Origin of the sequence: Flavobacterium aestivum (assembly GCF_026870175.2) — a bacterium.
GTDB lineage: Bacteria > Bacteroidota > Bacteroidia > Flavobacteriales > Flavobacteriaceae > Flavobacterium > Flavobacterium aestivum.
The window spans coordinates 1268282-1325952 of the sequence record NZ_CP113977.2 but is presented as its reverse complement, the minus strand read 5'-3'; the positions used below and the strand labels follow the sequence as shown (position 1 = coordinate 1325952).

Annotated in this window: 50 protein-coding genes (2 of these 50 running past the window's edge); 20 read left to right on the top strand and 30 right to left on the bottom strand. The window is 34.2% G+C overall.

Annotated elements, in window-relative coordinates:
• Nucleotides 1-847: the final stretch of a patatin-like phospholipase family protein gene (locus OZP08_RS05765; protein ID WP_281323206.1), read on the top strand. The gene continues 1478 nt to the left of window position 1, outside the view; only the last 847 of its 2325 coding nucleotides appear in the window; its start codon lies off the left edge, out of view; it ends in the stop codon at nucleotides 845-847.
• Nucleotides 848-1053: 206 nt separating this feature from the next.
• On the opposite strand, the gene rpmA is transcribed toward OZP08_RS05765, so the two are convergent.
• Nucleotides 1054-1314, bottom strand: coding sequence for a 50S ribosomal protein L27 (gene rpmA, locus OZP08_RS05760; protein ID WP_035634391.1), 261 nt, complete (start codon nucleotides 1312-1314; stop codon nucleotides 1054-1056).
• A 22-nt stretch (nucleotides 1315-1336) separates the two neighbouring features.
• A complete protein-coding gene (gene rplU, locus OZP08_RS05755; protein ID WP_268848712.1) occupies nucleotides 1337-1765 on the bottom strand; it encodes a 50S ribosomal protein L21 in 429 nt (142 codons plus the stop codon).
• A 262-nt stretch (nucleotides 1766-2027) separates the two neighbouring features.
• Between rplU and OZP08_RS05750 the strand changes: the two genes are divergently transcribed.
• Nucleotides 2028-3353: a M16 family metallopeptidase gene (locus tag OZP08_RS05750; RefSeq protein ID WP_281323205.1), complete on the top strand. Its 1326-nt coding sequence runs from the start codon at nucleotides 2028-2030 to the stop codon at nucleotides 3351-3353.
• A gap of 13 nt (nucleotides 3354-3366) precedes the next feature.
• Nucleotides 3367-5415 (top strand): M16 family metallopeptidase, encoded by a 2049-nt coding sequence (locus OZP08_RS05745; protein WP_281323204.1) that lies wholly within the window; start codon nucleotides 3367-3369, stop codon nucleotides 5413-5415.
• A 150-nt stretch (nucleotides 5416-5565) separates the two neighbouring features.
• Here the strand turns inward: OZP08_RS05745 and OZP08_RS05740 are convergent, their stop codons facing one another.
• The gene (locus OZP08_RS05740; RefSeq protein ID WP_268848711.1) at nucleotides 5566-6432 is read right to left on the bottom strand and encodes a DMT family transporter; all 867 of its coding nucleotides are present in this window, start codon (nucleotides 6430-6432) and stop codon (nucleotides 5566-5568) included.
• A 109-nt stretch (nucleotides 6433-6541) separates the two neighbouring features.
• Between OZP08_RS05740 and OZP08_RS05735 the strand changes: the two genes are divergently transcribed.
• Complete coding sequence (locus OZP08_RS05735; protein WP_281323203.1) at nucleotides 6542-6916, top strand: heavy-metal-associated domain-containing protein; 375 nt, start codon at nucleotides 6542-6544, stop codon at nucleotides 6914-6916.
• Between the two features lie 75 nt (nucleotides 6917-6991).
• On the opposite strand, the gene gldD is transcribed toward OZP08_RS05735, so the two are convergent.
• From gldD to mutY, 5 genes are all read right to left on the bottom strand, one after another.
• Complete coding sequence (gldD, locus tag OZP08_RS05730) at nucleotides 6992-7555, bottom strand: gliding motility lipoprotein GldD (RefSeq protein ID WP_281323202.1); 564 nt, start codon at nucleotides 7553-7555, stop codon at nucleotides 6992-6994.
• A gap of 7 nt (nucleotides 7556-7562) precedes the next feature.
• Nucleotides 7563-8858 carry a gliding motility-associated protein GldE gene (locus OZP08_RS05725; RefSeq protein ID WP_281323201.1) on the bottom strand — a complete coding sequence of 432 codons (1296 nt, stop codon included), beginning with the start codon at nucleotides 8856-8858 and terminating at the stop codon, nucleotides 7563-7565.
• Between the two features lie 23 nt (nucleotides 8859-8881).
• Entirely contained in the window at nucleotides 8882-9322 is a 441-nt protein-coding gene (locus tag OZP08_RS05720) for a single-stranded DNA-binding protein (protein WP_268848707.1), read from the bottom strand.
• 114 nt (nucleotides 9323-9436) lie between these two features.
• Nucleotides 9437-10609, bottom strand: coding sequence for a hypothetical protein (locus OZP08_RS05715; protein WP_281323200.1), 1173 nt, complete (start codon nucleotides 10607-10609; stop codon nucleotides 9437-9439).
• Nucleotides 10610-10848: 239 nt separating this feature from the next.
• A complete protein-coding gene (gene mutY / locus OZP08_RS05710) occupies nucleotides 10849-11886 on the bottom strand; it encodes an A/G-specific adenine glycosylase (RefSeq protein WP_268848704.1) in 1038 nt (345 codons plus the stop codon).
• 133 nt (nucleotides 11887-12019) lie between these two features.
• On the opposite strand from mutY, the gene OZP08_RS05705 reads away from it, so the two are divergent.
• The 3 genes from OZP08_RS05705 to OZP08_RS05695 all read left to right on the top strand — a co-directional run bounded on the left by OZP08_RS05705 (nucleotide 12020) and on the right by OZP08_RS05695 (nucleotide 15190).
• Nucleotides 12020-12310 (top strand): HU family DNA-binding protein, encoded by a 291-nt coding sequence (locus OZP08_RS05705; protein WP_016989051.1) that lies wholly within the window; start codon nucleotides 12020-12022, stop codon nucleotides 12308-12310.
• A gap of 388 nt (nucleotides 12311-12698) precedes the next feature.
• Nucleotides 12699-14243, top strand: coding sequence for an Rne/Rng family ribonuclease (locus tag OZP08_RS05700; RefSeq protein WP_281323199.1), 1545 nt, complete (start codon nucleotides 12699-12701; stop codon nucleotides 14241-14243).
• A 152-nt stretch (nucleotides 14244-14395) separates the two neighbouring features.
• Nucleotides 14396-15190 carry a hypothetical protein gene (locus tag OZP08_RS05695; RefSeq protein ID WP_281323198.1) on the top strand — a complete coding sequence of 265 codons (795 nt, stop codon included), beginning with the start codon at nucleotides 14396-14398 and terminating at the stop codon, nucleotides 15188-15190.
• A 99-nt stretch (nucleotides 15191-15289) separates the two neighbouring features.
• Here OZP08_RS05695 and pbpC read toward each other — a convergent pair whose 3' ends face one another.
• The 4 genes from pbpC to OZP08_RS05675 form a co-directional block, all read right to left on the bottom strand.
• Nucleotides 15290-17683, bottom strand: coding sequence for a penicillin-binding protein 1C (pbpC, locus tag OZP08_RS05690; RefSeq protein WP_281323197.1), 2394 nt, complete (start codon nucleotides 17681-17683; stop codon nucleotides 15290-15292).
• Nucleotides 17684-17807: 124 nt separating this feature from the next.
• Nucleotides 17808-18398, bottom strand: coding sequence for a transposase (locus OZP08_RS05685; protein WP_268848700.1), 591 nt, complete (start codon nucleotides 18396-18398; stop codon nucleotides 17808-17810).
• Nucleotides 18399-18538: 140 nt separating this feature from the next.
• Nucleotides 18539-24205, bottom strand: a complete 5667-nt coding sequence (locus OZP08_RS05680; protein WP_281323196.1) for an alpha-2-macroglobulin family protein — start codon at nucleotides 24203-24205, stop codon at nucleotides 18539-18541.
• A 444-nt stretch (nucleotides 24206-24649) separates the two neighbouring features.
• Nucleotides 24650-25093 carry a nucleoside deaminase gene (locus OZP08_RS05675; protein WP_268848699.1) on the bottom strand — a complete coding sequence of 148 codons (444 nt, stop codon included), beginning with the start codon at nucleotides 25091-25093 and terminating at the stop codon, nucleotides 24650-24652.
• A gap of 60 nt (nucleotides 25094-25153) precedes the next feature.
• Here OZP08_RS05675 and OZP08_RS05670 point away from each other — a divergent pair, with 60 nt between their 5' ends.
• From OZP08_RS05670 to OZP08_RS05660, 3 genes are read left to right on the top strand one after another with little or no spacing between them, the layout of a single operon-like run.
• Nucleotides 25154-25750, top strand: a complete 597-nt coding sequence (locus OZP08_RS05670; protein ID WP_281323195.1) for a hypothetical protein — start codon at nucleotides 25154-25156, stop codon at nucleotides 25748-25750.
• A gap of 39 nt (nucleotides 25751-25789) precedes the next feature.
• Nucleotides 25790-27571: a 1-deoxy-D-xylulose-5-phosphate synthase gene (locus tag OZP08_RS05665; protein WP_268848697.1), complete on the top strand. Its 1782-nt coding sequence runs from the start codon at nucleotides 25790-25792 to the stop codon at nucleotides 27569-27571.
• Nucleotides 27572-27612: 41 nt separating this feature from the next.
• On the top strand, nucleotides 27613-28602 hold the full coding sequence (locus OZP08_RS05660) for a DUF3078 domain-containing protein (RefSeq protein WP_281323194.1): 990 nt from the start codon (nucleotides 27613-27615) through the stop codon (nucleotides 28600-28602).
• On the opposite strand, the gene OZP08_RS05655 is transcribed toward OZP08_RS05660, so the two are convergent.
• The 3 genes from OZP08_RS05655 to OZP08_RS05645 all read right to left on the bottom strand — a co-directional run bounded on the left by OZP08_RS05655 (nucleotide 28599) and on the right by OZP08_RS05645 (nucleotide 31241).
• Nucleotides 28599-29945, bottom strand: coding sequence for a deoxyguanosinetriphosphate triphosphohydrolase (locus OZP08_RS05655; RefSeq protein ID WP_281323193.1), 1347 nt, complete (start codon nucleotides 29943-29945; stop codon nucleotides 28599-28601). The genes OZP08_RS05660 and OZP08_RS05655 overlap by 4 nt on opposite strands.
• A 134-nt stretch (nucleotides 29946-30079) precedes the next feature.
• On the bottom strand, nucleotides 30080-30559 hold the full coding sequence (locus OZP08_RS05650) for an RDD family protein (protein WP_281323192.1): 480 nt from the start codon (nucleotides 30557-30559) through the stop codon (nucleotides 30080-30082).
• Between the two features lie 220 nt (nucleotides 30560-30779).
• Nucleotides 30780-31241: an Lrp/AsnC family transcriptional regulator gene (locus OZP08_RS05645; RefSeq protein WP_268848694.1), complete on the bottom strand. Its 462-nt coding sequence runs from the start codon at nucleotides 31239-31241 to the stop codon at nucleotides 30780-30782.
• 156 nt (nucleotides 31242-31397) lie between these two features.
• On the opposite strand from OZP08_RS05645, the gene metE reads away from it, so the two are divergent.
• On the top strand, nucleotides 31398-33716 hold the full coding sequence (gene metE / locus OZP08_RS05640; RefSeq protein ID WP_281323191.1) for a 5-methyltetrahydropteroyltriglutamate--homocysteine S-methyltransferase: 2319 nt from the start codon (nucleotides 31398-31400) through the stop codon (nucleotides 33714-33716).
• Nucleotides 33717-33755: 39 nt separating this feature from the next.
• On the opposite strand, the gene OZP08_RS05635 is transcribed toward metE, so the two are convergent.
• The 7 genes from OZP08_RS05635 to OZP08_RS05605 form a co-directional block, all read right to left on the bottom strand.
• Nucleotides 33756-34469: an AAA family ATPase gene (locus tag OZP08_RS05635; RefSeq protein ID WP_268848693.1), complete on the bottom strand. Its 714-nt coding sequence runs from the start codon at nucleotides 34467-34469 to the stop codon at nucleotides 33756-33758.
• A gap of 168 nt (nucleotides 34470-34637) precedes the next feature.
• Nucleotides 34638-35387 (bottom strand): SDR family oxidoreductase, encoded by a 750-nt coding sequence (locus OZP08_RS05630; RefSeq protein ID WP_268848692.1) that lies wholly within the window; start codon nucleotides 35385-35387, stop codon nucleotides 34638-34640.
• Nucleotides 35388-35451: 64 nt separating this feature from the next.
• Nucleotides 35452-35739, bottom strand: a complete 288-nt coding sequence (locus OZP08_RS05625; RefSeq protein ID WP_268848691.1) for an ArsR/SmtB family transcription factor — start codon at nucleotides 35737-35739, stop codon at nucleotides 35452-35454.
• A gap of 127 nt (nucleotides 35740-35866) precedes the next feature.
• A complete protein-coding gene (locus tag OZP08_RS05620) occupies nucleotides 35867-38245 on the bottom strand; it encodes a ribonucleoside-diphosphate reductase subunit alpha (RefSeq protein WP_268848690.1) in 2379 nt (792 codons plus the stop codon).
• 293 nt (nucleotides 38246-38538) lie between these two features.
• Entirely contained in the window at nucleotides 38539-39516 is a 978-nt protein-coding gene (locus tag OZP08_RS05615) for a ribonucleotide-diphosphate reductase subunit beta (protein WP_268848689.1), read from the bottom strand.
• A gap of 259 nt (nucleotides 39517-39775) precedes the next feature.
• Nucleotides 39776-40348 (bottom strand): DUF3109 family protein, encoded by a 573-nt coding sequence (locus OZP08_RS05610; protein WP_268848688.1) that lies wholly within the window; start codon nucleotides 40346-40348, stop codon nucleotides 39776-39778.
• A 145-nt stretch (nucleotides 40349-40493) separates the two neighbouring features.
• On the bottom strand, nucleotides 40494-40622 hold the full coding sequence (locus tag OZP08_RS05605) for a hypothetical protein (RefSeq protein ID WP_268848687.1): 129 nt from the start codon (nucleotides 40620-40622) through the stop codon (nucleotides 40494-40496).
• 278 nt (nucleotides 40623-40900) lie between these two features.
• Between OZP08_RS05605 and OZP08_RS05600 the strand changes: the two genes are divergently transcribed.
• The 3 genes from OZP08_RS05600 to OZP08_RS05590 all read left to right on the top strand — a co-directional run bounded on the left by OZP08_RS05600 (nucleotide 40901) and on the right by OZP08_RS05590 (nucleotide 42422).
• On the top strand, nucleotides 40901-41479 hold the full coding sequence (locus tag OZP08_RS05600) for a MarC family protein (RefSeq protein ID WP_268849445.1): 579 nt from the start codon (nucleotides 40901-40903) through the stop codon (nucleotides 41477-41479).
• Nucleotides 41480-41607: 128 nt separating this feature from the next.
• Nucleotides 41608-41811, top strand: coding sequence for a hypothetical protein (locus OZP08_RS05595; protein ID WP_268848686.1), 204 nt, complete (start codon nucleotides 41608-41610; stop codon nucleotides 41809-41811).
• Nucleotides 41812-41813: 2 nt separating this feature from the next.
• Nucleotides 41814-42422, top strand: a complete 609-nt coding sequence (locus OZP08_RS05590) for an FAD-dependent oxidoreductase (RefSeq protein ID WP_268848685.1) — start codon at nucleotides 41814-41816, stop codon at nucleotides 42420-42422.
• Between the two features lie 193 nt (nucleotides 42423-42615).
• On the opposite strand, the gene OZP08_RS05585 is transcribed toward OZP08_RS05590, so the two are convergent.
• From OZP08_RS05585 to OZP08_RS05575, 3 genes are read right to left on the bottom strand one after another with little or no spacing between them, the layout of a single operon-like run.
• Entirely contained in the window at nucleotides 42616-44196 is a 1581-nt protein-coding gene (locus tag OZP08_RS05585) for a S41 family peptidase (RefSeq protein WP_281323190.1), read from the bottom strand.
• A 7-nt stretch (nucleotides 44197-44203) separates the two neighbouring features.
• Nucleotides 44204-44635 carry a deoxycytidylate deaminase gene (locus OZP08_RS05580; RefSeq protein WP_268849444.1) on the bottom strand — a complete coding sequence of 144 codons (432 nt, stop codon included), beginning with the start codon at nucleotides 44633-44635 and terminating at the stop codon, nucleotides 44204-44206.
• A 5-nt stretch (nucleotides 44636-44640) separates the two neighbouring features.
• Nucleotides 44641-45234 carry a HupE/UreJ family protein gene (locus OZP08_RS05575; RefSeq protein WP_268848684.1) on the bottom strand — a complete coding sequence of 198 codons (594 nt, stop codon included), beginning with the start codon at nucleotides 45232-45234 and terminating at the stop codon, nucleotides 44641-44643.
• A 192-nt stretch (nucleotides 45235-45426) separates the two neighbouring features.
• Here OZP08_RS05575 and OZP08_RS05570 point away from each other — a divergent pair, with 192 nt between their 5' ends.
• On the top strand, nucleotides 45427-45858 hold the full coding sequence (locus OZP08_RS05570) for a tellurite resistance TerB family protein (RefSeq protein WP_268848683.1): 432 nt from the start codon (nucleotides 45427-45429) through the stop codon (nucleotides 45856-45858).
• Nucleotides 45859-45910: 52 nt separating this feature from the next.
• Here OZP08_RS05570 and fbp read toward each other — a convergent pair whose 3' ends face one another.
• Nucleotides 45911-46924, bottom strand: a complete 1014-nt coding sequence (gene fbp, locus OZP08_RS05565) for a class 1 fructose-bisphosphatase (RefSeq protein ID WP_281323189.1) — start codon at nucleotides 46922-46924, stop codon at nucleotides 45911-45913.
• 169 nt (nucleotides 46925-47093) lie between these two features.
• Between fbp and OZP08_RS05560 the strand changes: the two genes are divergently transcribed.
• The 5 genes from OZP08_RS05560 to OZP08_RS05540 all read left to right on the top strand — a co-directional run bounded on the left by OZP08_RS05560 (nucleotide 47094) and on the right by OZP08_RS05540 (nucleotide 54376).
• Nucleotides 47094-47576, top strand: a complete 483-nt coding sequence (locus tag OZP08_RS05560) for a GNAT family N-acetyltransferase (RefSeq protein WP_281323188.1) — start codon at nucleotides 47094-47096, stop codon at nucleotides 47574-47576.
• A gap of 81 nt (nucleotides 47577-47657) precedes the next feature.
• A complete protein-coding gene (locus OZP08_RS05555) occupies nucleotides 47658-48914 on the top strand; it encodes an aspartate kinase (RefSeq protein WP_268848682.1) in 1257 nt (418 codons plus the stop codon).
• Between the two features lie 184 nt (nucleotides 48915-49098).
• Nucleotides 49099-52530: a DUF8818 domain-containing protein gene (locus OZP08_RS05550; RefSeq protein WP_281323187.1), complete on the top strand. Its 3432-nt coding sequence runs from the start codon at nucleotides 49099-49101 to the stop codon at nucleotides 52528-52530.
• 64 nt (nucleotides 52531-52594) lie between these two features.
• Entirely contained in the window at nucleotides 52595-53113 is a 519-nt protein-coding gene (locus tag OZP08_RS05545; RefSeq protein ID WP_281323186.1) for a hypothetical protein, read from the top strand.
• Nucleotides 53114-53314: 201 nt separating this feature from the next.
• The gene (locus tag OZP08_RS05540; protein ID WP_281323185.1) at nucleotides 53315-54376 is read left to right on the top strand and encodes a glycosyltransferase; all 1062 of its coding nucleotides are present in this window, start codon (nucleotides 53315-53317) and stop codon (nucleotides 54374-54376) included.
• A gap of 75 nt (nucleotides 54377-54451) precedes the next feature.
• Here the strand turns inward: OZP08_RS05540 and phoU are convergent, their stop codons facing one another.
• The 4 genes from phoU to pstC all read right to left on the bottom strand — a co-directional run.
• Complete coding sequence (gene phoU, locus OZP08_RS05535; RefSeq protein WP_281323184.1) at nucleotides 54452-55132, bottom strand: phosphate signaling complex protein PhoU; 681 nt, start codon at nucleotides 55130-55132, stop codon at nucleotides 54452-54454.
• Nucleotides 55133-55205: 73 nt separating this feature from the next.
• Nucleotides 55206-55964 carry a phosphate ABC transporter ATP-binding protein PstB gene (pstB, locus tag OZP08_RS05530; protein WP_281323183.1) on the bottom strand — a complete coding sequence of 253 codons (759 nt, stop codon included), beginning with the start codon at nucleotides 55962-55964 and terminating at the stop codon, nucleotides 55206-55208.
• A gap of 49 nt (nucleotides 55965-56013) precedes the next feature.
• Nucleotides 56014-56958 carry a phosphate ABC transporter permease PstA gene (gene pstA, locus OZP08_RS05525; RefSeq protein ID WP_281323182.1) on the bottom strand — a complete coding sequence of 315 codons (945 nt, stop codon included), beginning with the start codon at nucleotides 56956-56958 and terminating at the stop codon, nucleotides 56014-56016.
• Between the two features lie 2 nt (nucleotides 56959-56960).
• Nucleotides 56961-57671: the 3' portion of a phosphate ABC transporter permease subunit PstC gene (gene pstC / locus OZP08_RS05520; protein ID WP_281323181.1), read on the bottom strand. It continues 537 nt past the right edge of the window; the window shows 711 of its 1248 coding nt (coding positions 538-1248); its start codon lies off the right edge, out of view; the stop codon is at nucleotides 56961-56963.

The following is a 57671-nucleotide window of genomic DNA, read 5'->3' as shown; positions in this document are numbered from 1 at the left end:
TTTCGAATTCAACAATGAAGCCAACAAAAATTTAAATTCCCTAAAAAGCTATATTGGTCTTGGTCTAAACTACAACTACACAGAAGTAAAGCCCAAAAATGATCCTTATTTAAATCCCAATGTAATATCCCTTAAAAACTACAGCTTTGAAGACATGGAAATAAAAGTGCATTATTCATATAATGATATAGATAAAGCTTTTTTTGCAACTAGCGGAACGATTTTAAGAGCTAACATAAACCGTTCGCTCCTTAGTAATGCTAATATATCCTTTACGGATGTAACATTAACCGATTATTCTGGTCAAACAAACGGGTTCACCAAATTAGGATTCGGATTTGAAAAAAGAATGCTCTTAAAAAAGAAAATCACCTGTATCATGGGTTTTGACGCCAACTTTATATTTGAAGACAAACTCCATAACGACGATGTTTCATTTTCAGATTATGGCTATGCTGCAAAATATTTCCTTGGAGGCATTCTACCTAGCTCAGGAAGCAACCGCTTTTCTTTTCCAGGCTTACACGAAGACGAACTCAATGCATCTCAATTTATGGCAATGAAACTTGGAGCCCAAATAAACCCGCTAGGCAAGATTTACATAACTCCACATTTTAACATTGCATCCGTTGGTTTTAAAAACTTTAACGAATACATTGGCGATGTTTTTTCTCCAAAAGGAAATTGGGATCGCGGTACAGAAACCAGTCTTTTACTATCAGGAGGAGCAGCACTCTCATACCAATCCATCCTAGGACCTATACATTTTGATACTTCATGGATAAACAATATAGACAAAGTGAGATTGTTTTTCAGTGTTGGATTTACATTTAACCCATCTAACTAATCAAGCCCTTCCTGAATATTACAATCTAGAAACCTATGAGACTAAAAGCCCGTGATTTTCGATTTTGAAGCAAGGCTTAGCCAACGGTTTCAACCGTTGGAGACAATCATAGAAAATCAATTATTTAATAATCACATTTAGGCTTAAAACAAAAAACCCGTTTCTTTCGAAACGGGTTTTGCAATAATGTCTAATAACTCTTATGATTATGCTTCGAATGGAAGTATAGAAACATAAGATTTATTATCTCTTTTCTTTTGGAACACAACAACTCCATCAACTTTTGCATGTAAAGTGTGATCTTTACTAATGTAAACGTTTTCTCCTGGGTTATGTTTTGAACCTCTTTGTCTTACGATGATGTTCCCAGCAATTGCAGCTTGACCACCAAAAATCTTAACGCCTAAACGTTTTGATTCTGATTCTCTACCATTCTTGGAACTACCGACACCTTTCTTATGAGCCATGGCGTATTAGTTTATTTTGTTATTATTCTTGTGTATCTTCTTTTTTAGCTTTTGGAGCTTTTTTTACTTTAGGAGCTGGCGCTTCTTCTGTAGTTGCTTCAACTGCTGCTTTTTTAGAAGCTGCTTTTTTAGGAGCTCCTCCAACAGTAATACCTTCAATTACAATTTGAGAAAGATATTGTCTGTGACCGTTTCTCTTTTTGAAACCTTTTCTTCTTTTCTTTTTGAAAACGATAACTTTATCTCCTTTTAAGTGTTGTAACACTTTAGCTTCTACTGAAGCACCTTCTATAGCTGGGGCGCCTATTGTGATTGAACCGTTATCGTCTACTAAATAAACTTTATCAAAAGAAACTTTTGATCCTTCTTCATTAGCTAAACGGTGAACGTAAACCTTTAGGTCTTTGCTTACTTTAAACTGTTGCCCTGCTATCTCTACGATTGCATACATACTGAATTGTTTTAATAATTTTTAAGGTTGCAAATATACAATTAAATATTTACCCTGCAATCCTTTATTTAAAAAAATAATCCCTTAACTTTTAGACTATAAACAGCATATTTTCAAGCACATCAATTTAACATTTTTTACAAAAAATATTAAAAAGCAAACAAAGTAGAATCTACTTACATTTAAAGCGCAAAAAAAGGTATTTTTGACGTAACAACTATATATTCTCTATTACTAATAGAAAATTAAATTATTAATCTTTATGAAAAAATCAATAATGATATTAGGTGCAACATTAATGTTAGGCGGAGTAGCTTCGGCTCAAAAAGTAGTCTTCGAAGAATACGATTTAGATAATGGTATGCATGTTATCTTACACCAAGATGCTTCTGCTCCAGTCGTGATTACATCTGTCATGTATCATGTAGGTGCAAAAGACGAAAATCCGGATCGTACTGGTTTCGCTCACTTTTTTGAACACTTATTATTTGAAGGAACCGAAAACATCAAAAGAGGTGAATGGTTTAAAATTGTTACTTCAAACGGAGGCACTAATAACGCCAACACTACTGATGACAGAACTTATTATTACGAGATATTTCCATCGAACAATTTAGAATTGGGACTTTGGATGGAATCCGAAAGATTAATGCACCCAATAATCAATAAAATTGGAGTTGACACACAAAACGAAGTAGTCAAAGAAGAAAAAAGAACAAGCTACGATAACAGACCCTACGGAAATATCCTTGCTGCTGTAAAAGTGAACATGTTCAAAAATCACCCATATCGCTGGACTACCATTGGCTCCATGAAAGATTTAGATGCCGCGACTCTAGAAGAATTCCAAGCCTTCAACAAAAAGTTTTATTTGCCTAATAACGCCGTTTTGGTTGTAGCAGGAGATTTTGAAAAGAAACAAGCCAAAGAATGGATTCAAAAATATTTTGGACCAATTGCAAAAGGTGAAGTTACTCCTAAAAAAACCTACGTAGAAGAGCCTATTACCCAGACCATAAAAGCAACCTACGAAGATCCTAATATTCAAATTCCAATGTTAGTAGCTTCCTATCGCACCCCTTCAATGAAAAGCAGAGATGCAAGAGTTTTAGACTTAATTTCTTCTTACCTAAGTGATGGTAAAAGTTCTAAATTATACAAAAAAGTGGTAGACGATAAAAAAATGGCTTTGCAAATTGGAGCAGTTGGTTTTAGCCAGGAAGATTACGGTATGTACATAGTATATGGTTTACCAATGGGCAACTTCACCACTACAGATATACTAAAAGAAATTGACGAAGAAATCGTAAAAATCCAAACCGATTTGATTTCTGAAAAAGACTATCAAAAACTACAAAACAAGTTTGACAATAACTTCGTAGATACCAATTCAACAATAGAGGGAATTGCTAATAACCTTGCCTCTTATTATTTGCTATATAAAGATGTTAACCTAATTAATACTGAGATTGAAATATACCATTCTATTACCCGTGAAGAAATAAGAGAGGTTGCAAAAAAATACCTAAATCCAAACCAACGTTTACTTTTAGATTATATACCTGCCAAGGCAAAACCTATTAACTAGATAAACAGATATCATGAAAAAAACAAGTATAGTATTCATCCTTTTATTGTTAACAGGAACCATGCAAGCACAAGATCGCACACAACCTAAACCCGGTAAATCACCCGTAATAAATATCAAAAAACCACAAACTTTTGTTCTGACCAATGGCATGAAAGTATTGGTTGTAGAAAATCATAAATTACCAAGAGTCTCATTCAACTTAACCCTAGACAATGCTCCATTTGCAGAAGGTAACAAAAAGGGAGTAGACAAACTTACCAGTAATTTAATTGGTAACGGAAGTAAAAAAACAACCAAAGTAGCTTTCAACGAAGAAATCGACTTCTTAGGAGCCGACATCGATTTTAGCTCACGCGGAGCCACCGCAAACTCACTTTCTAAATTTAGTGGAAGAGTTTTAGAACTGATGACCGAAGGCGCATTAAACCCTAATTTTACCCAAGAAGAATTTGACAAGGAAAAAGCCAAATTAATCGAAGGGATGAAAGCCGAAGAAAAAAGCGTTCCAGCAATTGCCAATAGAGTTGTTGATGCATTGGCATTTGGCAAAAGCCATCCTTCTGGAGAGTTTATGACTGAATCTACATTAAACAATATAACTCTCGCCGATGTAGAAACGAATTATCACAATTATTTCGTTCCAGAAAATGCTTATTTAATAATTATTGGAGACGTAAAATACAACAATGTAAAAGCAGCTGTAGAGAAATTATTTGGTGGTTGGGAGAAAAGAAGCACTCCAAAAACGTCATATGATGCTCCGGTAAATGTTTCTAATTTACAAATCAATTTAATTGATGTACCTAATGCGGTTCAATCCGAAATAGCATTGGTCAACACCGTGAATTTAAAAATGAGTGATCCAGATTTTTTCCCTGCTGTAATTGCAAATCAAATTCTGGGTGGAGATTTTAACAGTTATTTGAATATGAATTTACGTGAGAAACATGCTTGGACATACGGAGCAAGATCAAACGTAGGTGCTGGAAAATACACTTCTAAATTCTTTGCCAAATCTGCAGTAAGAAATGCCGTTACTGATAGTGCTGTCGTAGAATTCATCAAAGAAATAAAAAGAATAAGAACCGAAAAAGTAACCGATGAAGTTCTTGCGACTGTAAAAGCGGGCTATATTGGAAGATTTGTGATGCAAGTAGAAAAACCCCAAACCGTAGCTCGATATGCATTAAACATAGAAACAGAAAAGCTCCCTGCTGATTTTTACGAAAAATACATTCAGACTATTAATGCCGTAACCACAGACGATGTATTACGTGTAGCCAATAAATACTTTCTGCTAGACAATATGCGAATTGTAATTACCGGAAAAGGTTCTGAGATTGCTCCAGGATTAGAAAAACTAAAAATCCCTATGTTCTATTTTGATAAATATGGTACCCCTTTAGAAAAACCAGTTTTGAAAAAAGAAATCCCTGCAGGAATCACAGCCAAAAATGTATTTGAAAATTACATCAATGCAATTGGTGGAGAAAAAGCAGTTTTGGCGGTAAAATCTATTGCAATGACGGGATCAACGAACATCCCGCAAGCCCCAAGTCCATTAACATATATTTCAAAAATGGACACTAAAGGAAATGCATTGGTAGAAATTGCCATGGGGCCAATGAGCATAATGAAACAAGTAATCAATCAAAAAGGAGCTTATGCCATACAACAAGGACAACGTAAAGACTTTGAAGGTGCAGAATTAGCCGAAATGAAAGCATCAGCAACCCCATTTGAAGAAATCCTAATGTTGAAAAACTCTGCTCTAACCATTGACCGAATTGAAGCAATCAATGGGAACGATGCTTTTGCTATCAAAAACGGAAAAAACACTTATTTCTACGATACCAAAACAGGGCTAAAACTAGCCGAGTCTAAAATAATAGAACAAAGCGGACAAACTATGACTGTAACAACTAATTTTGCCGATTACAAAGAAGTAAAAAGCGTAAAAGTACCATATACTATCATACAAAATGTAGGCATTGAATTGAATATCAAAATGTCTGAAATCACAATTAATGAAGGTGTAAAAGATACCGATTTTCAATAATTAAAACTTCCCTTACATCAAAAAGACTGTCACAATCGACAGTCTTTTTTTGTATAAAAATAAAAATCATTTAGGGTTAACATTCTTTAGCCTTAATAAAATCATCTCTTCCCTCAGGTTCAACTAAAAGCTAAAACCAACAACTGAATATTATTTCTTAGCTGACAAATAAACCCCTACCAAAATTATTAGAGCTCCTATAAACTGAACAAACGTAAGCATTTCATGATCTAACAATCCCCAAAAGAAAGCGACAATCGGGATTAAATACGTAACCGATGTTGCAAAAACCGGTGATGAAATTTGAATTAGTCTAAAGAAAATAATATTTGCAATTCCAGTACCTACTACTCCTAAAACTAATATATACAAAAGAGAATGCTGTACCTCTACAACATGAATCACATCAAAAAATCCAGTAAAAAATAAAGTTAAAGAAGCTGGCACCAACAATACAGCAAAATTTCCTGCTGTAATACTCAACGGGCTTAGATCAGGTAAAAATCTTTTTATCAGATTTACATTCACGGCATAACAAATAGAGGCAATTAGCACTAAAATTGCATAATAATAGTTTTGCTCCGGATGGTTAGCCGCCCCGTTAAAAACCAAAAGCAAACTCCCTAAAAGACCTATAACAACTCCTAAAATTTGACTTCTTCTAAAAGTGATTCCAAAAAACGCAGCTCCTAAAATCAATGTATTTAGTGGCGTCAGAGAATTTAAAATTGCCGTAATAGAACTATCAATTTCTGTTTCGGCAATCGCAAAAAGATAAGCCGGAATAAATGTCCCGAATAATGAAGTCAATGCAACAAATTTCCATTGCTGCTTTGGTATTTTTATCAAACTCTTAAACCCGATAATAAGCAAAAAAAGAGCCGCAAAAATAATTCGCAAAGACCCCAACTGAAAAGCAGTCAAACCAATTAACCCCTTTTTTATCAATATAAATGAACTCCCCCAAATTAAGGAAAGAATCATCAAATAAACCCACTTTAAATGCTTTGACATCATAAACGCTATTTTGATGCAAAAATGTAATAATTTTAGAAACTACAGGTTCTTTTTTTATTAATTTTGCAACACATTACAAGAAATAAAAAATCACTAAAATACTATCATAATGAATTTTACAAAATCAATCGCAATTATCGCGCTTTCAAGTCTGATTTTTGCAAGCTGTAAAGACAACAAAGCAAATTCTGAAACGGCTTCAACTGAAACGGCTACACCAAAAATCAAAAAAGAAATCGCTCCTGCCAATCTTCAAACGGCAAGTTTCACTATCGAAGGAATGACTTGCGCTATTGGTTGTGCCAAAACAATCCAAGAAGAATTAACAAACCTAGATGGTGTACAAACCGCCAAAGTAGATTTTGACAAAAAACTAGCTACTGTTACTTTTGATAAAACAGTACAAACTCCAGAAAGTTTAACTAAAGTCGTTCAGGCTACAGGAGACGGAAAAACATACAAAGTTTCGAACATGAAGTCATAAGCTGACTGATCCTATAAAAAAAAGCATTCGCTAAAAACGAATGCTTTTTTTTATTATATATTTCTGAACTGGGAATTACTTCCACTTCATGGTTTCCATAAGGCGTTGCATATCATTTTTGATATAACTAGCAGCTGGCATAATAGAATCAAAATTAGGTTTTGCATAGAAATAAACCGAACCTGTTACAAAATGCTTAATACTATCAGTAACATAAAACTGGGAGTTAGTTGCCGCGTTTCCATCTACTTGATAAAACATTCCGTACACCTTATTATTTGGATTTATAAAAGGCTGTTCTAAAATATCATCAGCTTTAATAACATGCTCGTAAGTCAATTTTTGAGCGTCTTTCAATAATTTTTTAATATTATTATTTACTGGTTTATAGGTTAGATAAATAGTTGCTTTCATCTTAGGGTAGCTGATGGAAAACCCACAATCTTTATCTTCTTTGATGATTGCTTTAGAATTCATTTCAAAAGCAAAAGGGCAATTTCCCTTAAAATCTACATACTCTGCTTCCGGATAATCCAGACGCAAATAACTAGATGGTTTGGGTAATACATCATTTTTACATCCAAACACAGCAAAAAATAATATAGAAAATAGAACTATTACAGTCGTTTTTTTAAGCATTTTAATTTTATTCAATCGTTACTTTTATTTGTTTAATACGTTTTTGATCTACAGATTCAATGATAAATAGGCAGTTTTCAAAAGTTATTTTTTGTCCTTTTTTGGGGAAACCACCCAAAATTTCAAGAATAAACCCAGCCAACGTCTCTGCTTCTCCCTTTTTTTCTTCGAATAAATCCTCATCAACCTCAATAATCCTGTAGAAATCCTTAAGATTTATTTTGCCCTCAAAAATATAATTTTTATCGTCTATTTGAGAATAATTAACAGGTTCGTCATCAAACTCATCACTGATGTCACCCACAATCTCCTCGATAACATCTTCTAGTGAAACCAATCCTGAAGTTCCTCCATACTCATCAACCACAATCGCCAAATGGCTTTTCATACTCTGGAAATCTTTGAGCAAATTATCTAGCTTTTTATTTTCCGGAACGAAAAAAGGCTCTCGTATCAAGGTAGTCCAATCGAATTCCTTACTATTAATATATGGCAATAAATCCTTGACAAATAAGATTCCTTCTATTTGATCTATGTTGTCTCGGTAAATTGGAATTCTAGAAAATCCTTTTTCTATTATTTTAGGACAAATAGTCTCAAATGTTTCTGTTATCTCTAAGGCAAAAACATCAATTCTCGGACTCATTACTTGCTTAGTATCTGTATTTCCAAAAGAGACAATTCCTTCCAGAATTTTTTGTTCTTCTGTTGAGGTTTCATCTGTGGCAGTCAATTCTAATGCTTGCGATAATTGATCAACAGAGAAATTGGTTTTTTGCTTTCCTAATTTGTTTTGCAAATAAATTGTTGCAGAGCGCATGGGCAAACTTACTGGCGATAATATTTTGTCTAATCCCGAAATTGGATAAGCAATCAACTTGACAAATTTCACATTGTTTCTACTGGCATATACTTTTGGTAATACTTCGCCAAAAAGCAACAATAAAAAAGTCACCAAAATTACTTCTAAAATAAACTTTAAAACTGGAGAATTTACCGCTGCAAACAAATCCTTCCCTACAGATGAAAACAAGATTACCACACCTATATTGATAAAATTATTAGCAACAAGTAATGTGGCGAGTAATTTTTTTGGTTTTTCTAAAAGCTGAGAAATGATTTTCCCTTTTGATGCATTATCCTGAATCGTTTCATCGATATCTTTTTGCGACAAAGAGAACAACGCTACTTCGGCCCCGGAAACTATTGCAGAGCAAAATAACAATATAATTATGCCTATAAAGCCAAAAACTATATTGACATCTATAAGGGACGTAATCTCTAAACTGGGCTCTGGGTCCAAATTATAATAAATTAGTTAAACAATTAAAACGGCAGATCATTGATCGGCAAGTCTTTATTTTGAGCGTCAAAGTTAGTATTTTTTGCAGTTCCCGAAGGATCTGATGCTTTATTGCTTTCAGCTTCTTTTTTTGTTGTCAAAAATGTAAATTCTGTCACTTGAATCTCTACAGTATGTTTGACAGAGCCGTCTTCGGCTTGCCATTGTCTTGATTTTATTCGTCCTTCTACATATATCTTATCTCCTTTCGAAAGATATTTTTCGCAAATTTCTGCAGCTTTATTGCGTACTACGAGATTATGCCACTCTGTAGAAGTGATTTTTTCGTTGGTGGTTTTATTGACGTATACTTCATTTGTTGCCAATTGAAATCTTCCGATGCAATTGCCTCCATCAAAATAATGCATTTTAACATCATCTCCCAGATAGCCTATAAGCATTACTTTATTTAATGTTCCGTTCATGATTTAGTGGTATTTCTATCAAAGGTACATTATTTTTGAAAACTATTTTTATTGGATTTCCATAAATAATTACACCTATGAACAGCACTAAACTACCTTAAGCAGTAAACGTAACTACTTCCCGCTTTTTTTAATCAAAGCCCAAACATTTTCATTAAAATTAGATTTACTGATACCCGTTAATTTCTCTAGTACTTTAAAATAATTTTCATTCCCTTTCTCATATTTGCCACAACTAAGTAATTCTTTGACCGCTGTAAAACCCTTTTCCTTTTCTATTTTCTCAACTATCAATGCATTTACAGCATAATCTGCCATTAAATGCTTTTCCATACTTTCTCCAAAATTCAATTGCTTTCCATTAAACAAAGCAAGCCAATCTGTATTAGGATTAGAAGCCACTTTTTCTTTGAACATTTTCAAGATTTTCGACCAACTTATTCCCCAACTTCCCCCATAAAGATATGCACAGCCTTCATCAACCGGCTTGTTAATCATATTTCTTGGAATAGCATTTCTTGCTCTTTCGTGCCATAAATCATGCGGATCAAAACCATTAAAACTTGTATTATAAGTACCATTAACCAACAAAGTAGTTTTGTTTTCATTGGCATTAAAAGTACTTACGGAACGGCCATTGTATTCTAGTTTATACAAAACCCCAATGTTTTGCAAAACGTCTGGCAAATCATTACAGCCATACCACACTATATTATCTTGTGGAGCCTCTAACTTTTTATCAAAAAGAGCCACATACTTTACATACTCGCCAGCGACTTTTGTGTTCAAATTAGTTTTGTAGTGAAAGGTGCAATTTCCTATTTTTTTGGTTTGCCAAGAAAGAGTGTTGCGTTGTAAAGGTGACAAGAAATAGAATTTATCATCCATATATTTTGCCAAAACTTCAAAACTAGCACCCAGAATAGGGATATTTTCGTTTACTCCTATATAAGAGAACTGTATAATGAAATTACTCTTGTCAATTTGTACCACATTAGTCAAATAACCTTTATAGAAGTTATTGTCTTTGTATTTCCCGCTTTTCTCGATTCCTTTCATTTCATCAAGAAGGATTGAGGTTTCAAGCAAGTCTTCTTTTAAAACAAAAACATTTTCTTTGTTAGGACTTTCCTTTTGACCCAAAAAGCCATTTAATGATTTTACCAATTGTTTAGCAATCAAAGTGTCTTTTGGCAAAACAACATTTGCTGAAACAATTAAAGGATTAGTCTGCGCAAATGTCAGTAACCCACAATGCAAACTTAATAGGAGAATTATTTTTTTCAAGGCGAAGTGTTTTTAAGTTTGAAAGATAGAAATATCCTACTTAACAAGCAATACGGTTTCATTTTAATTTATCATTAGCAAACACACAAAATCATTACGAAGTACGAAGCAATCTTACTAGTAAGAGCAAGCAAACTGAACCATCGTGATGAATATAGTGAATGAGATTGCTTCGTACCTCGCAATGACTCATATTATAATAGATAAAGCTGACCATCGAGAACTTCTTCAAAATGCCTTTACAGCTTCTCTTCTATAAAATCATGAATCACTATAGGAAACGGAAAAGTCTTAATGATTTCTAAGTCCTTTCCGTTTTCGACTGCTCCTTTTAGACTGACTTTCCAAAACTTGATATACAAATGTTGGTGTGAGAGTTTATGGATAATACTTTCGGTATTGTACTCCAACAAACTCACAATCTCATTTTTCTGAAAAAAGCCATTTTGAATATGCATTGAAATACAATCAAAATCTTCTTCCTTATTGGTTTCAATTAATGGAAATTCATATAAATTGTGCCAAATTCCTTTGGCGGTGCGTTTCTGAATAATGGTATTCTGCAAATCATCTTCGACTACTATATAATTAAAGTAACGATTTCTAACTTTGAGTTTCTTTGATTTTACAGGCAATTGATCCACTTTGTTTTTTTGCAAAGCAGCACAACTATTATTGAATACACATATAGAACAATTGGGACTTTTGGGAACGCATTGCAGCGCACCAAACTCCATGATGGCTTGATTAAATTGTGCCGGATTATCTTTTGGTATAAGCTCAAAAGCCAAAGCAGCAAATTCTTTTTTAGCAGAAGCTTGAGCAATATCGGTTTCCAAATCAAAATAGCGTGACAAAACCCTAAATACATTTCCGTCTACAACGGGAACACATTCATTATAAGAGAAAGATGCAATTGCTGCAGCGGTGTATTCTCCAACTCCTTTTAATTTTAATAAGTCGATATAATTATCCGGAAATTTTCCTGACATTTCAAAAGCTACAATTTGGGCAGTTTTATGCAAATTCCGAGCTCGAGAATAGTAGCCAAGACCTTGCCAAAGTTTTAAAACTTGCTCTTCGCTCGCGTTTGCCAGATCAAAAACTGTTGGAAAAGTTGTAGTAAAAGACAAAAAATAAGGTAATCCTTGCACAACTCTAGTCTGTTGTAGCATGATTTCGGAGAGCCAAATGGCATAAGGATCGGTAGTATTTCGCCAAGGTAGCTCTCTTTTGTTTCGTAAGTACCACTTATTTAGTGTGTTATAAAAATTCATTGTAAAATATTAAAAAACAAAAGTAATTGTTTATGTAATTAAATTTTAACGAATTAGGTTGATTAATTCTTTTTTAAATTCATATATTTGCAAACTCAAAAAAATTATTACAACATAATAAAAAGGAAAGAAAATGACGAAAGCAGATATCGTAGCGAAAATTTCAGAAAAATTAGGTCTAGAAAAAGGAGATGTTCAAGCAACAGTTGAGACTTTTATGAACGAAGTAAAGAACTCACTTGAAACTGGTGACAATGTTTACTTAAGAGGTTTTGGAAGCTTTATAGTAAAAACTAGAGCTGAAAAAACAGGAAGAAATATTTCTAAAAATACCACAATTAAAATTCCTGCACACAACATTCCTGCTTTCAAACCTGCAAAAGTATTTGTAGAAGGAGTAAAGATTAACAACGAAGCAAAATAACACTATTAATTAATCATAAAATCTATAAGATATGCCAAGTGGTAAAAAAAGAAAGAGACATAAGGTAGCGACTCACAAACGTAAAAAAAGAGCGAGAGCTAACCGTCACAAAAAGAAAAAGTAGTTTTAAACTACTTTTTTCTTTTTTAAGTTCATTGAAATTTGGGAAAACAGTACGCAGAATTCAGTTATCAGACGGCAGTCTAAAATTGCAGTCTAAAATCTTAAATCTGCAGTCTAAAATCCCTCCCGGGTACAATACCTGTTAAATTATTGTTTAATCCATCCTTACTGAAAAGTTGATGGTTGAAAGTTGAAAGTTGATGGAGATTTCCAACAACCAACAACCAGCAACCGACAACTCAATTGTTCGGATAAAAATTTACAAATGAATAAAGAATTAATCATTCGATCTAGTTCTGATTTCGTAGATTTTGCCTTATTAAAAGATGGAAAACTAATTGAATTACACAAAGAAGAAGAAAAAAGCAACTTTCAAGTAGGTGATATTTTTATTGCCAAAATAAGAAAACCCGTTGCTGGACTTAATGCTGCTTTTGTAAATGTAGGCTTCGAAAAAGATGCTTTTTTACATTATCACGATTTAGGTCCTAACTTAGCTTCCCAACTGAAATTCATAAAACTTGTAAGCGCAGGTAAAATAAAAGATTTCTCCCTAAAAAACTTTCAGTTTGAAAAAGAAATAGATAAAGATGGTACTATTACTGATGTAATAAGCGCCAATCAATCTGTTTTGGTGCAAGTCGTCAAAGAACCAATATCTACCAAAGGTCCAAGAATTAGCGCTGAGCTTTCTCTTGCAGGAAGATTTATTGTTTTGGTTCCGTTTTCTGACAGAGTTTCTATTTCACAAAAAATAGAAGACAAAAAAGAAAAGGAACGTTTGAAACGTCTTGTGCAATCCATCAAACCAAAAGGATTTGGTGTTATTGTACGTACAGTAGCCGAAGGCAAAAATACAGAAGAATTAGAAAAAGATTTGCAGAACCTGCTTAGCAGATGGACTGCAATGTGTAAAAAATTACCAACTGCTCATCATCCATCCAAAGTATTAGGAGAACTCAACAGAGCTTCTTCAATATTAAGAGATGTATTTAATGATACCTTTAGTGGTATTCAAATTGATGACGAAGAGTTGTACAACCAAACTAAGGATTATTTGCAAGAGATTGCACCATCCAAACAATCAATTGTTAAGTTCTATCAGTCGAAAGACACTCCAATTTTCGAGAAATACAATATAGAGAGACAAATCAAAACTTCATTTGGCAAAACAGTTTCTATGAGTAAGGGAGCTTACCTTATTATCGAACATACTGAAGCTTTACACGTTATAGACGTAAATAGCGGAAACCGTTCTAATAAAGCTACCAACCAAGAGGACACTGCCATGGAAGTGAATATGATTGCTGCCGCCGAAATAGCAAGACAACTTCGTCTTCGTGATATGGGCGGAATAATCGTAATAGATTTTATCGACATGTCTAATCCCGAAAATCGTAAAGTTTTGTTCGATTTCTTAAGAGAAGAAATGAGCGATGATAAAGCGAAACACAAAATCTTACCACCGAGTAAATTTGGGCTAGTCCAAATTACCAGACAAAGAGTAAGACCAGAAGTCAACATAAAAACAAGAGAAGAAGATCCAAACAATGAAAATGGCGAAATTGAAGCGCCAATTTTAATCATTGATAAGATTGCTTCAGAACTGGAAAGAGTTTTAAAAATCCATAAAAAGGTGGTACTTAATGTACATCCATTTGTGGCTGCATACCTCAGCAAAGGTTTTCCATCAATACGTTCAAAATGGTTTTTTGAACATAAAAAATGGGTAAAAATCATACCACGTGACGCTTACACGTATTTAGAATATCATTTCTATGATAAAAAAGGAAATATTATCAAGGAATAAAATAGAACAACCGCCCTTCGAAAGATTGGCGGTTTTTTTGTGTCCTTTTTTTCTAAGTATTCATTCTAAAAAACGGATTCAAAACAACTTTTTTTACTACTTTCGCTTCTTGAAAAAGTAAATATTTTCCTTACTTGAAAGCCCCCAATAAAATGAAATACAAGAGTAAACTATTCCAGATTCCAAAGAAGAAATCATTACTTTTTGCATTCATCTATTTATTTATATCTTACAATTCATTTGCCCAAAAAGACACTATTTACTTTGATGCCAATTGGAAAAATTGCTCCAAAGAATTGGCAATGTATTACCGAATCCAGCCTGAAAAAATTGAAACAAAAAAAGCTATTGGATATAAAATCAAGAATATTGATTCAGTCTATTCTGTAAAAGATTATTATTTAAAAAATCATAAATTACAATTTCAAGGCTATTCCAAAGACAAAGAAGCACAAGAATTGGTAGGAGCTTCTAAATGGTTTGACGAGAATGAAATACTTTTGAATACCCAAAATTATAATTACAAAGAAAGTCACACTTCAAAACTCCTTGAGTGGCAGCCTATTTTTTACATTAATTACTCCATAACGGTCAAAAATCAATTTGCTGGTGGTTTGGAATTTTGTTTGGATTGCGAGAACAAAAACAAACTTTTTTTGGGGTTAGGTTACGGAATAAGCAGTTATGATAGCAAGTATTTTGGCCTTCCAGACCTACATCTCTCATTAAATACCGGAAGCTTATTATTCATCAAAGCAGGAGGTTCCAATAGAAACCTATATTCACTTGCGGGAATATCGTTTTTAAACGTTATTGACCTTGGACTTGGCTATTCTTATCCCTTATCCCAAGATAAAACGCCAGAATTAAAAGGTTTTACGTTTGGATTGACCTTTAGAATTACCAACAACAAAAGCGCTTACATTCCGCTACGAATTGGTTTTTGAAAACGTAATTTTCTATTTAATTCTGAAATAGTTGTGTTTATATAAGGAAGTCGGACAGATAGTCCGATCCTGTTCCGTAGGCATCCCAAAACCTTTTTATTATTCCTTTACAATCTCTATTTTTCTTCGGATTTCGTTTCCAAATTCATCAACCACCGTAATGTAATGAAATCCCGTTGTAGCCGAAATAGGCATTTCGTGAAAAGTTTTTGTAGCACCTTTATAGGCATTGTCTACATACCAAAACAGTTTACTATCCCGTTGGGAATGGGCTACTTTTAGAATCACTGGTTGCACTTCACTATTAAAATTTTTCGTTAGATAAATTTTACTGTTGGCTTTAGGATAAATAAAATCCATTGTTGTTGTTTGATTTCCCATACAATCATTCCTAAATGGTGGTAATGGTAAATATTCAATATGCTGACTCTTGTAATACCAAGCCATTACTGGTGGCAAAACAAACCAGTTTTTGGTCACTATATTATCTATGCTTTCGCAACTACTATTGACCTGAAATTGCATCGATTTGTCTAAGTGTACGATTTTGTGATACGGACAGGCAACTGTGCTTTTTCCTTTTTTGGATACCAGTTGTTTAATTTTTGGGCACCCTTCTTTGGCTAAATAACCGCTCAAATTACACACCTCAACTTCTTCTAAATCCTTATGAGGCGTATCAAACCAACGTTGTCTTGGCAACAAATTAAAAACATCAAATAAAATAGGCGCTGCACTGGTAACTCCTGTCAATGTAGGTCTTCCTTCACCTGTTGCATTCCCAACCCACACTCCTACTACATACCTCGCATTAGTCCCTATCGCCCACGCATCTCGATTTCCAAAACTCGTTCCAGTTTTCCAGGCAATCTTCAATGAACTGTCATAAAATTTCCAAGCCTCATCTCCTTCTGGGCGATTAACTTGTTCCATTGCGTTATAGGTCTGCCAAATCGAACCTGCACCCAAGATATTTTTCTGCTTGGTTTCATCACCAAAATCTACTTGAAAACGATCATCATAATTTAGTTCTGCGAATTCATTGGTTCTGTATTGTCCTTGATTTCTGTTGAAATAATTCAAAGTTGAGGATAAACCAGCATAGGTTCGGCACAAATCCCATAAATTACTTTCCGCACCTCCTAAAATAAGCGATAAGCCGTAATGATCAGGCGGTTTTGAAATATTCCTTAATTTGAATCGCTGCAATTCTTCGTAAAATTTATTCACTCCAAAATCCTGAAGCATTAATACAGCAGGAATATTCAATGAGCGTGACAAAGCCCGATGCGCCGGGACCGCCCCATCAAATGTCAAGTTAAAATTTTGCGGTGTATAGCCAGAAATTTGCGTTGGGATATCTGCCACTAGCGTATTAGGTAATAACTCCCCATCATCAAGCATAGCAGCATATAAAAGTGGTTTAAGAATACTTCCTGTGCTTCTTGGCGCATCAATAATATCTACATCTTTTTGGTGATTACCATCTGTAGGTGAGTTACCCACATAGCTCAACACTTTTCGATTGGACACATCTACAACCAAAATAGCTAAATTATGAACTTCATTCTGCCTGTATTGGCTGTAATAATACTTTGCAATTTGATTCACCCTATTTTGTAAACCAATTTCAACAGTTGTTTTTACTCGGGTTCCTTGTTGGTTCTTAGCTACCCGTTGCAATAAATGTGGTGCAATTTGAGGTAAATCATACGGCTTTTGAGGTAAAGGTTCATCTATAGAAAGTTCGTAGGTTTGCCGGTCTATTACTCCTTCCTGATGCAGCTTCAATAAAAGTCGGTTGCGCTTATTCAATAATTTGATTTGGTTTTTTCCGGGATAAATCAGGCTTGGAGCATTTGGCAAAACGGCCAAAGTAGCACTTTCCGCCCAAGATAATTGATGGGATTGCACACCAAAATACCGCCAAGATGCCATCTCAAGCCCAACAACATTTCCTCCAAAAGGTGCATGAGCTGCATATAATTCTAAAATTTCGTTTTTAGAATACCCCAGCTCTAATCGCGTGGCTAGAATGAGTTCGATTATTTTTTCGAAATAGGTTCTGCCTTTCCCATTTCTGGACAAACGGATAACCTGCTGAGTCAAGGTACTTCCTCCACGAACAACTTTACCTGCTTTTCTATTTTGCTGAAAAGCATTGACCATCGCCACCGGATTAAATCCGGGGTGTTTATAGAAATACTCGTCTTCAAAATAAACAATACATTTCTTGAATTTATCCGGAACGCTGTCCTGTGCGGGAAATCGCCATTGCCCATCAAGTGCAATTTTAGCACCCAACAATTCGCCTTCTTTACTTTCTATCACCGTAGAATAGGGTTCTTGAAATAAAGTTCTTGGTAGCGAAAAACAATAAATCATCAACAGCAAAAATGCTATTGATGATTTGATTTTATTCCGTTTTATCCAATTGATAATGCGTTGCAAAAACGCTATTAATTTATTTTTCAAAGTTTTTTTGTTTTTCATCCTAACAGGTTTTGGAAACCTGTTAGGTATAATTCTCTATTTCCTAAAAAAAATTATCAGCATAACCCCTATAAATACCTAACAGGTTTTAGAAACCTGTTAGGATAAATAAAATTGAAATAATTTAGTAATCTATTTTGTCAATAATATCAATTACTCCTTCATAAACCAATCTTTTTTCATCGTGATAAAACTTAAAATTTTCTAATCCACCAAATAGCTCTAAAATAAAATCCCTATCAATACTTGTTTCTTTATCTGACATAAAAGAACGATAAGAAGAATGTAAATACGTGTCGAATGATTTCGTAAAATTATGTTTTACAGGATTTAAATGAACGTACACGATCAATTGTTTCAGATACTCTTCATTTTCAATTCTGTTTCGTTGTAAATGTTCTTGAAATAAACTTCCTGTTCTGTTATAGGCTTTATTTATACTCTTGGCATACGAATTAAAAAAATTAGAAAATGGCAAATGAACTTTCTCTTTCAAATTATCCGACAACTCCATTTTATCTTTAATCCTTAAGACAATATGAAAATGATTCTTGAGTAAACAATAGGCATAAACATCGGCAATAGGCAAAAGATATTTTTTCATTTTCTCAAGAAAAAATCTATAATTTCTCTCCTCAACAAAGACATTCTCTTTGTTGTTTCCTCGATTGTATATGTGATAGTATTGCCCAGATTCAAAAATATCTTTTTCCATATTTCTTATTCTTTATATCCAAAAGATTTACTATCCTAACAGGTTTCCAAAACCTGTTAGGTATCTAATTTCATCCATAAAAGTTATTTAACTGACTTACTGAATACCTAACAGGTTTTGGAAACCTGTTAGGATACGTACTACTTCACCACTTGAACCCAAAATCCTTTGGTTCTAGCCAAAAACGTATTGTCATACATCGCTTCGCATTGCAATCCTGGTAAATAATACGTTCCCAAATATGAGGCATTCAGTAATATTCTAAAAGTTTTTACCTCTCCAGCTTTCAATCCAAAATAGAAATTGGTTCTATCATCTCGAATATCGATATAATCAGCAACATTGTTGGTTGCGTCTCCATAATCTGTGAAACGGGTATTTACAATTTCGAATCCAGACGGTAAAATCTGTGATAATGCCACATTTTCCACATGCTCATTTTTCTGGTTTCTAACAGTTACTTCAGCAACAAACTCAGTTCCTTGATTGATTTTAGATACATTAATAACTCCGCCTTTTCTATTTTTGAAAACAATAGCTGCCGAGACATTACTTTGAACTGCATTTTCTTGCCCAACAGGAAGAATTCCAGTATTTAACACCCTAACAAACAGTCTGTTCTTTCTATTGTTTTTTAAAGTCACACTATTCGATCCCGTTTTAACAACCAAACTTCTGTCAGCAATTGTTTTCATCGTTTTAACTGTCTGTGCTTTTCCGTCTTTACTAAACTGAACATCGATTCCTTTTGCTCCATTGCTTACTGAAAACTTAGTCATTGCATACAAGCAATAGGCTGTAGTTTGCGTGCTCATCCATTGGTCGCTTGACATATCTTTGGCCAATTTTATCGCCATTGCAAATGCTTTTTGCTTTTGCCCAAGCAACAACATTGTTTCCAAAGCCATTGCTCGATTCCTATCGCCAGAACCGTAATAGTAATAGTTGTAATTAGAATCTCCTTCAATTGTACTATTCAGTAATAGCGTCTGTCCTGCCGATTTTTGACCTGCCAAAACATAAGCTGCAGCCAAACGCAGTTTACTTTCGTTTGAAATACCTTTGGTTTCGCGTAATCTATTCATCGAAGATAAATCTGACACTCCCGCCAAAGCCAAAGTATACAAGCGATAAGATTGCGCCAAATCATTTCCGTAGCTCGGCTCAAATCGCCATTGTTTAGCTTCTTTTTGTTGATATGAAATCCATTTCGATTTGAAGTTGATAGGCAAAAAGTATCCTTTTTTCTCTGCTTCAATCATAAAATGCCCAGCATAGGATGTACCCCAATCATCCGCGATGGTTCCTCCTTGCCAATACGATATTCCACCGTTTGATAATTGAAAACTTCCAAGACGAGTAATTCCTGCTGTAACATTCTTTTGAATTAAATCTTTACGTGTAGCATCCAAATCGACAATATCACTCAAATACAATTGTGGAAAAACTGATGATGTGGTTTGCTCCACACAACCATGCGGATATTGGATGAGATATTGCAATCTTCCATTCAAATTAATGGTTGGCATCGATGAAATTTCCAACCTTGCCTTATTGCTTCCCGAAACACCAAATGTTTTCCATGAAATAGTTTTAGAACTGTTTGGTTCTAAAATTACATCGGTAAAGGTATTAGTCACCGGATTAGGATTGGTCATATCGATCTCTACATCATACACTGATTTCTCTTTGCCGGAAGTGGCTACAATCTGCACTTTTCCGATTCCAGTTGCTGAACCAACCGCTAGATTAAAATAAGCCATTTTTTCATCAGGCTGTGCAAATGATACTTTTTGGATGACACTACCAAGAACTTTTAATCCGTTATTGGTTTTAATTTGAACTGTAACATTTTTGATGTTTTTTTCCATTGCAAAAACTGTAACCGGAATCGTTACTTTCTCTGATGGCGAAATTTTTCTAGGCAACGAAGCCAAAACCATCAAAGGACTGCGAACAGGAGTAGCTTTCTCTGCACTTCCATAAGCACTCGTTGTTGCATCACCCGCTACAATCATTGTTTTTACAGAACCAATGTATTTAGGCAACTTTACCTGATGAATTTTGGTCTGTCCTTTTTCTAATTTAAAAGGTCCCATATAAATCACTACCGGTTTAAATCGATTGGCTTTTTTGGCTTTTCCGCCACCCAAATCCTGATCTCCTCCGATACTGAAAATCTGATTCACTTTTCCGCCATACGCTCCAATTACATCATCATAAATATCCCAGGTTTTTACGCCCAGAGCTTCACGAACATAAAAACTATCCCAAGCATTTGGCGCTTTAAAACGAGTTAAATCTAACAATCCTTCATCTACAATAGCAATGGTATATGTCATTGCTTTTCCAGACTGTTCACTCACTTTTATAGCAAATGATTGTTCCGGACGCAACACATCAGGCATCACTAATTTAGGGGTAAGAATTGTGTTTTTATCAACTACTTCAATTGGCACAATTCCATACATTCTTATTGGTAAATCATTCTTTGTTGAAGCATGCGGTTGCAATAATGTAATATTAAAATACACATTTGGTGCCATAGCAGCAGTAATCGGAATGGTTACTTTTGTTTCTCCTTTTTGGGTCTTTGCCCAAAGAGTTTGCACTACTTTCGAACCATTTTCGATAGAAATAAAAGCGCGTCCTCCTTCACTTGATGGAAATGAAATTTGCGCATTTTCACCTACAGCATACTTTTCTTTATCGGTAGAAAAAACTAACATATTTGCTGTTGAAGCATCCGTATTTTTAGTTTTTCCTGACCACATTGGCCAATCAATATTTACTGTTAATGCCGTAGCATGTCCTCCAACTTCGTCTGAAACTCGAATTAAATAACGTCCCCATTCTTCATCCGTCAGTGCAAAACGAACACTACCTTTTCCTCTAGCATCAGTGTTTATTCTAAAAGTTTTATACGAAGTCGTCGCGTCATCAGAATTATAATTCGATAAGTTATCGCTTGATGCATCCCACCACCAGCGCCACTCTACTTTATAAACTTTTACTTCCAGATCTTTGACCGCTTTTGGTCTTCCGTTCTCATCAACTGTAACTATATCAAATTGATTTACTTTACGAGTTTCCAGCATTCCGTATTTATTAGGCTCTGGTGATTTTATACCTACATAAGTACTATAAGGTGAATAAGTAGTCGCAATAACATCAGTACTAAAATCTCCTCCTTCTTCGTACACTTTGGTAATAAACGAAGCTTTTAGCATTCCTGGTGCTTCTCCTTGAATTTTAGGATCTATTGTTGCATTGGCTTTTCCGTTAGCATCTAATTTACCTGAGAAAACCGTAACTTCTTCCGTACTGAATTTTCGAACCAAATCATCAAAAACAAATTTTTCATAATTCTTGAAAGTCGTTGTTTGCTGTGAAAATTTAGCTTGCATTTCGACATTCAAATTTTTAGCCACTGCTCCGTGAAGCCAAGTCACTTCCAGATTGCTGGTATTTGGATACGAAGACGAAAGCACGGCTCTTTTGAAAGTGTTTTTAATTTTCAAACGATTCGGCTTGATGGTCTCAATCTTTATACTTTTATAAAACTTCGCTCCTCCAACGCTTACCATTGCTTCCCAGTTTCCAGTAGGCGCATCCGCTAGAGTCGGTACAGTAAAAGCATAATGATTCCACTCATTCGATTTTTGAACCGTTTGGTAAGTCACTTTACCATTAGGATCGCTCAATCTGAATTTTATTGGGTGTCCTAATGGAATTTTATTCGAAGCATCATTCAATATAAAGGACAAATACAAGTTATCTCCAGGTCGCCAAACGCCACGTTCTCCGTATATGAATCCTTTGAGTCCTTTTTGCAACGTCTCTCCAGCTACATTAAAATTACTAACTGATAACGAATTTCCGTCATCTAGTCGCACGTAAGTCGATTGGGTTCCGTATGTAACGATGGCAAAATAGGCAAATGTGTCCAACTGAAAATTAGCAATACCTTCACTGCTTGTTGTTCCTGTAGCCAATTTTTGCTGTTGAAAACTGTACAAATCTACTCTTGCATTCGCAATTGGTTCTGTAGTAATGATATTGTTTATGGCAAATAAATACGATTTATTTTCTCCTCTTTTGGCAATTACCCCAACATCCGATGCCAAAATATTTGTACCAATCCTAGCATTATAATAATATGAACTGGTACAAGGATCTTCGCTTTCTCTCCATTCATAATCGTCGTAATAGTAATCGTCGTATGAATTTCCGCTATAATTTACATCTTTTTCATCTACCTCCTCTTCTTCCTCATTATCGTTGTTAATGATAAATGAAGAGTCACATTTATATAAAGAATAGGCTCTTTTATATGAGAACTCTACTCTGTAGATAGCTCCTGGTTCCGGAGTAATAATTTTAGATAAATCCAAAGCAAATGTGTTCCACTTACTTAGATTGACTAAACTATTTTCATTAAGGTTGAGTGTTGATTTAGCAATAGGTTGCGCTACTCTTTTCAGGTTTCGTGCCCCATTCAATTCATTATCCTGCAAAAATTGAAGAATATTATTTTTGTAAATTTTATACACTTTTACATCTACAGCGCTTAGATTTACGGCTTCAAAATTGAGTTTTAAGTTACTGGAACTTGGCAAAATTGTTCCGTTTTTGATGAAACGAACATTAGGTTTTATTTCATCAAATGAAATTTTCTCTGAGTAATTCTCATTTAGCTTTTTACCATATTCGCTTTCGATTCCTTGAAATACTTCCAACAGTAATTCTCCAGTGAGCTTTTGAGAAGCTACAACGGGTTCAGGTTCGACTGCTACCGCTATTTCTTCCGGTTCTTCCACTACTGTACTATCGGAAACAACTGCTGTTGAATCTGAAACCACAACTTCAGAAACTGCCTCAGGAGCTACTTCAACCGGTTTTTCAATGGCTTTCTCATTATTAAAATAAATCTTCAACACATTTCCTTGAGCAGAAAACTTTAAATTATTGGTATTTTGAATCGCCACTAAGCCTTTAAAATCCTGCCCTTTTTCTAATGGTTCCGAAAAATTTATTGATAGCGATTGATTATCACCTTCTTCTATTTCTGTCTTAACGACTTTGAACTCATTCAATGCCGTAATTGGAAAATCAATAGTCCCTTTTTGGTCTATATCAAAATCATTTCCGTCATATTCTATCTCAAGATTACTTTTAGAATCTAATCTTTGTATACTGTCTATTCTAAATTTAAACTCTTTGCCAATTGCATTCGATTTTTCGAAAACAACATGCAAATCTTTCCCATTATGTTCGGCTTCTACTATTTTTTTAGCGGTTTCAAAATCAATATTATCTGCGGTTTTCAACACACAGTTCAAATATTGGTATTCTTTACTGTAAGATTGAACATCGAGTGTATTGACAACAAAATCCTGTTTGATGGTTTTTACTGTAAAATTGAAATTGGAAAGTTCCTTCTTCTTTTCGGCCACCTTTTGATTTAGCTTATCCAAGTGCAAAGTCACTTGATATTCCGTACCCGATTCCAGCTTTTTTTCGGGAATAAAAGCGATAGTATTATTCGAAAGTGCAATTACTTTTCCACTGACACTTGGAGAAATATCGAATAAATCATTGTCTAAAACCTGATTGACTTTCCAATTATTATCAAAAGCCAAAACCACGCGAATATCTGATTGTGCCGAGACAATTCCTCCCGTAAAACTGACTATATATTCTTTGAATAATGAAAAATCTGAATTAAAATCGGCGGCTGATTTTCTGCCACACGCTTGAAACAAAAAAAACACACAAAACACGTAAATCAATCCTTTTGTTTTCACTTTTATTATAGAGTTAATAGTTACAAATTAAAATTACACACTGAAATAGCGGTATTTCACAGCTATTGTTACAACCGTAAAATCGCTCATTATGTTGTAGTAAAAGTATAGTATTTATTTTAAGAAGAAAATCGTTGAGAACAAATTATTTTTGGAGCATAAAGATTTAGCATTTCATAAAAAGAATCGTCCCGCTATTCGTTGCAATCTTGCGTGCCGAACCCCGGCACACAAGGATTTACACTGCTATCGGGGCTAATTTAGAAGTTTAGCATTCCATAAATAGATTACTGATTTTCTTTATGTCGCGGTTGTTTTATTTTTATTTACTATAGCCCAAGGTTTCAACCTTGGGAGACGTTACGTTAAATCAATCCGTTACCCAAGGTTGAAACCTTGGGCTATAGTTGAATTTAAAAAATGATATAAAAGAAATAATTTATTTCATTTTCTCCTCTCAGCAAAAAAACGTTTCATAAGTTCCGAAGCTTCATTGGCCATAACGCCACGAACAACAACGGTTTTGGGATGCAGTTTAGTTCCCATTTTCATAAAACCACGGTGGTCATCACTGGCACCATAAACAATCTTGGTTATTTGACTCCAATATAAAGCACCAGCACACATCTGGCAAGGTTCCAGAGTAACATAGAGAGTGCAATCTTTTAGGTATTTTCCACCAAGGAAATTGGCAGCCGCTGTTATGGCTTGCATTTCGGCGTGAGCAGTGACATCATTCAATAATTCAGTCAAATTATGGGTTCTGGCTATAACAGTATTATTTACTACAACTATAGCTCCTACGGGAATTTCACCTTTTTCAAAAGCCATTTCAGCTTCCTGCAAAGCTTTTTTCATAAAGTACTCGTCCGTAAAAATGTTTTCCATAAAACAAAAATACACTTTTGAACTAATTTTTATTACTTTTAAAATTCATTAATCAATTTTATGAATACAAATCACAAAATAACCATTCCTAAACCCTGCCACGAAGATTGGGACAAAATGACTCCAAATGATAATGGCCGATTTTGTGGAAGCTGTTCCAAAAACGTAGTCGATTTTACCGATATGCTGCCTGATGAAATTCAGGCCTATTTTCAACAGCACAACAATGTTTGCGGAAGATTTAAAAATTCACAATTGGATTCCTTGACTATTCAAATTCCTAATCAAGTTTTATATTCGCAAACCCATTATCACAAAATGTTTCTATTGGCTTTGTTTATAGCAATGGGAACTACTTTGTTTAGTTGTGCCGATAAAAACGGAAACAAACAAAAAATTGACAAAATTGAAGTTATAAACGAGCCTAAAGCAGAAACTGATAAAATTATGGTTGGTGATGTAAAATACGATCCCAACGATACTTTACATAAGCTTCCTCCACCTCCACCTCCTAAAATGGTCCAAGTTAAATTTGTAAAACCACAAACAAAAACAAAAAAATGTAGTTCTAAAAAAGAAGTCATCAATGAAGGAGTTTTGATGGGTATTATTGAAATGCCACCTGAAAGAGTTGTTGACACTTTAAAACCTGAGTAATTTTAAATTTAAAACCGTAAATTCGCTTTTTAAACTATAATGAAAAGCAACTTACTCGAACATATCCATTCGCCAATAGATTTACGCTTACTTGATGAAGCGCAACTTCCTCAATTGGCTCAAGAATTACGTGATTTTATAATCAATATTGTTGCTACCAAAGAAGGACATCTTGGCGCCAGCCTTGGTGTGGTGGAACTCACGATCGCTTTGCATTATGTTTTTAACACACCCGAAGATTTATTAGTTTGGGATGTGGGACATCAAGCTTACGGACATAAAATATTGACCGAAAGAAGAACCATTTTTCATACCAATCGTCAATTGGGTGGTATTTCCGGTTTCCCTAAAAGAAGCGAAAGCATTTATGATACTTTTGGCGTTGGCCACTCCTCTACTTCTATTTCGGCAGCACTGGGAATGGCGATTGCTTCTAATTTAAAAGGCGATTTCGAAAAACAACATATAGCCGTTATTGGTGATGCTTCTATAGCCTCAGGAATGGCTTTTGAAGGTCTTAATCACGCTGGAGTTACCGATGCTAATTTATTGGTAATCCTTAATGATAATGCTATCGGGATTGACCCAAGTGTGGGTGCCCTCAAAAAATATCTCACTTCCGTAAAAGAAGGAAAAAATCCGAAACAGAATAATATGATTCGGTCATTGAATTTTGATTACTCTGGTCCTATTGATGGCAATGATATTTTTGCGGTAATCAAAGAACTGAAACGTTTGCAAAAAATAAAAGGGCCAAAGTTTTTACATATTATTACCACCAAAGGCAAAGGTCTCCAACAAGCAGAAGAAAATCAGGTAAAGTACCATGCTCCCGGTAAATTTGATGCCGCTACTGGTGAAATCATACCAAAATCTGAAGAAAATTTACCTCCGAAATACCAAGATGTTTTTGGATTAACAATATTGGATTTAGCTAAAAAGAATGAAAAGATTGTAGGTATCACACCGGCAATGCCGTCTGGCTGTTCCTTAAAATTTATGATGGATGCCTTTCCAGAGCGCGCTTTTGACGTAGGTATTGCAGAACAACATGCAGTAACTCTGTCTGCAGGAATGGCTACACAAGGAATGATTGTTTATTGCAACATTTATTCTACTTTTTTACAGCGTGCATATGACCAGGTGATTCATGACGTGGCTCTACAGAATTTACCAGTAATTTTTTGTTTAGATCGAGCGGGTTTGGTTGGCGAGGACGGAGCTACCCATCACGGTGTTTTTGATCTGGCGTATTTGCGTTGTGTACCTAACATGATAATTTATGCTCCTCTCAATGAAATTGATTTACAAAACATTTTATATACTGCCCAATTGGGTCTAAACCATCCTATCGCCATTCGCTACCCTCGTGGCCGTGGTGTTATAGTTAACTGGGAAGCTGACCATCTTGGAAAATATGAAAAAATAGAAATTGGAAAAGCAAAACTACTCAAAAGTGGATCAAAAGTAGCCATTTTATCAACCGGCACTATTGGGAACAATGTCTCTTTGGCTATAGCCAAAACTCAAAATCCAGAAAATTTCTCCCATTATGATTTTGCATTTATCAAACCATTAGACGAAAAAGAATTGTACTCTATTTTTACCAAATACGAATCTATAATTACTATTGAGGACGGAGTAATAAAAGGTGGTTTTGGAAGTGCCATTTTAGAATTTGCTGCAGCTCATAATTATAATTCCAACATAAAAACACTGGGTATTCCTGATGAATTTATAGAGCAAGGGAGCATTGATGAACTACAACGATATAGTAGAATTTCTGTTGATAGTTTAGAAATTATTTTCTCAAGTTATTGAAATTAATTATTTTGCGCTCTTAAAGATACCACCATTCTACTATGAGCTTTTTAACAAAACCCTTTGTAATTCTATTTCTATTATTTTCCGTATGTAGTTTCTCTCAAGTAAAAATAATCACAAGTAAAACTGATACTATCTCTAAAAATACTATTGCAACGGCAAAGCCAGACACTATTTCGCATTGGACGAACAAAAACAGTCTTGGTGTAGACATTGCAGAGATTGCATTTGTCAACTGGAGCGCAGGGGGAACAAGTTCTATTACCGGATTGCTAAAAGGTCACCTTAAACGAGATTATAAAGACGAATACCAAGTTTGGTCAAATGAACTTATTTTTAAGTACGGCTTAAACAAACAAGAAGGAGTTGAACTCAGAAAAACAGATGATGTATTTAGAATTAACTCTACTTACGGTTATAGAAAAGATACTTTATCGAATTGGTACCATTCAGCAAAATTCAACTTCAACACTCAATTCTCAAACGGATATAATTACCCCAATACTGAGAAACCTATATCCAAACCATTTGCTCCTGCCTACACCTTTCTAGGGGTTGGATCTGAATATATATATAAAGCTGAGAAACTAAATATATACTTATCTCCCTTAACATTAAAGAATACAATGGTTCTGGATCAAACTCTGGCCAATCAAGGAGCTTATGGTGTAACCAAAGCAACCTATGACGCTCAGGGAAATCTGATCACAAAAGGAAAAAAGTCAAAAACCGAGTTAGGTATTTTAGCAACCAGCTATTTCGAAAGAGAAATTGTCACTAACATAACAATTAAAAACCGACTGAGTTTATACACTGACTACCTCCATAATTTTGGCAATATAGATGTAGACTGGCAATTTCAAGCAGATTTCAAAGTAAACAATCACGTCAAAGCGAACATCGGACTCAATTTACTATACGATGAAGACATTGAGATCGTTGAAATTGAAAATGGTGTTTCTGTAAATAAAGGAGCCGAAATTCAATTAAAACAATCCCTGGGAATAGGTCTTGAATATAATTTTTAGTCCTTTTGTCTTCCCTGTATCATTTCATATAATTTCAACGCATTCCCATCGGTCAAAAGAGAAACATATTGACAAATATGCAACAGTCTTTGGTATAAATTTTCCTTTTCGATTTGATGTTTTTCCGGTAACATTTTTAGCATTAACGAATCGTAATTTGACATTTTGCCATCAAATTTGTTATTGAATGCTGTTATGAATTTATCTAATAATGTTTGTATAATCTGATAGCCTACAATCTCTTTCTCTATAACTTCACGGCTTTGATAGATATTCTTGACACTAATCTTGATGATATCATCCATTTGAGCTTTGTATTTGCTTTTATCGGTTAAAGCAAAAGGGAAATTACCACTCAGAATGGCTTCTTCATTTTCTACAAAGACTTTTACGGCATCATTAATCAAACTACCAATAGCCAAAGCACGCAAGTAACTGATTCGGTCTTCTTTTGTTTCTAATGTTTTATATTTTGAAGTATCTATACTGTCTTTTACTAACTTGATTAGATACTCTAACGCAAAATCTTCTGAAACCAAACCTAAATTGATTCCGTCTTCAAAATCAATAATAGTGTAACAAATATCATCTGCAGCTTCGACTAGATAGGCTAATGGATGCCTTTCATAACCAATATCTTCTCCTGTTTTATTGGCAATCATCCCCATATCTGAAGCTACTTCCTGAAAAAAAGATTTATCGGTTTGAAAAAAACCATATTTCTTATCAGCAATATTTCGGGTTGGTTTTTTAGGCAAACTTTCTTTTGGGTATTTCATAAAAGCACCAAGCGTTGCAAACGACAATCTCAAACTACCCTCTACTCCTGGTCTTGAACTATTCAAAACCGAAAATCCATTGGCATTCCCCTCAAAATCAATCAAGTCTTGCCATTCCTTATCGGTTAACTGATCTTTGTACTTTTGTCCTTTCCCGATAGAAAAATATTCGCCTATGGCTTTTTCTCCTGAGTGGCCAAAAGGAGGATTTCCTATGTCATGTGCTAAGGATGCTGCTGCAACTATGGCTCCAAAATCGTTCATCTGATAACCATGAACGTCCTGTAGGTAAGGATATTTTTCTATAATTTTTTTACCGACCAATCTACCCAATGATCGTCCCACAACCGAAACCTCAAGACTATGTGTCAATCTAGTATGTACAAAATCAGTTTTTGATAATGGTATCACTTGTGTTTTATCCTGTAAACTTCTAAAAGCAGCAGAGAATATTATACGATCATAATCGACTTCAAAACCCAAACGCGTATCGTCTTGTTCAATTCGTAAACGTTTACCTGTGTCCCCTTGTCTTTTTAGTGATAATAGTTGTTCCCAGTTCATTCTGATTTTAAATTTTAAATTGTTTATTTAGAATAGCCCCAAAGATAGAGGAAATATCGAATTTGATTATTTTATTCAAAACAAAAGCGGTCTAAATTGACCGCTTTTGATTACTATTTTATTTTTTTGCCTTTTTAAGGAAGTACTATAATCCTCTTTTTTTTCTCAAACTCGGTTTTTTTCACCACATAAGTTTGTGAAATTGTATCATGCCATCCTCCTGAGGTGCCAAACAAAAAAGAAAAAGCCTCAAAAGGGATTAATCTGCAAAGTGTACGTTTAAAAATTATTTTATAAGTAGGTTTTGACCCGTCTTTCATTATAACATAAGTCATGGTCAAAAATTTCGCAACAGATCGAGAAAAATACAGTTCTGTCAAATAATAGTAAAATACTGAAATCACGGCAAAAGAAATCCCTTTTGCTATTTTTCCCATAGATACAATCCAATTATGCAGCGCATAACTGTTGGTCACATCAGCAATTATAACAATAGTTGTCCCCACCGTAATCCAAATAACATATTGAACTGCTAAATCAATAATAAAATTCAAAAAGCGCTGAGCTCGAGATGCCAGCAAATCATCGGTAACTGTAAACTTTTTATTTTCCATACCTATTGTTTTTTAATACTATAGAAAAAAGACCAACCATTACATAACTACCTCAAATATAAGGAATTATTTTCACAATAGTTATTCCCAAAGCTTTCTATTACATTACCAAAAAATACTTTGTTCGATCAATTAGGCAACGAAAAAGTCTTTATCTGAAACAAGATTCATTGTATGTCAAAAATAAAAAAATGCTACAAGTCATGAAACCTGCCTTTGATCAAATCGCCAATGCTGTACTGTGTTTGATTTCACCCATTACAAAAACACTTTGAGTATTCCCGATATTCTCGATAGTAGAGAGTTTGTTCATCACAAAATCCTGATAGCTGGACATATCTTCAACCAAGATTTTCAGCATAAAATCATAATCTCCGGCAATATTGTAACATTCTATAATTTCCGGAAGAGCAACGATATCTTTTACAAAATTGCTTCCCACATTTCTAGCGTGCTCTTTGAGCCTAACATTGCAAAATACGGTCATTCCGAGATTGAGTTTTTTCTTGTCCAATAATGCTACATACTTCATAATATAACCATCTCGTTCGAGTCTTTTGATACGTTCGTAAACGGGTGTAACGGTGAGGAATAATTTACTAGCCAGCTCTTTTGTATTGATATTGGAGTTTTCCTGCAAGTGTTTTAAGATTTGCAAATCGATAGAGTCAATGTTTTCCATAGTTTTTTTTACTGTCAGCATTCGATTACAAAGCATTATTTCAGACAAATCACTACCAAAACAACACAATGCACTTCATTTTACTGAATTAAGCCACAAATTTAAGTTTATTTTACCAATACAATAACTTTGCTCAGTAAAAAAAACTGACAGAAAATGAAAACAAACAACTTAGGTTACCCAAGAATTGGTAGCAATAGAGAACTAAAGAAAGCCAATGAAGCCTATTGGTCCAATCAAATTTCAGCCGAAGAACTTTTGGCTACAGCAGCAACTATCAGAAAACAAAACTGGCAATTGCAAGCCGAAAAAGGTATTGATCTAATCCCATCCAATGACTTTTCGCTTTACGATCAAGTATTGGATTTTACGCTAACCGTTGGAGCAATTCCGGAGCGTTACCATGGATTTTCCAGAACAAATAACTCTCTCGATTTGTATTTTGCAATGGCGAGAGGAGCTCAAAAAGAAGACCAAGATGTTGTAGCCATGGAAATGACCAAATGGTTTGATACTAACTATCATTACATTGTACCAGAATTTACAAAAAACCAAAAGTTCGAATTGTTTTCGACCAAAATAGTTTCCGAATTTATTGAAGCCAAAAAACTAGGAATCACAACAAAACCTGTACTTATTGGACCTGTTTCTTATTTATTACTAGGAAAAGAGAAAGAAGCTGGTTTTCACAGAATTGACCTTATAGATAAATTATTACCAGTATATTTTGAAATTCTAAGCGCATTACAAGCTGAGGGAGCAGAATGGATTCAATTTGACGAACCTTTCTTGGCTTTAAACCTAACTGATAAAGAGCGTAATACCATTACCACAGTTTATAATGAAATCAATAAAAAGTTCCCAAGCATAAAAATAATCCTAGCTAATTATTTTGATTGTTTTGGAGAGAACATAAACACAGCTCTGGCCTTGCCTGTACATACCTTGCATTTGGATCTGGTACGTTGTTCGTCTCAACTGGATGATATTTTAGAATCTAATCTTTTCTCTCAAAACACTACGCTTTCTCTTGGTGTTGTTGACGGAAGAAACATTTGGAAAAATGATTTCAAAAAATCATTAGCCTTAATCAAAAAAGCAACTGATGCTATTGGACAAAATCGAGTGATGATAGCACCTTCTTGTTCACTTATTCACAGCCCTTGCGATTTAGATTTAGAAACCAATGATAACACATTGACTCCCGAAATCAAACAATGGCTTGCATTTGCCAAACAAAAAATAGAAGAAGTAGCACTTTTAAAATCTTTTGCTTCTAATGAACTAGAAACTGAAAGTTCTACTCAATTCATTGAAAACACCAAAGCCAATGAAAACCGAAAAACATCTAAATTAATACATAACACTGCTGTAAAAAACCGTGTTGCTGCTATTACTCCAAACGATTCAAAACGAGAAAACACATTTGCTACCCGAAGAAAAAAACAAATAGAGGTATTGAATCTTCCTTTGCTCCCAACAACTACTATTGGTTCGTTTCCCCAAACGACCGAAGTACGTAGTTGGCGAGCTAAGTTCAAAAAAGGAGAACTGAACCAAGAACAATACGATGGTTTGCTTCAACAAGAAACCGAAGAAACTATTCGCTTTCAAGAAGAAACTGGTATCGATGTCTTGGTTCACGGAGAATTTGAACGCAACGATATGGTAGAATATTTTGGAGAACAATTAGACGGATTTACTTTTACCAAAAACGGCTGGGTTCAAAGTTATGGTAGCCGTTGTGTAAAACCTCCTGTTATTTATGGTGATGTTTCAAGACCAAACCCTATGACTGTAAAATGGGCTGAATTTGCTCAATCTCTTACACCAAAATGGGTAAAAGGAATGCTAACCGGTCCGGTAACTATCTTACAGTGGTCATTTGTACGTAACGACCAACCAAGATCTGAAACTTGTACGCAAATTGCTTTGGCAATACGTGATGAGGTTGTCGATTTGGAAAAAGCTGGAATCAAAATCATTCAAATTGATGAACCTGCAATTCGCGAAGGATTGCCATTGCGCAAAGAAGAATGGAACGCTTATCTTGATTGGGCGATAAAAGCGTTTAGAATTTCTGCCAGTGGTGTAAAAGATGACACTCAAATTCACACCCATATGTGCTACAGCGAATTTAATGACATTATCCAAAATATTGCCGATATGGATGCCGATGTAATTACAATTGAATGTTCACGTTCTCAAATGGAGTTACTAGATGTTTTTGCTGATTTTAAATACCCTAACGAGATAGGTCCTGGCGTTTATGACATTCACTCACCTCGTGTGCCTTCACGCACAGAAATGGTACAATTGTTAGAAAAAGCTTCAGCTGTTGTCCCTATAGATCAACTTTGGGTAAATCCGGATTGTGGTTTAAAAACAAGACATTGGGCGGAAACCAAAAAAGCTTTAGTAGAAATGGTTGCTGCTGCAAAAGAAATGCGAGTTGCTGTTGAGGCTAATGTTTAGTATGAAATAATTTATATCAAAAACCCTAGTAAAAATTTACTAGGGTTTTATATTTTGCTTTTTTATCTCTGCCTGAATGATATTGTTTTTCACTTCATTGAGTAAATGATTTTTCGCTTCTGCAAAAGTAGCACCATAAATACGGGTTACTTCTTGAAACTCTAGGGGGTATTTTGTGAGTAACTTATCGTAATAATTATCCAAAACTTCTTTTGATGGAGCTGTAAATTCAAGTTTCATTTCAAAACGGCGTACCAAAGCTTCATCTATCATCTGGATTTGATTGGTAGCAGCTATTAGGACTGAACGATTGGGAAAATTATCTATCAGCTGAATAATAGAGTTCACCACTCGTTTCATCTCCGTACTGTCTTTATTATCGTAATCCCGAATTTGTCCTAACGAATCAAACTCATCAAAGAATAAAACGGAACTTTCGTATTGCACTTCTTTGAACAATCCCTCTATATTCTTTGAGGTTTCTCCCAATTTTGAGGAAACTATTCGAGAGAGATTCACAATGATTATCTTTTTATCCAGTTTTCTGGCAATTGCTTTGGCAGTCATTGTTTTGCCACAGCCAGTTTTACCGTGTAACAATATTTTATTGACAACAGGTAATTCGTACTGCTCCAAAACTTGTTTGAATTGGTATTCCTTCAAAAACTGATTAATTTGCTCTGAAACGGCGTCATTGAACACCACATCTTCAAGATGAACTATGCTTCGGTCTGTAAAATATAATAAACTCAAGGGAATTGGATTTTAAATAGTATTTCCTTTATGAAATGAATGCCGCAAATTTAGACAATTTAAATTGTGAAACGAACTGACAAAGTAAATAACTCCAAACCTTAAGCTACAAAAAAAGCCCAGCAGATTTAAAAATCTACCGGACCTATAATCATAATTTATTAGTATTTATATCGTTGCTGCTCCACCGTCTAACAACAACTCGCCTCCAACCATAAATTTAGAATCATCAGAAGCCAGATAAAGGAATCCTTCTGCCATTTCTTCTGAACTTCCTAAACGTTTTACAGGAACTGCTGATGCAAAATGCGCTTTTGCTCCGTTGATTTCTTCTTCCGAACCGCCCCCTCTTGAAAATATTGGCGTATCAATAGGTCCAGGAGAAAGTACATTCACACGAATATTTCTATTCAATAATTCCGCAGATAAAGTTCTTGCCAACGAACGAACCGCCGCTTTAGAAGCTGAATATGCTGCCGTTGTTGCAAACCCTTTGTGCGCTACTGTAGATGCTGTAATGATAATTGAAGCGCCATCATTTAGATGAGGTAAAGATTTTTGAATCGTAAAGAAAACCCCTTTGAAGTTAATATCGCTGGTTTGGTCAAACATTTCTTCAGTATAATCAGCTAAAGGCGCTGCAATAAATACACCTGCATTTACTACCAATACGTCTATTTTTCCAAAAGTATCTTTTATGGTCCCGTAAGTTGTATCAATGTTATTTATATCAGAAACATCGCTTACCAAACCAATCGAAGCATTTCCAATCTCGAAAACCGCCTCATCTATTGTCTTTTTATTACGGCCTGTTATAGCCACTTTTGCGCCTTGTTCTGCAAATAATTTTGCTGTTGCTAATCCGATTCCGCTGTTACCTCCTGTAATAACAGCCACTTTTTTGTCTAGTTTTTTCATGATTAATTAATTATTTTAAGTATTTAAATATCTAAGTATTTCGATGTTTTTGATAAAAAAAAAGCTAAAGTACTAAATTGCTGATATAGCCCGCATAAGCAGTACAAACTTCTTTATTTACTAAAAGTTTCAGATTACGACCTTCTTTTTCCGCAATTAACAAATCTGCTTCTATCAGTTGTTTTAAATGATGCGACATCGTAGATTGAGTCAAATTAAATTGAGCCAAAACATCACCGCATTGTACACAGCTATTGCTTTTGCTGATAATATCCATAATCTTCAAACGATAAGGATCGCCCAAAGCTTTTGAGATTTTTTCAACTTGTTTTATGCTTAAGCTTGTAATCATGTGGCAAAGATATACAAACATTTGATACATCGAAATGTTTCGATATATATTTTTAAAAATTTATACAAAAAAAACAGCTATCATTACGATAGCTGTTTTCATATAATTAAAATTCTAAACTCTAAAATTAACTTCCACACATTTCGCAGTCCTCAGGATCAGCTGCTTGTGCTTTAAGTAACATTGCTTTAAAATCTTCAACATCTATAGATTCAGTTACTGGAGTATTTTCTTTTTTATCGTTACTCAAAGTAAATTTGATAGCATCTACAGCTGCTTTAGTTCTCAAATAATACATACCTGTTTTCAAACCAGACTGCCAAGCATAGAAATGCATAGACGTTAGTTTTGAATAATTGGCATCTTGCATGAACAAGTTCAATGATTGTGATTGATCTACAAAATATCCTCTTTGACGAGACATATCGATAATGTCTTTCATAGACATTTCCCAAACCGTTTTGTACAATTCTTTTAAGTCTTGCGGAATCACATCAATATTTTGAACCGATCCGTTGTGACGCATAATTTCTTGCTTCAAGCTATCATTCCACAATCCTAGTTTTACTAAATCGTGTAATAAATGCTTGTTTACCACGATGAACTCTCCAGACAATACACGTCTTGTATAAATATTAGAAGTATATGGTTCGAACGCTTCATTGTTACCCAAAATTTGAGAAGTCGAAGCTGTTGGCATTGGTGCAACCAATAATGAGTTACGAACACCGTGCTCAACCACTTCTTTTCTAAGCGAAGCCCAGTCCCATCTTCCAGATAAATCTTCGTCTTTCAACCCCCACAAATTGTGTTGAAACTCTCCGTTTGACATTGGAGAGCCTTTGAAAGTAGAATAAGGTCCTTCTTCTTTTGCCATTTCCATAGATGCAGTACATGCAGCAAAATAAAGGGTTTCGAATATTTCTTGATTTAATGCCTTAGCTCCTTCACTTGTAAAAGGCAAACGCAACATAATAAAAGCATCAGCTAGACCTTGTACCCCAAGACCAATTGGTCTGTGACGAAGGTTTGAGTTCTCGGCTTCTTTTACAGGATAGTAATTTCTGTCGATTACTCTGTTCAAGTTACGAGTAACTCGTTTGGTTACATCAAATAATAATTGGTGATTGAATGCTCCATTTTCAATAAACATTGGCAAAGAAATAGAAGCTAAATTACAAACCGCTACCTCATCACTTGATGTATATTCTAAAATCTCAGTACATAAGTTCGAAGAACGAATTGTTCCCAGATTTTTTTGATTAGATTTTCTGTTTGCAGCATCTTTATACAACATGTAAGGAGTTCCAGTCTCGATTTGTGATTCTAGGATTTTCTCCCATAATTCACGCGCCTTGATGGTTTTTCTACCTTTTCCTTTGCTTTCGTAATCAGTGTACATTGCTTCGAATTCTTCTCCGTATACATCATACAATCCAGGACATTCGTTAGGACACATCAAAGTCCAAGTAGAATCTTCCTGAACACGTTTCATGAACAAATCTGATGTCCACATAGCGAAGAACAAATCTCTAGCACGCATTTCTTCTTTTCCGGTATTCTTTTTAAGATCTAAGAAATCAAAGATATCAGCATGCCATGTTTCTATATAAATAGCAAAACTTCCTTTACGTTTTCCTCCTCCTTGGTCTACATAACGAGCAGTATCATTGAATACTCTTAACATTGGTACAATTCCGTTTGAAGTACCATTTGTACCACGAATATAAGAACCTGTAGCACGAATATTATGAATAGAAAGTCCAACTCCACCTGCAGATTGCGAGATTTTGGCAGTTTGTTTTAAAGTGTCATATATTCCATCTATACTATCATCTTGCATAGCCAAAAGGAAGCAAGAAGACATTTGCGGTTTTGGAGTTCCTGCATTGAATAAAGTTGGCGTTGCATGGGTAAAGAATTTCTTGGACATTAAGTCGTATGTTTCCATCACCGATTTCAAATCATCTAGATGAATCCCCACAGCCACACGCATCAACATATGCTGAGGACGCTCAACAATTTTCCCGTTTATTTTCAATAAATACGAACGCTCAAGGGTTTTGAATCCAAAATAATCGTAGTTAAAGTCTCTATTGTAAATGATATGTGAATCTAAAAACTCAGCATTCTCCATAATCACTTTGTGCACTTCTGGAGCTAACAATGGTGATTCTTGGTTCGTTCTAGGATTAATGTAATGAAACATTTCATTCATTGTCTCAGAGAACGATTTTTTTGTATTTGAATGTAAATTTGATATTGCAATACGAGCTGCCAATTGTGCATAATCTGGATGGGCAATCGTCATTGAAGCCGCAGTTTCAGCCGCAAGATTATCCAGTTCTGATGTAGAAACCCCATCATACAAACCTTCAATAACACGCATAGCCACTTTAACTGGATCTACCAATTCGTTCAAGCCATAACATAATTTTTTTATCCTGTCTGTAATCTTATCAAACATTACAGGTTCTTTGTGGCCGTCTCTTTTTACTACATACATACTTTCTCGAATTTATTTTATTTAATGAATGCGAATTATAAATAGTAGGTATTCATAACTCTTTTTCTCATTCAATGTCAATCCATAATCTACTTCGATACTTTATTTCATCTTAATATAAAAACAAGATGAAACAAAATGCCGTCATTTATCCGGAAATCAATCCAGGCTGAATTAACTTAGTTTTCAGATTTGGGGGTACCTTATGAAAACAATTAATTATACTTAATCTTTTATTTTTTCTTTTGCGTTTTTAAATACTTTAGACAGCATTTAAAACTCAAAACTGTATTTTAAAAATCAGCGTCGAAGCTAATTTTTTGGGAATCGCCTTCAGTAACTTTAACACCTGATTTTTGATATTCGGCAACTTTTTTCTCGAAGAAATTAGTTTTCCCTTGAAGTGAAATCATATCCATAAAATCAAATGGATTGGCAACATTGTATTCTCTATCACAACCCAATTCTACCAATAATCTATCGGCAACAAATTCTAAATATTGGGTCATCAAACTTGCGTTCATCCCAATTAAACTAACCGGAAGTGACTCAGTAATAAACTCTCTTTCTATATTTAAAGCATCAACAATAATGCTTCTTATTCTATCTTTTGGCACTTTATTAACCAAATGATGGTTATGCAAATGCACTGCAAAATCACAGTGAACCCCTTCGTCACGAGAAATCAATTCATTAGAGAATGTCAAACCTGGCATTAGCCCACGTTTTTTCAACCAATAAATAGAACAAAACGCTCCTGAGAAGAAAATCCCTTCTACTGCTGCAAAAGCAATTAACCTTTCGGCAAAAGAATCTGACTCAATCCATCTTAATGCCCAATCCGCTTTCTTTCTGATAGCAGGAAAAACATCCAAAGCATTGAACAATTCTGATTTCTCAGCTTCATCTTTCACATAAGTATCAATCAAAAGAGAATATGTTTCGCTATGAATATTCTCCATCATGATTTGAAAACCATAGAAAAATTTAGCTTCTGCGTATTGCACTTCATTTACAAAGTTCTCAGCCAAATTCTCATTTACAATTCCATCAGAAGCAGCAAAAAAAGCCAAAATGTGTTTTATAAAATAACGTTCATCGTTATTCAACTTATTATTCCAATCGTTTAAATCTTGTGATAAATCAATTTCTTCAGCAGTCCAAAAACTAGCTTCCATCATTTTGTATCTTTCCCAAATATCATGGTGTTTGATAGGAAAAATAACAAAACGATTTTTATTTTCTTGTAAAATTGGTTCAATTTGCGACATTAGATTGTGTTTGTTTTTTTTTGATTTTTTAATGAAAATAGGCGCGAAAAGCGAATTACAAAGATTATGAAATATTGCGGTTATTAAAAGTCAAACTTATTCACAATACCCTTGAGTTTTTAACAAAAAACAGCAATTGGAGCGTTTTTCCTTCAAAATACAATTTACTGAAAATCAATTATTTACATACGTAGAAAACTCTTAAACTCTTGTAAAACATAGAAAATTCAAACAATTAAAGACAATTGTTTTTTGATATTTATAAATTGTTTTTCAACTCTTCGGCTACTTTTTCAAGCTCCGAATACCAATCTTCGCCAAAGCGACGAACAAGGGCTTCTTTTACAAATTTATATACCGGAACTTCGAGTTCTTGACCTAATGAACAAGCTGCATCACAAATATCCCATTTGTCATAATTAACCGCAGCAAACTCAGTGAAATCTTTTACACGTATTGGATACAAATGACAGGAAACAGGTTTTTTCCAGTCTACTATTCCTTGATTATAGGCTTGCTCAATACCGCAAAGGGCAGTCTTACCATCAAAAATTACATAGGCGCAATCTTTGTTATCAATTAGAGGTGTTTCAAGATCACCATCAACCCCATTTATCCAAGTTCCTTGCACTTCTATAGCCTCAATTCCTTCTTTTCTTAAAAATGGTTTTACTTTTGGATATATTTCTTCCAATATTTTGGTTTCTGCCAAACTCAAGGGCGCCCCTGCATCGCCATCGACGCAACAAGCTCCTTTGCATGCTGACAAATTACAAACAAATTCTTTTTCGAGTATATCCTCTGAGACGATGGTTTTTCCTAGTTGAAACATTTTGCAAAGGTAATCAAAGAATCAAGAAATAAAAACGGCACATAAACATAAGCGTAATAAACAATCCTAATTAACACGTTAAAAATAATTTACTTACATAAACTTATACTCACATTCATTCTAAACACGACTCCTTTTATCTATGTTAATACATTTTATCGTTATTATTTTTCCATAATTTTATAATCTTTCGGGGCATCCCCATCCCTTTGGGTACTGCGTTCAATAACATATTTTCTTCATTTTGAACTTGTTTCCAAATTTGTGCTTGCATAAAATTGATTTTTAATAACAAATATGCAAGAGATCAAATACCAAAAACTCCTTTATTATCTTTGATATTTCTAAGCCAACACAAATTTAGTTATTGATTTTCAGTAGTTTACAATATTTAACTTTTGGTTTAATCAATTTTATTACAAAATTAAAGCAATGAACAGATTCCTGATTTAACCTTCTTTTAATGACAGAATCTTCAAATTGAAAAAAATAAATGTATTTTTGAGAATCAAAAACGTATTTACTACAACTATTCATAAAAAACACAATACTATGCTGGATTTTAACTTAAAAGAAATAATAACAGTAGGAATGGTTCTTTTTGCCGTAATCGATATTGTGGGATCTATTCCTATTATTGTAGGATTGAGAGCCAAACACGGTCATATCGAATCCGAAAAAGCTTCCTTGGTTGCTGGATTAATAATGATCTTATTCCTGTTTATTGGTGAAGAGTTTTTAAGCCTGATAGGTATTGATGTTCATTCATTTGCAGTTGCCGGTTCTTTTGTTTTATTCTTTTTGGCTTTAGAAATGATTCTAGGGATTCATCTTTATAGAGATGAGGAAGCCAGCTCTGCCTCGATAGTCCCATTGGCCTTTCCGCTGATTGCCGGAGCAGGTACCATGACCACTTTACTTTCTTTGCGTTCTCAATTTCATACCATAAATATTGTTATAGGTATTATACTTAATATTATACTGGTTTATGTCGTTTTGAAATCATCTGGGAAAATAGAAAAAATGTTAGGAAAAAATGGACTTGGAGTGATTCGTAAGACTTTTGGAGTAGTCCTTTTGGCAATTGCTGTTAAATTATTTGCGGCTAATGTTAAAGGTTTGTTTGTCTAAAAAAAAAAATTATAAATTTACCCCATAATATTTTCATGCATATTGCGTTGTTCGCTTTTTTACCCAATTCTAATTACAGAATTGATTGAAAAAACAGCTTTTATTTGCATGGAAGAATAATTAAATCTATGAAAACTTTTACTAACATTTTGGTTGTTTTAGCCATTGCTCTTATTATTTTCAATGTAACTTTACTTGATTTTAAAAATCCGTTACAAGGAAATAGCGTAATTGCAATCGTTGGAATAATCGCTTCTTTTTGTGCTGTTTTAATTCTTCTAATTTTTAGAATGTCTAAAAAAATAGTTGAAAAAATGGACGACAAAATATAGTGGTGTTTGACGTTTTAATTATAGGCGGGGGAGTTTCTGGTGTATCATGTGCTCAAATCTTAGGTTCAGCCCAAAAGAAACCATTCGTTTCCTCCAAAAAAATTGGAATTTTCACACATCAAAAAACATCTTCGCTTCAAGAAGCCGTTTTTAATAATGCCTACGGAATTACTCCAGGAAAATTAGGCTCTGATTTATTAATCGAAACTCTCGAACATTTATCAGACACTTACCCTCATATTGTTCAAATTCCTGAAGAAAAAGTTCTGAAAATAGAAGGTCAATATCCTGAATTCACCATTATCACAAACAAAAACAGCTACAAAACCCAGAATATTGTAGTTGGAATTGGCGCATCTAATACATTTGCTATAGAAGGTTTGATGCAGTTTGTTGAACCACACAAAAAATCCTTACCCGAAAAACAAAGAATTCAATTAAAAAATGTAGACCATAAAGTTATTGATGGAATCTATGTAATAGGTACACTTGCGGGATGGAGAAGTCAACTAGCTATTGCTGCAGGAAGTGGAGCTGCCGTTGCCACCGATTTACTTACGCTATGGAATGATGGTATTCAGACGCATTCCCATGACAGCATTAGAAAATAAACCATCTAGAAGTTAATATCCAACTCTCTATTTTCTATTTAGCAAGTTCAGACAAGCTTAAATACAATTCCTCATATAAATTACCGAGGCTGTATTTATCTAAGATTACAAGCTGATTTCAATCCTAAAAAATATAGCATCCTATAGATTTTTCACTAACAACTTTGATAGATCTATAGGATACTACAATCTCTTATTTGGATTTTGGATTCAATACTGCCTTCACCATAGCATCATCTTTCAAAATCATTTCGTAGTAATATTTATCACCATACAGTTGGCGGGCAAATTCGGCATTAATGTATCTTTTTACCAAAGCCTTGTTGTGTCCTAGTTTTATAAGCAAACCATTCTGAGTGAGGTATTTTTGAAAATCGTCAAAATACAAATCAGTTGTATTTATTTTATTTAAAAATTGTTCGAAGGTTAGCTTTGAAAAAACTTTTCTGTCCTTGTCTAATTGCTCAAACACAAAATGCCCAACAATTCCAGATTGCAACAAATAGGTAATATTCTCTGAACCATGATCTGCCTCTAAAGGAATAAAAACATCAGGTACAATTCCGCCACCGCCATAAACAATTTTACCTTTCTTGGTTTTAAACTTCAAGGAGTCAACCACTTTTATGCTGTCTTTTTTATACAATTCACCATGCAAAAAGCGAGAATCTGATTCTTTAAAATAATCTTCATTCCCTTTAGTATATGGCTTTTGAATAGACCTTCCCGTAGGTGTATAATATCTGGCAATGGTTAATCGCACAGCCGATCCATCGTTAAAGTCCATTTCTCGTTGTACCAACCCTTTTCCAAAAGAACGTCGTCCTATAATTGTTCCGCGATCGTTATCTTGTATGGCTCCCGCCAAAATTTCGCTTGCCGAAGCACTGTTCTCATTAACTAAAACATAGACATTACCGTTTTCAAAACTACCTTGCTTGGTGGCAAATGTTTTTTCGATCACTCCATTTTTGCTTTTGGTAAAAACTATCAGTTGTCTGTCTTTCAAAAATTCATCGGCAATAGCAATGGCCTCTTCCATATATCCTCCACCATTATCCCGAACATCTACAACCAATGATTTTATGCCTTGCTTTTTCAGGCTCATCAATCCAGCTTTAAATTCCTCAAAAGTAGTTTCTGCAAAGCGATTGATCTTTATATATCCTGTTGTTTTATTTAGGATTAAAGCAACATCTACACTCTTAAGCGGAATAACATCTCGTTTGATGGTTAACTTAAGTTTTTTGCGCTCTGATTTTCGATAAACTGTCAATTCAATTTGAGAACCAGCTTCTCCTTTTAGAGCTGCAAACAGGCTATCATTTGGCAATTTTCGACCAAATAGTTTCTTTTTATTAACGTACAAGATGCGATCTCCCGCTTTGATTCCCGCTTTTGCCGAAGGACCATTTTTTACCGGATTAATAACTGCAACAGAGTCATTATACATGTAAAAATTGATTCCTATACCCACGAAGCCTCCTTTCATGGTTTCGGCTATTTCTGATTGTTCACTTGGCGGAATATACACCGAATGCGGATCTAGATGCGCTAAAATATTATCTACCGTAAGATTTACTATAGAATCAGTATTTATATTATCTACATATTCGCTATCTATAAAATCAATCAGTTTATTGAGTTTCTCTTTTGTACTCTTTTTGACTAAAAAATCATGAGTCTGAGGAGCATTCGATATATTCCCAATAAAAATACCTAGGGCAAAAATGCCCCCAATGAATATGGGTAAATATTTATTATCAAACTTCATTTATAAATTATTCTTCTAAAATCGGAATGTGTTCTACTTCGACTCCTGCTTTTAATAAAAATTGTATTCCAGAATCATCTCGGTATCCATTATGATACACCACTCTTTTTATACCCGATTGATGTATCAATTTACTGCATTCTTTACATGGTGAAAGTGTGATATACAAAGTTGCTCCTTCACAGGATTGTGTTGATCTTGCTACTTTTAATATTGCATTTGCCTCAGCATGCAAAACATCCCAACGCGTTAGTCCATCTTCATCTTCACAGCAATTTTCAAATCCGGAAGGCGTTCCATTATATCCATCAGAAATAATCATTCTATCCCTTACAATAATTGCTCCTACCTGTTTTCTTTTGCAATAAGACAACAAACCCCATTCTGTAGCAATCCTAAGATAGGCTTTATCGTATTTATTCAACTTTTTATTTTCCATAATTATTATCTCTTCCATATTTCATTTTCCAGTATCATTGGTAATACTACTCCTATTATAAATGCTGACATTACTAATGCCCAATCCCGTTTTGAAAATCTAAAAACCGTTTGAACGATGTAAGACAAAATCAAGACCACTAAAACCACCGCAATTTGGGCAGCTTCTATTCCTAATGCAAACTCAGCCATTGGCAATAATTTTGAGGTTGCACTACCTCCTAATATTGTTTTAAAATAATTAGAAAAACCCAATCCATGGATGATTCCAAAGAACAATGTTATTATGAACACCAGATTGACGCTTCCGTTTTTACTGGTTTTACCTGCCGTAAATAAATTATAAAGGGCGGTTGTTAAAATCGTTATTGGTATGAGAAACTCAACCACATTTACCTTGACAGTGATAATCCCAAAAACAGAAAGAAATAATGCTGTTGTATGCCCTAAAGTAAACACCGTCACTAATAGTAAAATCCTTTTCCAGTCATTGAAAGAGAAAGGAACAGACAAAGCAATTAAAAATAAAACATGGTCATAGGCATGTATATCCAATACGTGTTTTAATCCTATTTGAAAGTAAATCAAAAATTCTGACATCGATAATTTAATTAAATTGATAAGGGGTTGTAAACTTACGATTAATTTTGAAAATGGTGTATTTGATTAAAAAATCATTCTCTAAAATATTATAGAAAACAAAGGACAATCGTACAAAAAAGTCTCCAAAAACAAAATCAATACTAAAAAAATTAATTATCTTTATGTCAAACCTAAAACACATTTAATATTATGTCATTCTCAGATTTATTTAGCAGTGAATTCAATCAAAAAAACAGAGGTCATTTTTCAGCAATTGTCCATGTAGCCTACGCCAGTGGCGATATCTCAGAAGAAGAAAAGAGATTTTTGGACAAACTTGCCCTAGACCTTGAAATTTCCGAAATTGAATACAAAGAGATACTAAAAGACCCATCAAAATACCCAATAAATGCCCCTTATTTATACATAGAAAGACTAGAAAGTCTGTACAATCTAGCTAGAATTGTACACAGAGATCATCAATTAGGAGACAAGCAAGAACGCTTAATGGTGAAATTTGGTTTAGCCTTAGGTTTTACACCCAGCAATGTAAATTATATTGTAGATAAAGCTCTCAAATTAGTTGACAAAAAAGTAGATCTAGAAACTTTTATGTACGAAATGAAAAACATGTACAAATAAAAAAAAGCTCCCAATTGGGAGCTTTTTTTTGGTTTATTGTTTTGGTTTACTATTAACTGTTTTTTGCTTTAAGCATAAACTCTTCTGCTTTTTTAACCATATTCATACTTCCGCAAAAAAATGGTACTCTTTCATGTAACTCTGTAGGTTGTATCTCCATTATTCTATTAAAACCATCAGATGCTTTCCCTCCAGCTTGCTCAGCAATAAAGGCCATAGGATTACATTCATACAGCAATCTTAATTTCCCTTTTGGAGCTTTAGAACTTGTAGGATAAATATAAATTCCTCCCTTAATCATATTTCTGTGAATATCCGATACTAAACTTCCGATATATCTAGAAGTATACGGACGATCTCCTTCTTCAAGTTGGCAATATTTAATATAATCTTTCACCCCTTGCGGAAAATGCACATAGTTCCCTTCGTTGATTGAATAAATATTTCCATCTTCTGAGAACTTCATGTTAGGATGCGAAAGATAAAACGTTCCAATGGCTGGGTTTAATGTAAAACCATTTACTCCATGACCTGTGGTATAAACCAACATAGTCGATGTTCCGTAAATTACATATCCCGCAGCAACTTGATTGATACCTGGCTGTAGAAAATCTTCTAACGTTACCGGAGTTCCTATTGGTGTTATTCTTCTATAAACCGAAAAAATAGTTCCGACAGAAACATTTACATCTATATTAGACGAACCATCCAGAGGATCCATCAAAACTACATACTTATTATTATGGCTTCTATCACTTCCTTCAACGGTAATAAAATCATCATTCTCTTCTGAAGCAATCCCGCAAACAATCTCACGATTGATTAAGGTTTGAATAAAAACATTATTGGCATACACATCCAATTTTTGCTGATCTTCTCCTTGAATATTTTGCTCTCCAGCTGCACCAACAATATCTACTAACCCGGCTTTGTTGACTTTATAGCTGACTACTTTTGCCGCCAAACGGATTGAGTTGATGATTCTTGATAATTCTCCTGACGAATATTGAAAGGCATTTTGGTTTTCAATAATAAATTCTCCGAGAGTTCTGTTGCTTTTTTCCATTACGAAATCGATGTAGTTAGTTTAAGTCACAAATATCGTTTTTTTTGTGAAAACGAAAAAAATAATAACCACATAGTTTATCAGTATTGTATATTTGCTACACATTCCATAAAAACAACTCCTTAATTAGTTATTTTTTAATAATAAAGCAGGAAAATAATACGAAATCATGAATATACGTAAAGGAAATAAAGAAGACATGACGGGTGTTTTGGCGCTAATTCAAGAGCTTGCCGAATTCGAAAAAGAACCTGAAGCTGTTTTAATCACCGTTGATGACCTCGTTCGTGACGGTTTTGGACCAAATCCTTTGTTCCATGTATTTGTTGCAGAAGTAGAAAATGAAATTGTAGGCATTGCTTTGTATTATTATCGTTACTCTACCTGGAAAGGAAAAATTATACACCTTGAAGACTTGGTGGTTAAAGATAAAATGCGAGGAACTGGTTTAGGTTATGCTTTATATTCTGAAATTATCAAACAAGGAAAAAGAGACAACGTTCGTAGAATTGATTGGCATGTGCTCGACTGGAATACACCGGCTATTGACTTTTACGAAAAATCAGGCGCCCATGTACTAAGAGATTGGAATGTTGTACAAATGGATGAAGCTGCAATTAACTATTTTGTAGACAATAAGCTAAAAAATTAAAATATAAACGTTTTTGATTTGAGACTAATAATCTTGAATCTGACGAACGTCAGCAAATTGACGAAGTAAATCTAAATTAATATGAGAGTATTCAAATTTGGCGGGGCCTCTGTAAAAGATGCCGCAGGAATTAAAAACGTATACAGCGTTTTGCAACAAGTGGGTTATGAGGATGTATTGGTTATTGTTTCTGCTATGGGCAAAACAACCAATGCACTTGAAGAGGTTATCAAAAATTATTTTGATAAATCCCTTGAATTAAATTCGTCAGTTCAAGAAGTAAAAAAATACCATAATCAAATCTTGATGGATTTGTTTGAGGATGAAAATAACGAGGTTTTCGCCGCTGTCAACACACAGTTTGCTGATCTGGAATATTTCTTGGCTCATAACAAATCTCCAAATTATAATTTTGTTTACGATCAAATTGTAAGTTATGGAGAATTGATTTCGACCACAATCTTAAGTAATTTTATGACTTTTATGGGAATAAAAACGCAATGGTTGGATGTTCGAAATTTCATAAAAACTGATGCAACTTACAGAGACGCCGAGGTAGACTGGGAATTAACCCAAAAGAATATTTCTAAAAATATTAAACGAAAAATATTGAACATCACTCAAGGATTCTTGGGATCTGATGAAAACAATTTCACTACTACATTAGGTCGTGAAGGGTCTGATTATACCGCTGCAATTTTCGCTTATTGCCTAAATGCCGAAAGCGTAACCATATGGAAAGACGTTCCTGGGGTTATGAATGCCGATCCTAGATATTTTGAAAACGCAAGTTTGCTAAATCAAATTTCGTATCGTGAAGCTATCGAATTGGCATTTTACGGAGCATCAGTTATTCACCCAAAAACATTACAACCTTTACAAAAAAAGGAAATACCTTTATATGTAAAATCGTTTATCAATCCATTGTTGAAAGGAACTGCTGTTTCTAAAGGTGTTGATCTTGAACCGTATTTACCTTGTTTTATTGTAAAACGAAACCAACTGTTGATTTCATTATCTTCAATAGATTTCTCTTTTATAATGGAAGAAAACATCAGTGAAATCTTTGGATTATTCCACCAGTACAAACTTAAAGTAAACTTGATCCAGAATTCGGCCATCAGTTTCTCCGTTTGCGTAGAGGATAAATTTGGAAACTTCAATGATTGCAACGCAATACTTTCTAAAAAATTCAAAGTAGATTTTACCGAAAGCGTTACTTTATATACCATCAGACATTTTAACGAGCAAGCTGCACAAACGGTTGAAGACAACAAAACTGTTCTTTTAAAACAAGTCAGCAGAGAAACTATGCAAATTGTTACCAAAGAGAATTAATTCTTTGATTAAAAATAGCTCTATCAAAAAAATGGAAGTCATTAATTCGGCTTCCATTTTTTATTACTATTTGTTTAATCTCAATTACTTCTAATCATTTTCGGTTCTCACTTGAGCCAATACTCTAATTAGCACATTATAAAATAATAAATACTAATTTTGGAGCATTCGAGTTATAGTATTTATGTTTAAAAATGTATTATTTTGGATTCTACTTTTTTGTTTTTTTGGGCTTCAGGCGCAAGAAACGGATTCGGCTTACAGAACCAAAAAAATAGCTTTTACCACAGACACCATTTATCTGGAAAAGGAAAGCATCAATTCCTATTCTTTCAAAGTATTGGATTCCAAAAACCAAGCTATTGACAGTTCTTTGTATCAAGTAAATTTCCCAAAAGGCTTACTTGTATTTAAAGACAAAAATCAAAACATTACAGATTCCATAACAGTTCATTATCTAAAATTCCCTAGTCTATTAACCAAAGAATACAGTATTTACGATAGCAGTAAGATTATTGACAACGATGCAACCAATCAAAATTTGTATAAAATTGAAAACACTCCCGTAAAAAATAATACTCCATTTGATGGTCTTGTTGCCAAAGGAAGTCTCTCAAGAGGAGTTTCTGTAGGTAATAATCAGAATACTGTGGTCAATTCGAATCTGGATCTACAAATAACCGGAAAAATATCCGAAAAGGTTAGCATTAGAGCTTCTATTAAAGATACCAATATTCCCGTTCAGGAAGGAAGCTACTCCCAGAAACTGAACCAATATGACAATATTTTCATGGAACTCTTCAGCGATAGTTGGAATGTTCGTGCCGGCGATGTTTTTATTGGTAACAACAACACTCATTTTCTCAATTTCAACAAGAAGATACAAGGATTATCCACTACTATTAATCTAGAAAATGAGAATAACAAAACCAATCTATTTGCATCGGCCGGATTGGTTACTGGTCATTATGCCAGTAGTAATTTTAAAGGACAGGAAGGAAATCAAGGTCCTTATAAATTAATTGGTCAAAATGGTGAGTTGTACGTTTTAGTCATCATTGGGTCTGAACGCGTTTATGTCAATGGGGTTTTATTAAAAAGAGGCGAAACAAATGATTATACCATCGATTACAACTCTGGAGAAATTATGTTTACCCCTCTTTTCAGTATCACGTCCGAAATGAGAATCGTAATAGAATACCAATACTCTGAGATCAACTACACTCGATTTGTTACGTACGATGGAGGAAGTTTTACTAACAAAAAATGGACTTTTGGTACTGCTTTATATTCTGAAAATGACTTAAAAAATCAACCCGTTCAGCAAAACCTTTCTAAGGAGCAAGTACAAGTTTTAGCAGAAGCCGGAGACGATCCTAAATTAATGGTTGCATCATCAGCTTATCTTGACACCTATGACGAAAAAAAAATCCTGTATAAAAAAACCATCCTTGGTACTGAATCTATATTTGAACATTCGACAAACCCGAATGACCAGCTATATACAGTTACTTTTACTTTGATAGGACTAAAAAAAGGAAATTATATTTTAAAAAATGCTGCGAGTGTAGATAAAATTTATGAGTATGTAGCTCCCATAAACGGAGTTCTTCAAGGAAATTATGAACCCATTATACAATTAATAGCTCCAATAAAAGAACAGGTTGCTACCTTTTTTGGAAAATACAATCCTTCTGAAAAAACTGCTGTTGATTTTGAAATTGCCATTAGCAACAATGATAAAAACTTATTCTCTTCACTAGACGACAGCAACAATAAAGGTATAGCGGGAGAAATCAATACCAAGCAACGTCTATACTCCAAAAATTGGAACCTAGATGCTTTTGCCAATTTACAAGTTATAGATTCTGATTTTAAACCTGTAGAACGTATAAACTCAATAGAATTTTATAGAGATTGGAATATCTACAGCTCCATAACCGGTGACCAAAATTTACTGAGCACCGGTTTAAATTTCGGCTTAATCCCTGATACGAATTCAAAAAACACAGGATCTGTAACCTATGCTTTTCAAAGACTTGCTATTTCCAACAATTATTCGGGTATAAAAAACAACATCAATGCAGGATTTACAACCCATAATTGGACTATCAAAAGCGATGGCAGTTTATTGAAAAGTGACGATATAGAAACCACTACTAAGTTTATTAGAAACGTTTCGCAAGTTCAATACAACTTCAAGAAAAATTGGATTGGCAGTACTTTACGTTTTGAGGATAATCAAGGCAAAAATAAAGCTACTCAACAACTCTCTTTGCAAACCCAACGCTTTAATGAATACGGAATATATGCCGGTCATGGAGACAGCACCCGTGTTTATGTACAATTGGGGTATTTAAGAAGAACGAATGACAGTATTCAAAACGGATTATTACAAAAGGTAAACACTTCCAATAGTTATAATTTTAAATCACAACTATTTAAAACAGAAAAGCGTGATCTATCTGTATTAGTAAATTATAGAATACTGGATTATACTGATCCTACGCTAAAAAACACACCTTCATTGAATTCGAGGGTTCTTTATAGTGATCAATTTTTTAATCAATTGGTTCAAAGCAATACCCTTTACGAAACCAATTCGGGCACCATGCCTTTTCAAAATTACACTTATGTAGAAGTACCCGCGGGGCAAGGAAAATACACCTGGAATGACTACAATAATAATGGGATAAAAGAACTCGAAGAATTCGAAATAGCGCCATTTATAGATTTAGCAACTTATACCCGAATCTTTCTGCCTAATCAGATTTATCTAAAAACCAATCAAAACAAGTTCTCACAATCTTTTATAATCAATCCTAATATTTGGCAAAACAGTAATTCTTTCAAAAAGGCACTTTCCTATTTTTATTTGCAAAGTAACTTTATTATAGATCGGAAAATTAAGAATGAAGGAGACCATTTTGATTTGAATCCCTTTCATTCTTCATCAGAAAACATATTGGGTTTACTTTCTACCTTTACCAACAGCTTGTTTTTCAACAGAGGGAAACGCGACAATTCAGTTACTTATACCTACATGACAAATCAGGCACAAAACTTATTGTCTGTTGGCACCATTAAAAACAAAAACAGCTTTCATCAATTACAATACCAACACTTACTTCAAAAAAGTTGGCTATTTGATGCGCTAGCCAAAACCATTTTGACAAAAGCAGAATCTGAAACATTTACCGAGAAAAATTACACGATTGAAGGTTATTTATTAACTCCAAAGATTAGTTATCTGTTTTCAAAAAACATCAGCTTAGATCTTTTTTATGAATACATCAACAAAAAAAATCAAATTGGTAGTTTAGACACCTTATTGCAAAGTAGATTTGGTACCGCATTTAGCTATAATGGAAGTTCAAGATTTACAGCAAACGGCGAAATTTCATTATATAAAAATGATTTTAAAGGAAATGAATTTTCTTCTGCTGGATATCAAATGCTGGAAGGATTGCAAAAGGGTCAAAATTTAACCTGGAGAACCCTATTGCAAATGAATCTGACTACATTTTTAGACGTTAATTTCATCTACCAAGGTCGAAAAAGCGAAACCAGTGATGCCATTCATACCGGAAGTGTTGCGTTGAGAGCTTATTTTTAAACTATTAGAGATCAACTTTAGAAAAAAAGTAGTAAATTTAAATCTAATTTAAAATTAAACTGACATGAAAAAATTATTGTTATTAAGCTTCTTCTTTATTCTATCGAATACTTTTTACGCACAAACAAGTAAGACTAAAGAGAAAACGGCAACAGAAAAAGCAACAAAAGATGCCAAAAAAACAACAGATAAAGTAGCTAAAGATTCTAAAGCGACTGCTGATAAAGCACAAAAAGACGCCAAAAAAACAACTAAAGACTCAAAAGCATCAGCAGATAAAACAACAAAAGAGGCAAAAAAAACTACTGATAAAGTAGCTAAAGATTCTAAAGCAACTGCTGATAAAGCGACAAAGGAAGCCAAAAAAACTACTGATAAAGTAGCTAAAGACTCTAAAATGGCTACTGATAAAGCAACCGCTACCAAAAAAGAAGTTTCTAAATCTGCCGACAAATCAAAAGCAGCCGTAAAAAATACTGATAAAGTAACCGGAGAATACAATGGAAAAAAAGTATATACTGGCCCACAAGGAGGTAAATACTACATCAATTCAAACGGAAACAAAACCTACATCAAACAATAAATAAATTTCCGAACAAATACTGAAGGCTATCCGTAATGGTTAGCCTTTTTATTTAATAGTCCCGACCTGATATAAGTAAATTTTATGTTAACTTATTTCGAGTCGGGACAAATTATATAATATTTTAGTAATACATTGTAAACATTAGATTGAAATCTATCGAATAACTTTAAACTTATGTATATAAGTAAGACTTAAAAAATGAATTTAAAATCCGATAATAAAAATATCTTGATAGCTCCATTAAATTGGGGATTGGGTCATGCTACACGCTGTATTCCTATCATTAAAGCTTTACAAGAAAATGATTTCAACCCTATAATTGCTTCTGATGGAATTGCCCTAGAGCTACTCCGAAAAGAATTTCCATATTTAAAAACCCTAGAATTGCCATCTTATCAAATTGAATATGCAAAAAACGGCAAGAATTTTAAATGGAAACTTTTTAAAAACCTACCAAAAATGATAGAAGCCATTTTGGACGAAAAAAACATCGTAAACAAATGGATTAAAAAATACGAGATTGATGGTATTATATCTGATAATAGATTGGGGGTTTTCAGTAAAAAAATCCCCTCGGTGTTTATCACTCATCAATTGAATGTTATGACTGGAAACACTACATGGATTACCAGCAAATTACATCAGCACATTATAAAAAAATACAATGCCTGTTGGGTTCCCGATGTGAATTCAACATTAAATCTCACAGGAAAATTAGGGCATCTAGAACACAGTACTTTGCCCTTACAATATTTAGGCCCATTAAGCAGAATGCATAAAATGGGACTGCCTACACAATATGACCTAATGATTATTTTGTCTGGCCCTGAACCACAACGAGGACTATTGGAAGCTCATCTTACCGAAGAAGTAAAACGTTTTACCGGTAAAGTAGTATTTGTAAAAGGAATAATCGAAGCCGAACAAAAAAAGGAACAGATAGGGAATGTAACCTACTACAATTTCATGAAAACCCGCCAGTTGGAACAAACTTTCAACGAAAGCGAAAAAGTTCTTTGCCGATCCGGATACACAACTATTATGGACTTGGTAAAACTAAACAAGAAAGCATTTTTCATACCCACTCCTGGACAATATGAACAAATCTATTTGGCCGAAAAATTAGAACAAGAAGGCTTAGTTCCCTATTCAACCCAAGAGAATTTTAAAATAGAAGATCTTTCAAAAACAGATCAATTTAAAGGGCTCCCACATTTGGACAGCACTGTAAATTGGGAAGATTTATTCAGGGTCTTTTAATAAATAAAAAAGTCGGAACAGTTTAAATGTTCCGACTTTTTTATTGGTACTAATTCTAATTTTTAATGAGAAATACTAATCTTCCGATTCTAAATCATCAAATTTATCGTGTTTGATAATTTTAGCATTTATCATAAAGTAAACGTATTCTGCAATGTTGGTACAATGCTCAGAAATTCGCTCTAAATGCTTTAAAATAATCACCAAATTAGTTCCTGAAACTACAGCCTTAGAATTTACTTTCATTTCATTTATAATATCGTGTATTGCGTCTTCGCAATTCTTTCTGATCTCGTTGTTCAGTACAAAAATCTCTCCAATAACATTTTCATTACGAGTCATAAAACAATTATTGGTCTTTACCGTAATTAACTCTACTTGTCTGGCAACATCGGCTATATTGAACTTAACAATCAGATCGTGTTTCTCTTTAATATTCTTTGATCTTTTTACGATACTTATTGATAAATCTCCAATTCGTTCAATCTCGTTGCTAATTTGCATTGCAGACATTATAAAACGTAAATCAGAAGCAACGGGTTGTTGCAAAGCAAAAATGCGTTGACAAATTTCATCGATTTTTATATCTAATTTGTCAATTTTATTTTCTGTTTTTTTGATGCTTTTCGCTTCAGCCACTTCCGGCTCCTGCAAAAGTTTTTTTACTGATTCGCTCACTTGGCCTTCAGCCAATTTCCCGATTTTTTCAATAATATTTTTTAACTTATCTAATTCTATTTCGAAATGTGTACTCATCTTTTTTTATTTAAAAACTTAACGATTCAGGAATTATGAAATTTTTTAATCTTTAAATCTTTCTATAAACCTTTTATCCAAATCTACCTGTTATATAATCCTCGGTTTGCTTTTGTACCGGTTTTGTAAATATAGAATTTGTTTTGCCCATTTCAATCAATTCACCCATATAAAAAAAGGCAGTATGATCACTCGTTCTGGCAGCTTGTTGCATATTGTGCGTCACGATAATGATAGTATATTGCTCTTTTAACTGATGCACTAATTCTTCGATTTTAGAAGTCGAAATTGGATCTAATGCACTTGCTGGTTCATCCATCAAAATAATATCCGGGCTTACAGCTAATGTTCTTCCTATACACAAACGTTGTTGTTGTCCTCCGGAAAGCCCTAAAGCTGAATCATCCAAACGATCTTTTAACTCATCCCAAATGGCGGCTTGACGCAAAGAGGTTTCTACAATTTCGTCTAACTGTGCTTTATCTTTTATTCCATTAATACGAGGACCATAAGCAACGTTCTCATAAATAGATTTTGGGAATGGGTTTGATTTTTGAAAAACCATCCCGATTTTCTTTCTAATATTAACAACATCAACATTCTTGTCATAAATATCAACTCCTTCAACCAGCATTTTACCAGTAATAGAAACACTTGGTATAAGGTCATTCATTCTATTGATACATCTCAAAAAAGTAGATTTTCCACAACCCGAAGGTCCAATTAAAGCGGTAACTTTATTGGCAGGGATATCCATTGTAATATCATTCAAAGCCTTTTTTTCACCGTAGTATAATGATAAATCATTTACTTTTATTTTTATATCTTTCATTGTTTACTTGTTATGTCTAAAATAATAATCTATTTAGTCAGTCTAAATATTATTTTGCTTTTCTTCTTATTCTTGATCTAATAATTACAGCAACTACGTTTAGAGATAATGTCAAAATTAATAACACTAAAGTTGTAGCAAACTGTATTGGCATTGTTTTCTCCACATCCGAAGATTGGGTAGACATAATATAAATATGATATCCCAAGTTCATGAATTGATCACTTAGTGAACCTGGCAATGTAGCCAAATAATATGCCGCCCCCGTAAATAATATTGGAGCTACTTCTCCTGCACCTCTACTTACTGCGAGAATTGTACCTGTCATAATTCCAGATACAGAACCCGGAAGCACCACTTTTCTAATAGTTTGCCATTTGGTTGCACCAAGTGCTAAACTCGCTTCTCTTAATTCGCGTGGGATTGTTTTCAATGCTTCTTCAACAGATACAATAATAACCGGCAATGTCAATAAAGACATCGTTAAACTTGCCCAAAGGATATTAGGTTGTCCCCAACGCAATTGACCTCCATTAAAAGCGGTATCGGCTCCAGCACCCAAAAATTGGATAAAAAACCCAAGACCAAAAAGACCAAATATTATTGAAGGAACCACTGCAAGTGTACGTACTGAGAATCGAACTGCTGCAGCAAACTTAGAATCTTCACGAGCATACTCCGTTAAGTAGAGTGCCGTAATAGTCCCAAAAGGAACCGCCGCTATAGACATTACGATTACTAGTATAAAAGTCCCTATTAAAGCAGGAAATATTCCTCCTTCTGTCATACCATTAGTAGGGAATTGAGAGATAAACTCCCAAGAAAACTTAGAACGCCCTTGATAGACTATAATTCCAAGAATGATAAAAAGTGTTGCAATGATTAAGAACACTGCTATTTGTGTGATTCCTATAAAAACCTTTCCTTTTATATCCGAAATACTCTTTTTACTTGAAAAAAAGTGATCTTCTGATTCATTTATAATTTTATCCATAATTATTTACCTTGGAATTTTTTCAACAATTTGCCTTTTACATAAAATTCTGCAACAGCATTTAAGGCAAATGAGAATATGAAAAGTAAAGACCCAATAAAAAACAAAACACTATAATGAGTATCTCCAAAAACGGTTTCTGCCATTTCAGAACCAATGGTTGCTGCAAATGTTCTCACACTTTCAAAAGGATTGGCAGACACTAAGGCTGCATTTCCAGTTGCCATTAGCGCAATCATCGTTTCTCCAAAAACCCTTCCTACTCCTAACAACAAAGCTGCAAAAATACCAGGTGTCGCTGCAGGCAAAACCACAAAAAATGCAGTTTGCCATTTACTGGCTCCCAATGCTAAACTTGCTTCGGTATAGGTTTTAGGAATAGCTGCCAAAGCATCTTCAGAAATCGTATAAATGATAGGAATAGCTGCCAAGGCCATAGCTACACCTCCAATAAAAGCATTCAATCTAGAATCGTAACCAAATACATTTTGAAAAAATGTGGCCAATACCATCAGAGCAAAAAAACCAATAACTACAGATGGGAAAGCAGCTAACATTTCAATAATTGGTTTAATGATTTCTTTCACCCTCTTTGAGGCAAAACACGAAGTATATAATGCTGCAAGAACCGCTAATGGTCCTGCAATAAGCATTGCAATGATAGTCACTTTTAAAGTACCTATTAACAACGCTAACATTCCAAATCTTGGATT

Excerpts from the sequence above, each read along its gene's own strand:
- OZP08_RS05600 (WP_268849445.1), top strand. The coding sequence starts at position 40,901 with ATGCTGGATTTTAACTTAAAAGAAATAATAACAGTAGGAATGGTTCTT.
- OZP08_RS05550 (WP_281323187.1), top strand. The coding sequence starts at position 49,099 with ATGTTTAAAAATGTATTATTTTGGATTCTACTTTTTTGTTTTTTTGGG.
- OZP08_RS05575 (WP_268848684.1), bottom strand. The coding sequence starts at position 45,234 with ATGTCAGAATTTTTGATTTACTTTCAAATAGGATTAAAACACGTATTG.
- OZP08_RS05655 (WP_281323193.1), bottom strand. The coding sequence starts at position 29,945 with ATGAACTGGGAACAACTATTATCACTAAAAAGACAAGGGGACACAGGT.
- rplU (WP_268848712.1), bottom strand. The coding sequence starts at position 1,765 with ATGTATGCAATCGTAGAGATAGCAGGGCAACAGTTTAAAGTAAGCAAA.
- OZP08_RS05695 (WP_281323198.1), top strand. The coding sequence starts at position 14,396 with ATGAAATACAAGAGTAAACTATTCCAGATTCCAAAGAAGAAATCATTA.
- OZP08_RS05560 (WP_281323188.1), top strand. The coding sequence starts at position 47,094 with ATGAATATACGTAAAGGAAATAAAGAAGACATGACGGGTGTTTTGGCG.
- OZP08_RS05750 (WP_281323205.1), top strand. The coding sequence starts at position 2,028 with ATGAAAAAATCAATAATGATATTAGGTGCAACATTAATGTTAGGCGGA.
- OZP08_RS05595 (WP_268848686.1), top strand. The coding sequence starts at position 41,608 with ATGAAAACTTTTACTAACATTTTGGTTGTTTTAGCCATTGCTCTTATT.
- OZP08_RS05735 (WP_281323203.1), top strand. The coding sequence starts at position 6,542 with ATGAATTTTACAAAATCAATCGCAATTATCGCGCTTTCAAGTCTGATT.
- OZP08_RS05685 (WP_268848700.1), bottom strand. The coding sequence starts at position 18,398 with ATGGAAAAAGATATTTTTGAATCTGGGCAATACTATCACATATACAAT.
- metE (WP_281323191.1), top strand. The coding sequence starts at position 31,398 with ATGAAAACAAACAACTTAGGTTACCCAAGAATTGGTAGCAATAGAGAA.
- OZP08_RS05580 (WP_268849444.1), bottom strand. The coding sequence starts at position 44,635 with ATGGAAAATAAAAAGTTGAATAAATACGATAAAGCCTATCTTAGGATT.
- OZP08_RS05740 (WP_268848711.1), bottom strand. The coding sequence starts at position 6,432 with ATGATGTCAAAGCATTTAAAGTGGGTTTATTTGATGATTCTTTCCTTA.
- OZP08_RS05620 (WP_268848690.1), bottom strand. The coding sequence starts at position 38,245 with ATGTATGTAGTAAAAAGAGACGGCCACAAAGAACCTGTAATGTTTGAT.
- OZP08_RS05540 (WP_281323185.1), top strand. The coding sequence starts at position 53,315 with ATGAATTTAAAATCCGATAATAAAAATATCTTGATAGCTCCATTAAAT.
- mutY (WP_268848704.1), bottom strand. The coding sequence starts at position 11,886 with ATGAATTTTTATAACACACTAAATAAGTGGTACTTACGAAACAAAAGA.
- OZP08_RS05605 (WP_268848687.1), bottom strand. The coding sequence starts at position 40,622 with ATGCAAGCACAAATTTGGAAACAAGTTCAAAATGAAGAAAATATGTTA.
- OZP08_RS05700 (WP_281323199.1), top strand. The coding sequence starts at position 12,699 with ATGAATAAAGAATTAATCATTCGATCTAGTTCTGATTTCGTAGATTTT.
- OZP08_RS05670 (WP_281323195.1), top strand. The coding sequence starts at position 25,154 with ATGAATACAAATCACAAAATAACCATTCCTAAACCCTGCCACGAAGAT.
- OZP08_RS05610 (WP_268848688.1), bottom strand. The coding sequence starts at position 40,348 with ATGTTTCAACTAGGAAAAACCATCGTCTCAGAGGATATACTCGAAAAA.
- OZP08_RS05665 (WP_268848697.1), top strand. The coding sequence starts at position 25,790 with ATGAAAAGCAACTTACTCGAACATATCCATTCGCCAATAGATTTACGC.
- OZP08_RS05555 (WP_268848682.1), top strand. The coding sequence starts at position 47,658 with ATGAGAGTATTCAAATTTGGCGGGGCCTCTGTAAAAGATGCCGCAGGA.
- pstA (WP_281323182.1), bottom strand. The coding sequence starts at position 56,958 with ATGGATAAAATTATAAATGAATCAGAAGATCACTTTTTTTCAAGTAAA.
- OZP08_RS05660 (WP_281323194.1), top strand. The coding sequence starts at position 27,613 with ATGAGCTTTTTAACAAAACCCTTTGTAATTCTATTTCTATTATTTTCC.
- fbp (WP_281323189.1), bottom strand. The coding sequence starts at position 46,924 with ATGGAAAAAAGCAACAGAACTCTCGGAGAATTTATTATTGAAAACCAA.
- OZP08_RS05615 (WP_268848689.1), bottom strand. The coding sequence starts at position 39,516 with ATGTCGCAAATTGAACCAATTTTACAAGAAAATAAAAATCGTTTTGTT.
- OZP08_RS05545 (WP_281323186.1), top strand. The coding sequence starts at position 52,595 with ATGAAAAAATTATTGTTATTAAGCTTCTTCTTTATTCTATCGAATACT.
- OZP08_RS05720 (WP_268848707.1), bottom strand. The coding sequence starts at position 9,322 with ATGAACGGAACATTAAATAAAGTAATGCTTATAGGCTATCTGGGAGAT.
- OZP08_RS05650 (WP_281323192.1), bottom strand. The coding sequence starts at position 30,559 with ATGGAAAATAAAAAGTTTACAGTTACCGATGATTTGCTGGCATCTCGA.
- pbpC (WP_281323197.1), bottom strand. The coding sequence starts at position 17,683 with ATGAAAAACAAAAAAACTTTGAAAAATAAATTAATAGCGTTTTTGCAA.
- OZP08_RS05705 (WP_016989051.1), top strand. The coding sequence starts at position 12,020 with ATGACGAAAGCAGATATCGTAGCGAAAATTTCAGAAAAATTAGGTCTA.
- OZP08_RS05630 (WP_268848692.1), bottom strand. The coding sequence starts at position 35,387 with ATGAAAAAACTAGACAAAAAAGTGGCTGTTATTACAGGAGGTAACAGC.
- OZP08_RS05645 (WP_268848694.1), bottom strand. The coding sequence starts at position 31,241 with ATGGAAAACATTGACTCTATCGATTTGCAAATCTTAAAACACTTGCAG.
- OZP08_RS05570 (WP_268848683.1), top strand. The coding sequence starts at position 45,427 with ATGTCATTCTCAGATTTATTTAGCAGTGAATTCAATCAAAAAAACAGA.
- OZP08_RS05745 (WP_281323204.1), top strand. The coding sequence starts at position 3,367 with ATGAAAAAAACAAGTATAGTATTCATCCTTTTATTGTTAACAGGAACC.
- phoU (WP_281323184.1), bottom strand. The coding sequence starts at position 55,132 with ATGAGTACACATTTCGAAATAGAATTAGATAAGTTAAAAAATATTATT.
- OZP08_RS05625 (WP_268848691.1), bottom strand. The coding sequence starts at position 35,739 with ATGATTACAAGCTTAAGCATAAAACAAGTTGAAAAAATCTCAAAAGCT.
- OZP08_RS05675 (WP_268848699.1), bottom strand. The coding sequence starts at position 25,093 with ATGGAAAACATTTTTACGGACGAGTACTTTATGAAAAAAGCTTTGCAG.
- OZP08_RS05585 (WP_281323190.1), bottom strand. The coding sequence starts at position 44,196 with ATGAAGTTTGATAATAAATATTTACCCATATTCATTGGGGGCATTTTT.
- pstB (WP_281323183.1), bottom strand. The coding sequence starts at position 55,964 with ATGAAAGATATAAAAATAAAAGTAAATGATTTATCATTATACTACGGT.
- rpmA (WP_035634391.1), bottom strand. The coding sequence starts at position 1,314 with ATGGCTCATAAGAAAGGTGTCGGTAGTTCCAAGAATGGTAGAGAATCA.
- gldD (WP_281323202.1), bottom strand. The coding sequence starts at position 7,555 with ATGCTTAAAAAAACGACTGTAATAGTTCTATTTTCTATATTATTTTTT.